Below are 48,335 nucleotides of genomic sequence, written 5' to 3' on the forward strand. Positions count from 1 at the left end.
TCAACAATTTGTTGCTTAAAGTCATCACTAAATTGACGACGGATTTTTCTAGACATAGAGTTCTCCTGTTTTCTTTAGTGTAGAACACTTTATAAATTCTGTCTAGTTTAGTGTAACCGATTCACGTTAACCGTTTGACCTTCAATGTAAGTGTTGGTTACAGCGTTAGTTATTCCAAGATAGTTTCCTTGAACTGAGTTTATTTGCCTAAAAGATCCTCTTTTGTAGAGTTCAACTTGTATATCAAGCTGTAAAGTTGTTCTAGCTACTGTAAATGTTCGGCGTAGAGTGTGTGAGAATTTGTCTCTAGTGGCGTTTCTAAAGGGGCTTCTTGGTAGAATATTAGGTATAAGTTCGATTGTTTCCACGACTTCGCCTGTGTCTAAATCAGTCACGGTAGCAACCTCAATGTTTCCGTTATTGGAGTAGGAAACATCAATATTATCGTGCATATAGTCGTTAACTGTAAATTCTAATTTTTCAAATGACACAACTAGTTCTTCGCCAGTATTAGCACTAGCGACAGTTTGTAAATTAAACAGGGTTAAAAGAGCGACTATCGAAAGTATCAATTTTTTCATTTGAGCTATTCCTTTCTCACGTGAAGCAACTTTTGAGGTCATCATCTTTGAAAAAACGGATTAATGATACCCTTAAAATTAGTGCTGTAGCCACTTTTCTTTCTCCTCCTTTCCAGAGAAAAGTGGCAACAAACAACAGGAAAACGTTTTCTTCTATCGCTTTATAAAATGATTGTCAAAGATTTATGTGCTGTTTTAAAAGATATGAAAAATAATTCTGTGTTATACTTAAAACAAGACTTCCCCATCCTCAACCAGCTGGTCAACGATGAGCCACTGGTCTATCTGGACAGTGCGGCGACCAGCCAGAAGCCGCGGCAGGTCATCGAAGCCGTTCAAGCTTACTACGAAGCAGATAATGCCAATGTCCACCGAGGTGTGCATACGCTGGGCAATCGAGCCACGACTGCCTATGAGGCAGCGCGTGAGACTGTTGCCCGCTTTCTCAATGCGAGCTCTAGCCGAGACATTATCTTTACCAAGGGAACGACAGATAGTCTCAACCTAGTGGCTGGGCTGGCTGGTCAGGTTTTGACCGCAGATGATGAGGTCATTATTTCCATTATGGAGCACCATGCCAACCTCATTCCGTGGCAGCAGGTTTGCCAGCGGACAGGAGCAAAGCTGGTTTATGTGGGGCTGGCAGATGGTGGCTTAGACATGGCGGACTTGCGGGCAAAATTATCGCCTAAGACCAAGTTTGTCAGTCTCTGCCATGTGTCAAATGTGCTAGGGGTGATCAATCCTATCGCAGAGATCGCTCAGTTGGTGCACGACGTGGGGGCTTACTTGGTGGTGGACGCTGCCCAGTCTGCTCCCCATCTGCCCCTTGATGTGCAGGCGCTGGGCTGTGACTTCCTCGCTTTTTCGGGGCATAAGATGTTGGCTCCTATGGGGATTGGTGTTCTGTATGGTAAGGCAGATTTGCTCAACCAATTTGAACCCACGACCTTTGGTGGGGAGATGATTGATTTTGTTTATGAGCAGAGCGCAACTTGGAAAGAAAGCCCTTGGCGGTTTGAGGCAGGAACGCCCAATGTGGCTGGGGCTATCGGCCTTGCGGCGGCTATCGACTATCTGACTCAGCTAGGGGGAGATGCGGTGCACCGCCATTGCCAAGAGCTTCTCGACTATACGCTAGCGGGGCTAAAGAGCATGGACGGTGTGACCATCTATGGGCGGCCGCAGTCTGGACTGGTGTCCTTTAACCTAGAGGGGCTCCACCCCCATGATGTGGCGACGGCGCTGGATTATGAGGGGGTAGCCGTGCGTGCGGGTCACCACTGTGCCCAGCCCCTCAATCGTTACCTAGGCGTGAGCGCAACGGTGCGTGCCAGCTTTTATCTTTATAACACGCTGGCGGACTGTGACAAACTGCTGTTAGCCCTGCAAGCAACCAAGGAGTATTTTGATGGCACTTTCTAAGCTAGACAGCCTCTACAAGGCGGTGGTCACAGATCACACAAAAACCCCTCACCACCGAGGGCTTCTCCCTGAACAGGCTCCCCACACCCTCCACAACCCAACCTGTGGCGACGTCCTTTCTCTCAGCCTTGAGCTGGTGGATGACCGTATCGCTGCGATTGGCTGGGATGGAGATGGCTGTAGCATTTCGCTAGCGTCTGCCTCCATGATGGCGGATAGTGTGTTGGGGCTCAGCGTCACAGACGCTCTCGCCATGGCAGAGCTCTTCTCCCAGATGGTACAGGGAGAGCCCAGTGACCCCAGACAAAAAGAGCTGGGAGATGCCCAGTTCCTCTCAGGGGTGTCTAAGTTCCCCCAACGGATCAAGTGTGCAACCTTAGCGTGGAAGGGGTTGGAAAAGGCGTTGAGCGATATAGAAGACAGATAGTATAGAAGTTACCGTAGGAAAAAGAAAGGACACTTATGTCAGAAACAACGGAAATCATTGAGCCCACACCGATTGACTTGGGCGAGTACAAGTTTGGCTTTCATGATGAGGGCATCGATTTGGTGGCTTCGACCGGCAAGGGGCTGAGTGAGGTGGTCATTCGTGAGCTGTCGCAGGTCAAGGGGGAGCCAGATTGGATGCTGGACTACCGCCTCAAAGCCTATCAAGCCTTTCAAAAGATACCCATGCAGGACTGGGGGGCAGATTTGTCGGAGCTGGATTTTGATGACATCGTTTATTATCAGAAGGCTTCGGACAAACCAGCGCGTTCTTGGGACGATGTGCCAGACAAGATTAAGGAGACCTTCGAGCGAATTGGGATTCCAGAAGCTGAGCGAGCCTATTTGGCTGGTGCGGCTGCCCAGTACGAGTCCGAGGTGGTCTACCACAACATGAAAGAGGAGTTTGAAAAGTTAGGGATCGTCTTCACCGATACCGATACCGCTCTTAAAGAGTACCCTGACCTTTTCAAAAGATATTTTGGCAAGCTCGTTCCGCCAACAGACAATAAGCTAGCTGCCCTTAATGCGGCAGTTTGGTCAGGAGGCACCTTTATCTATGTCCCTAAAGGGGTCAAGTGTGATATTCCCTTGCAGACCTATTTTCGGATTAACAATGAAGGGACAGGGCAGTTTGAGCGGACGCTAATCATCGTTGATGAGGGAGCCAGTGTTCACTATGTGGAGGGCTGTACGGCTCCGACCTATTCGACCAATAGTCTCCATGCTGCCATCGTGGAAATTATCGCCCACGAGGGAGCCTACATGCGCTACACCACCATCCAAAACTGGTCAGACAATGTCTATAATCTGGTGACCAAGCGGGCACGTGCCGAAAAAAATGCCACGGTGGAGTGGATTGATGGCAATCTGGGCGCTAAGACGACCATGAAGTACCCGTCTGTCTACCTTGAGGGTGAGGGAGCGCGTGGCACCATGCTGTCCATTGCCTTTGCCAATAAGGGGCAGGTGCAAGATACGGGGGCCAAGATGATTCACAATGCCCCTCATACTAGCTCGTCGATCGTTTCCAAATCCATCGCCAAAGGCGGCGGTGCAGTCAACTACCGCGGTCAGGTGATCTTTAATAAGAATTCCAAAAAATCGGTTAGCCACATCGAGTGTGATACCATTATCATGGATGATTTGTCCAAATCGGACACCATTCCCTTCAATGAAATCCACAACTCCCAAGTTGCTTTGGAGCACGAAGCCAAGGTGTCTAAGATTTCCGAAGAGCAGCTCTATTATCTCATGAGCCGAGGCCTGTCTGAACAAGAAGCCACCGAGATGATTGTCATGGGCTTTGTCGAACCCTTCACCAAGGAACTACCGATGGAATACGCCGTTGAACTCAACAGACTGATTGCCTATGAGATGGAGGGCTCTGTCGGATAGAATGCCGAGTGGCAAACGAGCCATAGGGCTCGTTTACACCGAAAGTCTTCCGACAGAAGTGAGTAGTTACTGGTGACCAGTTGAGGCTGGGACAAAAGTCCTAACCTCTCAAGTGATTTTTAATTTTCAAGCAAGGCGCATTGGGTGAGTGGGCTCTAATTCGCTGATTTTATCAGCTTTCACAGCCCTACTCAACTGTGCGGAGGTGGGGCGACTCATCGGATTCTGACGAATGACCGATTTTTGCCCCACTCTCAACACCACCGTTCTGTCGACTGAGGTGATAGGTAGGGAAAAGCGAGATTAGGTATAGATTGTTAAAGAAATTGCGATTGCTTATTGTTGGTTTTAGACCGTTTATGAGGCGGTAGAAGGGTTTGTTTTATAACTCATGCTAAAACTTTTCAACCTTGTGTAAAAAATAGGGCAATAATCTCTAAAGCTCTGCTATTGTCAAAAAAACGAACCTGCTCCAGTTGATCGGGGTTTGTGATATAATAAGGTTAAGTGAGGTGACTATGGATTTAGGACGTTTAGCGGTTGAGATGCGAGAGATTATAGAGGAGATTATTGAGCGCAGTGGCATTAAGCGAGGGCAGGTTTTTGTCCTTGGTTTGTCGTCTAGCGAGGTGAATGGTGGGGTTATCGGCAAAAATTCCAGTCAGGAGATTGGCGAGGTTATTGTCAAAACAGTGTTAGAGAGCTTGACTCGTCGTGGGGTTTATTTGGCAGTTCAGGGCTGTGAGCATTTGAACCGTGCCTTGGTTGTTGAGCGTGAGTTGTCCGAAAAGCTAGGTCTTGATGAGGTGTCGGTCTTGCCGACCTTGCAGGCTGGTGGCTCAGGGCAGGTGGCAGCGTTCAAGTACATGACTGATCCAGTTGTGGTTGAGTTTATTAAGGCTTTTGCGGGTCTGGATATCGGTGACACGGCGATTGGGATGCATGTTAAACACGTGCAAGTGCCTCTGCGCCCCAGTCAGCGTGAGCTAGGTGGTGCTCATGTGACGGCTCTTGCAAGTCGTCCTAAGCTAATCGGCGGTGCTCGAGCTAGTTATGCGACGGATGCGATGAGAAAGGCGTGAGTGATGTATCAATTAATTGCTTTTGACATGGATGGCACCTTATTGCGGAGTGACCATACGATTGACCCGGAAACGGTTGCAGCGCTGGGGCGGGCGGATGAGGCTGGCAAAACAGTGGTACTTGCGACAGGACGGTCGGCATCAGAGTTACAGGACTATTTGCCAGTTCTGCCGATGGTTCGTTATGGTGTGCTTGCTAGTGGTGGTTTGATTTATGATTTTTCTACGGAGACAGTTTTGGCAAAAAAATCCTTATCAGCTGAGGTTGTTGCGACGGTCTGTGATTTATTGGATAGAGAAGATGTTTTTGTCGTGGTGATGGCTGACGGGCAAGGTTATGTGCAGTCCAGTCAATTTAATCGGATAGAGGCCTTTTATATGGAGCAGTTTAGACAACTCTATCTGGATACGGCAGTCTTTGTATCTGATTTAAACCAACTCTTAGCAGAGAAAGCCTGTGAGAAAATCAACATCTACTTTAAAACACCCGAGTTGAGAGAAGCCTATGCGGATCAGTTGGCTAGCTCGGCTATTACCCTTGTAAAAGCCGAACGAACAGGTCTTGAGTTGACCGCCCAAGGCGCAGATAAGGGGGCAGGCTTACAGCTGCTCTGTCAGCGATTGGGTTTTGGGATGGCGGAGGTTATCGGTGTTGGCGATAGTGATAATGACCGTACCATGTTGCAAGAAGCAGGTATGGGGCTGGCGATGGGCAACGCCAAACCCAGTATCAAGGCTCTGGCTAACCATGTTGTGCCAACAAACGATGAGGGTGGCTGCGTGGAAGCTATTGAGCGTTACTTGCTAAGATCGTGATGCTCGATTGAAAAACAGAAAAATAAGAATCGGTAGCCTGGGTGAGCTACCGATTGTTTTAGTTTTCTAACGTTTTGCTGTGATGCCAGCCTCTTGCAAGGTTTTTTGAAATAGTTGATAGAAGGTGTAGTAGACACTTTCTTGCTTGCCGTTTTCAACCAGCAGTTCAACACGGTAAATGGTCGACTGGTCTAGGGCTTTTCGAGCGCCTAGATAAGTGGGGCTGTCCAGAACATGTGGGTGGTCAGCAGCGGCTTGATTGCCGACCTCTGTTAACAAGCTGTTAACGTGATCAAAATTAGTATCAAAAGGCAGTGGCAGGTCAATCTGGACACGGCGATTGCCCCGTGAGTAGTTTGAGACGTAGGTAATGTGACGGTTTGGGATGATATGAATGGTGCCGTCACTGCTTTTGAGCTGAGTGGTTCGGATGCCTAGGTTAGTGACTTTACCTGCGATATTTTGGATAACCACCTGATCGCCCACATCGTATTGGCGTTCAATTAAGATAAAGGCACCATTGATTAAATCTGTTAAAAAGCCCTGTGCCCCCAGTCCAATGGCTAAACCAGCGATACCAGCGCCAGCAATAAGGCTGGACACAGGTACACCGATAACAGCCAGAATCCCATAGCCTGTTAAAAAGAAAATGGTGTAGTCAGAAAGGCTCAAAAAGAGCTTGACCAAGGTTTGCTGACGGGCAAGGTCTTGGGCAGTGAAGGGTGGGGTTTTAGAGCTCAGCCATTTGACCAGAAAATGGGCGAGGCGCCTAGCGAGCCAAGACAGTAGGAGAATCAGAAGAGTGTAGGCCGTTTTTGCACCGAGTGAGGTCAAGAGTTGGTCCCAGTCAAGGGTCAGCACATCGTTAATCAGAGTTTTCATAGCCCTAGTCTAGCAAAAAAAGGCTGACTTGTCACCTGTTGGGAGATGACCAAGAAAATTGTCGAGGTTGGCTATAACTTGTTTAGAATGGTTCTTATTTGAGGATACCTGTTATACTAAGTATAACAGGTATTGATTTAACAATCAATACCTTAACCCCAATGGTCAAACAAGAAGGAGGAGACCGTGATTCTATTACAAGATATTTTACAGTTTTCAGAGGAAGAATTGCCACGGGTACGAGTGAAGTTCAATAATTGGACAGGTGAAAATCCCTTGCAGAATTATTTAGCCGATCCTGAAACAGTTGATAATTTTAATCTTTTTTGGAGAAATAAAAATCGGAATTATTCTGTTGGCGATATTGCAGTAAATCTCGTCCAAATGGGGCATGATAAATGGTTGTTGACGACCATCAAGCGGGTAACGAAAGAACTAGGCGTTACTTTTGGACAAAATTATGAGGGTCAGGTAGTGGAGAAGTATTCACCTTATTTTGCTAGGGTTATTCTACATTGCAAACGTCCGGGTCGAGCTCCTGTCTTTGGGTTTCAGACAGTAGCTGACTCTTTAGAGGTTTATGAGATTTTACCAGAGATTTATGGAGGTGAAGCCTTTCCGGGGTATGACAACCTTTGTCTTTCTTATCAACAGTTAGAACTGATTTTACGCTTGGGTAAAAAAGATTGGCTTACCGCTTTGACCAATCAAAAAGCTGTTTACCTCATTACGGACCGTCACACTGGAAAGCTCTATGTTGGCTCGGCAACGAGTGACGCGGGCATGCTCTTGCAACGCTGGCAGTCCTATATTGCCAATGGACATGGTGGTAACAAGGGATTGAAAAAGGTCATTGACAGTGAAGGATTCGACTATGTTAAGGAACATTTTCAATACAGTCTACTAGAAAATTACAATGCTAAGGTTGATGATACCTATATCTTAAAACGTGAAAGTTATTGGAAAGAAGTTCTGCAAAGTAGAGCATTCGGCTATAATGAGAATTAGGAGGGAATATGAAAATCGTTGAGGTGAAGCACCAGCCGTCCGAACGCCATGCTGCACAAGGGAAATTACGTGATATCTTAAGAGAAGCCAAGCCGAGAGGTTATTCAGTTACAGAGTTGGGAGGGGTGGACATGGGAACTGGCTAGTTTACCGTAAAGCAGCTCTATTGGTTGTTGTAGAAGAAGATGGGGAGCATATTGAAATGAATGTGACTTCTCATGTCAAAAAACTATATGGCCGACAAAAGCTAACAAAGAAATTAGTAGAAACCTTTCGTTCAGATATAGCTACAGGAAAAATTGGTGTGGATGACTTGTAACCTGACAGGAAAGGAGGTGAGTGCGATGCAAAAATGGTTGGTTGTAGACCAATTTGGAAACAAATTGGGCGAATTTTATGATAAGTTTTCCGCAGAACAATATGCGCAAAACATCCCAGGAGCCAGCGTTATCCCTGGCTAAAGGGAGATAGAAAGGGAGAAGAGAATTATCTCTCCCTTTTTTAATCGCCTGTTTTATGCTAAAATAGGGGTATGCAACACACAGATATCGTTTACGGCGTACATGCCGTGATGGAAAGTTTACAAGCTAACACTGGCAACAAGCTCTATATTCAGGATGACCTGCGGGGCAAGAATGTTGACAAGGTCAAGGCACTTGCGGCGGAGAAAAAGGTCTCTATTTCATGGACGCCGAAAAAGACCCTGTCCGAGATGACGGACGGTGCGGTGCATCAGGGCTTTGTCCTGCGCGTGTCGGAATTTGCGTATACGGACTTGTCGGTCATTTTGGACATGGCAGAGCAGGCAGATAATCCCCTTATCCTCATCCTTGATGGGCTCAATGACCCACATAACTTTGGCTCAATCCTGCGGACAGCTGATGCTACAAATGTGACAGGGATTATCATCCCCAAACACCGTGCAGTTGGTGTGACGCCTGTTGTCGCTAAAACCTCGACAGGAGCAGTTGAGCATGTCCCTATTGCTCGCGTGACCAATCTCAGCCAAACCTTGGATAAGCTTAAAGCTGCAGGTTTTTGGATTTTTGGGACAGACATGGACGGGACACCATCTACCAAATGGAACACCGCAGGCAAGGTTGCCCTTATCATCGGCAATGAAGGCAAAGGCATTTCAGCTAATATTAAAAAACAAGTCGATGAGATGGTGACCATTCCCATGAGTGGGCATGTCCAAAGCCTCAATGCCAGTGTCGCGGCAGCCGTACTCATGTACGAAGTCTATCGGAATCGGTTGAGTTAATGAGACAGACAATCTATAGCATTATTTCTGTTGAGGGACGGGCGAGCATCTGGGCAAAATGTTATGATGGCATGATGATTGGGGTCATTTTGCTTAGTTTGTTGCCCCTGATGAGCAAGGGAACAAGCCCCATCATGACAGGTATCGAGCAAATTGTTGCCATTATTTTTGCCTTTGACTACTTACTCAGGCTAGCGACCGCTGATTTCTACCTCAAAAAAGGCTCCTTGTCTTTTTGGCTCTACCCCCTAACCTTTCTAGCCTTTATTGATGCCATTAGTTTTTTGGCTGCCTTGCCCTTGGTTAACAATAGTTTCCGCCTGCTCAAGGTTTTTCGTCTCATTCGATCACTCAGGGTCTTCAAAATTTTTCGTTATTCTAAAAATATTCAACTTGTTGTAACGGTCCTTAGAAAGCAAAGCGAGTCATTGTTGTTGGTGGCTGTCTTTGCTTTAGCTTATATCTTTATTTCCGCTCTGGTCATGTTTAATCTTGAACCGCATCAGTTTCATCAATTTTTAGACGCTCTTTATTGGGCAACAGTGACATTGACTACTATTGGCTATGGTGATCTTGTTCCACAGACAGATTGGGGCAAATTGCTGACCATCTTCAGCTCTATTATTGGCATTGGTGTGGTTGCCTTGCCTGCAGGGATTATCACAGCGGGATATTTGGAGGAAATAACAGCACGTGAAAAATAAAAAAACAGCGTTTTCAATCGCTGTTTTTTAGTGTATAATAGACCTATCATATACAAGGAGAATCTAATGAAACGTTTAATTTCTTGCTATGCGAGCGACATCGAGAACATCACCAAAGATGAACTCAAACAGGCTATTTTGACCAGTGAAGGTCGGACGATTTTGGGGGAGACTGTGGTGACAGCTGCTCCCCTGATTGAAGGGGTTACTAACGCAGAGATGATGGCGACGTTTGGTTGTGACCTCTTGGTGCTTAATGAGTTTGACGTGTTTGACAAGAGCATCGTCGGCTTTTACACTTGTGACAATCCTATCGCTGAAATCAAGCGCCTGACAGGTCGTCCCATTGGAATCAACTTAGAACCTGTCGACAAGACCCAAACCGTCCTTGATGAGCAGGTACACATTTCCCTCGATCGTCAGGTCAATGAGCAGAGTCTCAGAGCAGCTCGTGAGCTGGGTGTTGATTTTATCATGCTGACAGGGAACCCATCAACTGGAGTGTCTCTGGCTGCCATCAAAGAAGCTATCGTTTTGGCTAAAGAACACTTTGGTGGCCTCATTTTCGCAGGGAAAATGCATGGGGCAGGGCTGGGAGAACCGGTGGTCAACCCTGAAGCCCTCAGAGACTTTATTGCACTTGGTGCTGATGGGGTTCTCGTACCAGCTGTAGGGACAGTACCTGGCGTACGTGAGGAGGGGCTTGCTGATATCGTTGCTGACCTCAAAGCCCAAGGTGCCTTAGTCATGTCGACTATCGGCACTAGTCAGGAAAGTGCAGACCTCCAAACCATCAGAGACTTTGGTCTCAGCAATAAGCGTGTTGGCACAGATATTCACCACATTGGTGATGGGGGTTATGGACGCATGCCTGACCCAGAGAACATCATGGCATTAAGCATTGCTGTTCGAGGCAAGCGGCATACCTATTTCCGCATGGGACAATCTGTCCGCCGTTAAATCAAGCAAAGGAGATTAGATGACCTGTATTTTTTGTGACCTCATCACCCCAGAGCAAATTCTTTTAGAAAGTGATCAGTTCAAGCTTGTTTTTGATATTGATCCTATTCAAACAGGTCATTTGCTATTGTTCAGCAAGCGTCATGTCTTGAGCATGGCAGACCTCTCGTTATCAGAGCGTCATGAGTTGGTTGACTTAGAAGCTAGGCTAATCGCCCTGTTGGAAGCCCATCTACCGATTGATGGGGTCACTCTGGCAAGCAACGACAAGGGGTTGATTGACGAAGGAACGCATTTTCATGTTCATCTGATTCCGCGATGCACTGGAGATGGTTTTTGGGATAAGATTGACCTTGAAACTTGTCAGTGGGAGTTGGAGACATTTTTGAAAGCTCTCTAAGTTGACAGGATAAGCAGAGGACAAGACAGTGTGGTCGCATTCCTATCCTGACCTTTAGGTATAATCAATTGGAGTGTGGGACAAAAAGCGGTCATTCGTCAGAATTCGATGAGTCGTTAGTCCACTCAACCGCTGTGCCTTGCTTGAAAATTAAACATCACTTGAGAGGTTAGGGCTTTTGTCCCGGCCTCCTTTTTTAGTCATAAAACAAGTAAAAAGTTAATAATAAAAATCTTTTTGTAAAATATACTTGACAAAATTCATCTAAAGGAGTAGACTGAAGGTAACTTAAACATACAGGAGGGTTGCGATGTTTTCCAAACAAGACCTTGTTAAGAACCAGTGGTTAGCCATTGTTCTGACCAGCGCCGTAGATGGGCTAGCCTTACTGGTTGCGTTGACAGCTGAGGATAACTTTCTCATCAAGCTAGCATGGGCGGTAGTCGTTTTGACAACACTTTTTTTGCTGGGACTAGTCATGGGGCTCAGGACGGCTAAACTGCTCCAGCATAAGATTGATACAGGCGATTTGTCTGATTCTCGCTTGCGCCGACTCAACACTAGACCTGTTTATGACGAACGGCAGCAAAGTTTCCTGCTTAGAAGCTATGCTGTTGGTTTTTGGTATGCCATGGCGGTGTTTGTTTTCTCCATCTTCGTCGGTCGGTTTTGGTCTGATGTCATCTCACTTGACTTCATGGTGGTGCTAGGGCTCTATGGCGGCGTGGGATTGACCATGACCTTGGCCAATCTCAAGGGCGTCTCCCCCTTCGTTGATGACCGCTTTGGGAGACAGGGTCAGCTGGTGGGTTGGATTGCCACGCTTTTTGGGCTGCTCATCACCCTATCCTCTCTTTTAGGGACAATAGCAGAGCAGGAGATATTAAGCACCTTCTTTATCAGAGGGGGGTCAGGTTCGCTCTTCGTTTTAGGACTTTGCCTCTTTAGCATGGGGGCTAGCATCCTCTATCGCCGTTATCAGGACAAGAAAGAGGAGGACGAGTAGATGGTGATGTTACTGGCGCTAGTGTATGTGGTCTTTCTAGTTAAGCTAAATCAGTCTAAGAGACTAACTACCAAGCAGGGAGCGGCTTTCTTATGGCTTTATCTGGTGGCTAACCTTGTGTGGACAACGTCTCAAAAGCCCTTGAACTGGGGAGCTGGCCTAGTGGTTTTAGGGGTCGCCTTGCTTACTCAGATTTTGAGCAGTTGGTTCAAGCAAGGAAAGTAGGTGAGAGATGAAAAATCTTCGTTTAAAGGCTGCTCGGGCTGGGAAAGACCTCTCCCAGCAAGCCTTAGCAGAGCTGGTTGGTGTCTCGCGCCAGACTATTTCTGCCATCGAAAAAGGAGACTATAACCCAACCATCAACCTCTGTATCGCGATTTGCAAGGTTTTAGATAGGACCTTGGATGACCTGTTTTGGGAAGGATGAGTATAGGAAATGCAGGCAGAAACGTCTGTTGACCATCTGTGTTTGTTTAGTCATCAGATTTTTACCAAGAAATGGTAGTAGCACTTTACTGATGGAGTGCATCATTCGTCAAACATTCACATTATGGTTAAAGAGTTTTGGTAAGGGAGGACTACAATCGGTTGTTCGGTGGCAGTCGATATTCCTTGATCTGTCAACTATCTAGGGGCGGCTTCAACATTTAGGGGAGTGACTGTTGAAGGGCGAGCCTTGAGACAAGAAAGCGAGCAGCAGTCAGGGAAAAGCTTTTTTTGGGGTTGATCGAGGAGACGATTTCGAGCGTCAATCCTATCTTTCAGACGGTTTTTAAAACTTTCTTGAAGAATAAAGACAAGATTGTCAACGCCTTGAAACTGCCTTACTCAAACGCTAAACTAGAGGCGACAAACAACCTTATCAAGGTCATTAAACGGAATGCTTTTGGGTTTCGGAAGATAAAAACTTCAAAACTCGCATTTTCATTGCGCTAAACATAAAACGAGAGAAGACTAAACTTGTCCTCTCTCGGTGTTAAGTGGGTCAACCCACTACAGTTGACAATGAGTCAAGAAACCCGCATCTGGTCAATTGACCAGATGCGGGTTAACAGAGTGTGATTAGTCCTCACGTTTTCTCAGGCTAGTCAATCCTAGAGCCGCAACAAGGGCTGCACCGTCAAGAAGAGCTAGGCTAGAGCTTGCCTCACCGGTATTTGGCAAGGTTAGTTTGCTAGCATCAGGTGCACTGCCAGCTGGGGTTGGCGCTATTGGCGCTGAGCCAGTCGGCTGCGTTACTGGTATATCAGTTGATGTTCCAGGGGTTGACACTACTGTAGCTGGTTTGTAAACAATACCATACTCACTGAAGTGCTCTGCCGTGAAAATCACGACTTTCTGAGTTTGACCAGAAACAGTTGTCACCTCAGCAGTGCGGAATGGCAGGCTGTCTGCCTTGTCACTGTTTGGCAGGTAAACCACTGTGGCGACTTCCTTACCCGCATCCACAGGCAGGCTAACTTCGGCACGACCAGCCATCTTGATGATCTTACCATGTTTGTCAACCAATTCGATGTCGAAGAGGTCGTAGTCCGCACCCTTCAGAACTGATGGGGTCGCCACATGACCAGTTTCCTTAGCCACAATCCGAAGAGCAACAATATTAGCATCCTCTCCCTCAGACAAGAGCACCTGAATACCTGTCGCCTTATCTTCCAAGATACGGGCTGGTGTCACAGCTGGTTGAGTTGGATCAGCTGGTGGGGTCACAAGGTTAGTACCAACCCTCTCACGCTTAGGCTTAGCAGGCTTAACAGGGATGGTCTCCACAACCTCTGTACCAGATTCCGTCAACTCATCATCAACATAAGTATCTAGATAAACATGAATTTCCTCACCTGCTTCCCCATCTTCAATGATGATTCGACCTTGTTCTAAGCTGTCATCATTGACGCGAACTGTATCGACTGGGATAGGGATAACCACTGATACACGGCGTTCTTTCTGGCTAACTACCTTGCGTTCCAATCCTGCGATGGCTACTTTAAGCGCTGTATTGGCTGCATCAATAGCCTCCTGATTATCAGCCGCAGTGTAGACTGCAATGGCATCACGAACGGCTTGATCGAAGGCAGCAAGTCCAGCTGCTCTATACTCGTCGCGAGCAATCTCTCCTGCTTGATAGAGGGTATTGCGCAAGTAAGATAGGGTAACTGGAACTTCTGTCGATGGGGTTACCGTTACCACAGGGGTCAATTCTGCTACCGCAACAACCTTGTTCACACGTGCAGGACTCCAGTGATGGGTTTCAAGGGCTGTGAAGCGGAAGAATTTGGCTGTCACAGGCGTGAAGTCCATCGGAGTTGACGCAATACCGTCAACCATGTTAATGGTGTTGTCCGCATTGCCATTGGTAAAGGTCACGCGGTTAAAGGTCTGACCGTCTGTGCTGTATTCCAGGAAGGCTTTTTTAACATTACCAACCGCATTGGCAATCTGACGTGGAGTATAAAGGACACGCCCGACTTCCTGAGCTTCAGCTAATTCAATGGTCAAGCGCTGTGGTTCAACCGTGTTGTCCTTATTGGGGTTGCTTGCCCAGTAAGTTGTTGGGTTCTTATCTGTGGCAGAGCCTGCTGGACGTTCACCACCATCGTTGGGGTCAAAGCTGGTTGCTGTTGGCGCACCCAATTCGGTTGCGACTTCATGCGGACGAGGGGATACTTGATCAAAGAGTGCTGGGGCTGACTGGAAGTCTCTAGCCTTGTCTTCTAAGATAAAGCGGCTGATGCTGCCATCAAAGTCTGGCGATGCCACACGGAGAGTTGATTTTTCCAGCAAGTCATTGACCTTGGTCTTATCATGAGCAGTATTATGAAGCTGACCGTCAATAAAGAGCTTGAGGCTACCATTTTTCTCACGGACAGCGGTGATAACGGCTTCCTGATCTGGTTGAATGAGGACATCCGCGGTACCACGGTCAGCTGCCTTGAGGGTGCTAAATGGTGCCGAAGTCACCTGCAAGCCCTTGACATCAAAGATGACACGACCAGCCTCGTCAACAGACAGGCGCCATTGACCATCTTGTTCAGCGATGGTTTGGTTGAGGCTGTTGAGGGTGACTTTTGCTGTCACAGAGAAGGGACCACGACCCTCGATGCCCTCTTTGAGCAGAGGCGTCGCCTTGTCCACAGCTGTGATGTCTTCAATCACGCCCTGATTGTAGGCTGTCACGAACAAGGTGCCTGTCGCCTTGTTTGGTCTTGGGGCATTGTCTGCGACATCGGTGTAGGTCACTTCTGCCACTTGGCGATCGTTCAGAGGGGTGCCCAGGGTCAGAACAGCTGTTCTCAGGTCTTTGTTGTAGGTAACTGCTGTCACCGTATTTCCTGCGACAGCAAAGCTGGCTCCTGTCGGCAAGATCCGCTCATCAAACTCAATGCTGATGATGTTATCAGCGATAGCTTTTGCCACCAAAACCTCAGGCGCCTTGGTGTCCGCCGTTTTCGAAAACTGGAAGATGACGGTTTCATAAGGTTTGAGGGTCAGGCTGATTTGGTCGCCATAGTTGGTCAAAGCGGTGCTATCATGGCGCTTGTCGCCGTGAACAGTGGTTCGGTGCATGCCAGTCATGCCCTCACGCACCCCGACCAGGCGATCCAGGGTAATGGTGTAGGTCTGCTCGCTGTTAATCGGGTTCCGAATGGAGAGGATACCAGTCTCCTCATCCCAGGCAGAGTAGCCGTAAACCTCACCGTGACCTGGCTTGCCGCCGTGAAACTTGGCGTGTTTTAGGGTCTCGTAGTTGGCTTCAATCCAGTTGACCACCTCACCGTTGACCTGCCACTTCTCATCATCCATCATGTTGTAGCTGTAGTAGAACTCCCAGAAGCCTGTGCCACGGGTTCCCAGCATGAAGAGATAGGTTCTCAGGTCTTCAGCAGAGAAGTTGATTTTTGGTCGTTGACCTTGGGCGTTTGGCTCCAACTTCTTACCAGAATTGGCGGTATTCCCGTAAACTGGGTCATGGTTGTAGATGTTAGCAAATGGCAACTGCCACTTGCGGAGGTTGACCAGTTCCTCGTAACGGTCGTCACGATAGGTAATGGCTTCCGCAGCATCATTACCGAAGTCCAGATGGGCGTATTGAGCCTTCTTAACATGGTCTTGGTAGTCCACGTCAGCCGCATTTTGCATCCAGATGGAGTTGACCCATTGCAGGAACCATGGTGATGGTGGAATGTAAGAGGTCAGGTTAATCCACATCTTATCAGGGTCAGTTGACTCCCGACGAATGGTTTCATAGAGACCAATCCAGCGTTCATGAGCCTCGGTCATGGAGTACATGTTTCGGTGACCACCACCGATGAAGTTGCCGTTTGGATCGGTATCGGAGCGTGGATTGAGCAGGAGACCATCTAGCTTCCAATAGTTGATGTCAAATTCCTTGTCGTAGTTGGCAAAGAGATTGTCCATGCCCTCAACATAACGTTTGTCACCAATGTAAACCACACCAGCATGCTTAGACGCTTTGCCTTGGCGAACCAGGTTGTCCGCCAGTCGACCAGGCTCAGAATAACCGCCCTGAGGGCCGACCCAAAGACCGAAGTCTGAGCCGAAACGTTTAACCTGCTTACTGGAATCGTAGAGCTTATTAGGGAATTTCTGGTTGAAATCCCATAGAGTCGTCATGTCTTGCCAGCCATCATCCACAACGTAGGAATGAAGTGGCGATACTCCGCCATTGACAAAGCCACGCTCAATCTCATTGAAGCTGGACTGGATGTTGTCAGCCGTGATATTGAGCATGTGGTCGAACCAAGAGTTGTACTGCTTACGGAAATAGGTATCCTGACCAATTTTGGAAATGTAATCGTAGAAATCCTGCTGGATAACCTGATAGTCATCTGAACGGGCGACACCGACAACCGTGTTCCAGGTTCGAGTGTTGCCTGACGCATCCACTCCCAGTTGAGCCAAGGTTTTACCAGAATAGTAGCGAGAAATCATCTGGTTCTTGCCAGCCTCAACGGTATTGAGGGCAACAGGGAATTCTGAACCCGTGTAGAAGCTCTTGATGTAGACTGGCTGACCAAGACCCGCATAGAAGCCGTTAAAGCCTGCCATCTCAGCAATGGCTGCCTGGTTTGAGAAATCATGGACACGATCCGTCGCCTTAATCTTAAAGGACTGAAGGTCGATAGTGTCAATGGTTAAACGTTCACGATCAGCTTCAGGTACTGATAAGAGCAAATGAGCCTGACTAAACTTGCTGTCCTTGGCTAAATCAACCACGTATTTAACGGTAACGGGAACGTTTTGGTAAACATGCGGTTTGAAAGTGAAGGTCAGTTTTTCCCCTTCGTTTGAACGCTCACGCTGAATGCCATTTTCAGCCAGAATCAGCTTGTCTAGGCTGATTTGGTATTGATCAAGGTGAGCTTCCATACGGGCAGTGTAGTCAGCGACTTTTTGAGCCTGCTCTGCGATGAGCGTCGTTGCTGAACGGTCAGAGACGTCGAATTCAGCCGCTGCTGCAAATGGTTGACCATTTTGGGCTGACAGGGCTTCAAACTTAATGGTTTTGACATTGGTCAAGCGACGTCCCAGGTCAATAAACTGAATCTGACTTGGGTTGTCAGTGATGGTGCCAGCTTTAATTTCTTCATAATCGACAGCACCATCTGCCTTGGCATAAATCTTGTAATCCTTAATCAGACCATTCTGCCCACCATCTTGACGAGGCACATAGATAAAGGTTTCAAGGTCTCTAGGGGTTGGTAAGGTGATTTCAACATGGGCAGGCAGGGTGTTTGGGGTGCCGATACCATTGTTGTAGTTGCTGTGCCAAATGGTGCCCAAATTATTGTCCTGAGCTAGGGCAACAGCACCCTCACGCGCCCCTGCATTGGCGGCCGAGTTGGTCGTCACCGTCCAACTGGCCTTATCCTGGGCATAAGGTTCGTAGCTCGGCGGGGTTGGACGGGTGCTTGGATCAGTCTCTTTGAACCGGATCACAAACTCCTTAGACCCCTCTTGGAATTCCAAACGATCGCTACCATCGGCTAATTTATTTTCAATGCTGGTGGTGCGAAGCTTGCCATCCTGAACCTCAAAATGCCTAGCGATAGCCTCATTTTCCAAGGCAATGCTTTGGTTGTTCACCGCAATCGTGGTCACTTCTGGGGCTGGACTATTGGCGACGAGATTGGCTTCTTCCGCTGTTGAAACCCCTGTCTCAGCTGTCGGGGTTGCTCCCTGACCAGTTGGGGCTGGGCTTGTACCTTCAGTATCAGCCTTAACCTCCACGCCTGATAAAAAGCTCATCCCAATGATGACCGAGCAGACGCCGACGGTCAATTTACGGATGCTAAACTGACTTTTCTTGGTGAACAAGTGCTTGTTCATAGAAATCCCTCCTTTTTGTAATCGTTTACTAACTCTTTGATTATAGTATAACTAGCCTAGAAAATCAAGTGTTTTTGTGCGAACTTGTTTTATTTTTGAAAAATATAAACAATTGATAACAAAGGAAAACGTGGCAACTAGAGCAAACAAGCTACCAGCTCTGCTATTTTCCCAAAAATGTGCTATAATAAAAAGGACATCAATTTTTTGGAGAAAGACGTGAGTATAGAAGACTATATACCGACCTTTGTGGTCGAAGCGGTTTATGATTTGCGACCTGATGCCTTGCGTGCGCAAGGGATTAAGGCTGTTTTGGTGGATTTGGACAATACCCTGATTGCCTGGAATAATCCTGATGGGACGCCGGAATTGCGGGGCTGGTTGGATGAGATGACAGAGGCTGGTCTGCCTGTGGTGGTCGTGTCCAACAACAAGCAGTCGCGGGTAGAGCGTGCGGTGGAGCGGTTCGGTGTTGATTTTGTTAGCCGTGCCATGAAACCTTTTGCTTACGGTATTAACAAGGCGATTGCCCGTTATGGCTTTGGCCGCGATGAGGTAGTTATGGTCGGCGATCAGCTGATGACCGACATTCGAGCAGCTCATCGGGCGGGTATCCGCTCCATTCTGGTTCGTCCCTTGGTGACCACCGATGCTTGGAACACCAAAATCAACCGCTTTAGAGAGCGTCGGGTCTTGCAGAAAATCGAAGACAAGTATGGTCAGCTCACCTATCAACGGCAATTATCGGAGGTAACTTATGACGTTTCTCGTGAAATTACTGATTAGTCTAGTGGCTTTTGTCATCAGTTTTGGTGTGATTTTTGGCCTCTTTCGTCTATCCTATACTTTTTTGCCCTATCTCAGTGCGATTTTTCTCGGCACCTTGCTGGCAAATCTGGGTAGACGGCTTTATACACATCACTTAGAAAGTAAAAAGAAATGAACGACACCTTACACTGTATCGGCTGTGGCGTTGCCATTCAGACAACCGATAAGGCTGGTTTGGGCTTTACGCCTCAGTCAGCACTCGATAAGGGCTTAGAAACAGGAGAGCTCTACTGTCAGCGTTGTTTCAGGCTCCGCCATTACAACGACATCACGGATGTCTCGAATTCTGATGATGAGTTTTTGAGACTGCTCCACGAGGTTGGCGACAGCGACGCCTTGGTGGTTAATGTGGTGGACATCTTTGACTTCAATGGTTCCATTATCCCGGGGCTCCCGCGCTTTGTGTCAGGCAATGATGTCCTCTTGGTCGGCAATAAAAAAGACATTTTGCCCAAGTCTGTCAAGGATGGCAAGGTGACCCAGTGGCTGACCGAGCGATCGCATGAAGAGGGCATTCGTCCTGTTGATGTCCTATTGACTTCTGCTCAAAACAACTATGCCATTAAAGAGTTGATCGCAAAGATTGACCACTACCGCAAGGGCAGGGATGTCTATGTGGTTGGCGTGACTAATGTCGGTAAGTCCACCCTGATCAATGCCATCATTCAGGAAATCACGGGCGACAAGGACGTGATCACGACCTCTCGCTTTCCTGGGACGACCTTGGACAAGATTGAGATTCCCTTGGACGATGGCAGCTATATCTATGACACACCGGGTATTATCCATCGCCATCAGATGGCGCATTACCTGTCCGACAAGGCCCTCAAACTAGTCACTCCTAAAAAGGAAATCAAGCCCAAAACCTACCAGCTCAATCCTGGACAGACCCTTTTTCTCGGCGGTCTGGCACGGTTTGACTATCTTTCTGGGGAAAAGCAGGGCTTTACAGCTTATTTGGACAATAACCTGCAGCTCCATCGTACCAAGCTAGCTGGGGCAGATGCCTTCTATGACAAGCATGTCGGCGGTCTCTTGACCCCGCCTGCTAGCAAGGAAGCGGCTGAGTTTCCAAAGTTGGTCAAGCATGACTTTACCATCACTGAAAAGAGCGACATCGTTTTTTCAGGACTGGGCTGGATTCGGGTTGGCAGTGCTGGCAAGGTCTCCGCTTGGGCACCAGAAGGTGTCGCTGTGCTCAAGAGAAAGGCGATTATCTGATGAAGAAAGTTGTGATAGTGCTACTTGGTTTGTTGCTGGCTGGGCTTGTCTATTAGCAGGGGCCTGGGTCAGCACCTAGCTTACCAGAAGCAGGAGAGATGAGTGCGATTACGCTTTCGACAGAAAAAGACACAGCGTTTTGGTCTCACCTGATACGCCTCTTCGGATAGAAGACGAGGAGACAATCGCGTCTTTTCTTGAGACCCTTTCTCAGTCCCACAAGACCCGTCAAAAATCGGTCAATGATGTCCCTTATGCTGAGCGTTATGCCAGAGTTGAAATGATATTCAAGCCCGGGCAGAATTATGCCATTGCTTATCTCTATCCAGAGGGAAGGACAACCTATTTAGAACGGTCTTATACCGGCATCTACAAACTCAACATACCTATCGATAAGTGGCTCGAGACGGTCAACTAGACTGCTCTGCCATTTTCCTAAAAAAGAAAGAAGAAATCATGACATTAACTTCAAAACAGCGGGCTTTTCTCAATAGCCAAGCCCACAGCCTCAAGCCGATTGTACAGATTGGTAAAAACGGTTTGACTGATGAAATCAAGACCTCTATCCGTCGGGCTTTGGACGCTCGTGAGCTGATTAAAGTCACCCTCTTGCAGAACACGGACGAAAACATCCACGAGGTGGCAGAAATCCTCGAAGACGAAATCGGTCTAGATACCGTTCAAAAAATCGGTCGGATTTTGATTTTGTTTAAGCCATCTGCTAAGAAAGAAAACCGTAAATTATCTATAGAAGTACGAGAGATTTAGGAGGAAGGCCTATGCCGATTGAACTCTTAACCCCCTTTACCAAGGTTGAGTTAGAAACAACAGAAAAAACGACCAACCGCCGTCAGGTTGGGATTTTGGGTGGCAATTTTAACCCTGTACATAACGCCCATCTGGTTGTGGCGGATCAGGTTCGCCAGCAACTGGGTCTGGATGCGGTCTATCTCATGCCTGAGTATAAACCGCCCCATGTTGATAAAAAAGAGACCATTGATGAAAACCATCGGCTAGAGATGCTCAAGCGCGCCATTGCTGGCGTTGAAGGGCTAGGTATCGAAACCATTGAGCTGGAGCGTCAGGGCATTTCCTATACCTATGACACCATGAAACTCTTAACTGAGAAAAACCCTGAGACCGATTATTACTTTATCATTGGTGGCGACATGGTCGAGTACCTGCCCAAGTGGCATCGCATCGACGAACTGGTCAATCTCGTTCAGTTTGTTGGCGTTCAGCGTCCTCGCTACAAGGCAGGAACGTCCTATCCTGTCATTTGGGTCGATGTTCCTCTCATGGACATCTCCTCCAGTATGGTGCGTGACTTCATCAAAAAGGGTCGCACCCCAAACTACCTTCTCCCCCACGAGGTGCTGGATTATATCGAGGAAGAGGGGCTCTACCGATGACCTACGAACCCTACATTTCCCTCTCACGTGAGGCGCTTTTAAGGATCATAGCAGAGCAGATGAGCGAGAAGCGTTTCCGCCATGTCTTAGGCGTGGAGAGGGTTGCCTTGGAGCTCGCCGATCGCTACGCTTGCGACCCTGTTAAGGCCAGTCTTGCGGCACTCTTGCACGACTACGCCAAGGAGCAACCAGATAGCGTTTTTCTTGACCTCATTGACCGTTACCAGTTGAACCCAACCCTCAAAACTTGGGGCAATAACGTCTGGCACGGTCTGGTCGGACGTTACCTCATTACAGAGCAGTTTGGGCTGACAGATGAGGAGATCTTGACCGCCATCGCCCGTCACACCGTAGGGGCAAGTGACATGACACTCCTTGACAAGGTTATCTACGTCGCTGACTATATCGAACCAGGCAGAGATTTTCCAGGTGTGGAGACTGCTCGCCAGCTGGCAGCAGAAGACCTTGATAAAGCCGTCGCCTACGAAACAGCAAGGACTATTGAACACTTGACTTACAAGGGACTGCCGATTTATCCCCAGACCCTGGAGACCTATAATACTTATGTGAGGTATCTATGATTGCCTTGAAACCTGTTGATGAGACCAGCTTTTATCAGGTCTTACAACTAACGGTGCGTGAGGAGCAAAGACACTGGGTCGCCGATAATTCGACGTCTCTTGCTGAGTGCTGGATCTATCGTGACAATGGCGATGTCTTTCCTAATGCTGTCTGGGCAGGAGATGAGGTGGTCGGATTTGTCCTGCTGGATATTGATGCAGAAGAGAATCAGTACATGATCTGGCGGCTGATGATTGACCAAACGCATCAAGGCAAAGGCTACGGTCGTGCGGCAGTGGAAGCGGTCATTGCGCTCGCAACAGCTGACCCCGTCTGTGACCATGTACGGGCAGATTATGTCAAGGGGAATGTTCAGATGGCTGGCTTGCTCACTCGCTTGGGCTTTGAAGTCTTTGACCAAGACGAGCGTGAATTTTATACAAAACGAAAAATAAGGAAAACCAATGACGAAAGAAAGATTAGTAGAAGTGATTGTGAAAGCCGCTGATGAAAAGCGAGCAGAGGATATTGTGGTGTTGGACTTGGCAGGCTTGACCAGCATGACGGACTATTTTGTCATCATGACAGCGACCAATTCGCGCCAGCTGGAAGCCCTAGCGGATAATATCCGTGAAAAGGTGAAGGAAGCTGGGCATGATTCCAGCCACATTGAAGGCGACAGCAAGGGGGGCTGGGTGCTCCTAGACCTCAATGACGTCATCGTCCACATCTTTAGCGATGATGACCGAGCCCACTACAACCTCGAAAAACTCTGGCATGAAGCCCCAATGGTCGATGTGGCAGCGTATTTGTCGTAAGAGATAAACCTTGCTTATGGCAAGGTTTTTGTGGAGTAGTTATGCTCAGAGGTGTTTTATTATGGTGACAAAAAAACAACATTATTATCCAAGAGCATTGTTGCAATATTTTGCAGATGAAAATAAAAAATTCTATGCTTACAATAGCCAAAGAAAAACTGTTGAATATACCTATTATGAAAAAGTTTGTTTTCAAAATTATACTTATGAGACGATAAAACTTGATGGTGTAGTAGATAATATACTTGAAAATGAACTAAGTAACTATGAGTCTAAAATTGGTGGAGTTTTGAGCTATATTTTTAATCAAACTAAGCCTGAGCAACTTATCTTGTCTGCGGAGCAAATAAATATCATTTGGCAATACATGTGGCTACAATATTTGAGGACCGATTCTGGACGAATAACATTTATAGACGGTATTGATAATAATTTTAGTAAACCTAGACAATACCCTATGGAGTTAGATGAGATTAAATTAAAAAAAGAAAAAATTCTTCGATTTAATAGTATGTTTAAGGAACCTAAAAATTTAAAAATGCTATTAAGTAGGCCGAAACCTGCGGATATGTATTTCCATATTTCAGTAGGAAATGGATTTTTGACAAGTGATAATCCAGTTATTGCCATGTATGGTAAGAGTGATAAAAATAGCGGATTTCAACTAATTATGCCCATTTGTCCCTATTGTGTCTTTACTTTTCAGTTAGGAGATATAAATTGTTCAGAAAATTTAATAGTAGAGATGATCGATGATAAAATTAAATATGTAAATGAGGCGATTATTAACACTGCAAATTATTTTGTGATTTCTAATAAGCCATTTGATTTTACTCAAGGAAGTTATATTTACAATAGATTTAATAATAAAAATTGGGTTGAGAACTCAAGGCATTTTGAAAAAGATAATTAGTAAGGAAGACAATGAAAAATTACGAAACATTCGCATCGGTCTATGATGCTATCATGGACGATTCGCTGTATGACCTTTGGACGGACTTTTCGCTCCGCTATTTTCCTAAAAAACCAAAGGAAGCCAAACTGTTGGAGCTGGCCTGTGGGACGGGTATCCAGTCGGTGCGGTTCGCACAAGCGGGCTTTGAGGTGACGGGCTTAGATTTGAGTGAGGAGATGCTTGCGGTCGCAAAACGGCGGGCTGCCTCTGCTAAGGTTGCCGTTGACTTTGTGGCGGGCAATATGCTGGACTTGAGCGGTGTGGGGCGGTTTGATCTGGTGACCTGCTACTCGGACAGTCTCTGCTATCTGGCGGACGAGGTGGAGATGGGGGATGTCTTCGCTCAGGTTTATGAGCACCTCAATGACGGCGGCACCTTTATTTTTGATGTTCACTCGACTTACCAGACGGACGAGGTTTTCCCGGGCTATTCCCATCATGAAAATGCTGAAGACTTCGCCATGGTTTGGGATACCTATGAAGACGAGGCGCCGCACTCAGTGGTCCATGAGCTGACCTTTTTCATCAAGGACGAGGATGGACGCTTTACCCGCTACGATGAGATTCACGAAGAACGTACCTACGAACTCCTGACCTATGACGTCTTGCTGGAACAGGTCGGCTTCACCGATGTCAAGGTCTATGCGGACTTTGAAGACAAGGAACCAACAGAAAAAAGCAGACGATGGTTTTTTGTGGGGAGGAAGTAAGGCGTGACTAGCCACAGAGAGCTCCGTATTTTTGCCATTGAGTGTGTTGATTTATTCTCTATCCTTAACCTATTGTTCCGCTGAGGCTTATATCCTTCCTAAGTTTGTTTTACAAATCGTGAAAAAGCCCTAAACCAAGGGCTTTTTATGGTATAATAAAGCTAGTATACTGATGAAAGGGGCTTAGTGTGACCGAACAACTGATTAAGTCAAAACAGCGTGTTCAGCAACACGGAGAAGTCTTTACTCCCAGATGGATGGTAGAGATGATGCTGGATATTCCAGAAATAAAAGTGGCTTGTGAGCAGATTCATGCGACTTTTTTAGAACCTGCTGCTGGTGATGGGAATTTTTTGTTGGCGATTTTGGAGAGAAAATTACAGGCTCTGACGCAACAATACGATAAGAAGAATTGGAAGACGAAATCTCTTTTTGCCCTCGCTAGTATCTACGGTATTGAGTTTTTAGCGGATAATCTAGAAGTGGCGCGTGATCGGCTCTTTATCTATTATTTAGACTGGTATGAGACTCAGTTTGGTGAACGATTGGGTAGCAAGACTGATCTGTATCGCTCGGCACATTTTCTCATTCATCGCAACATTGTCCGAGGGAACACCTTGACCAAGCGCCATCCAGATACCAATGAGCTCATTGTTTTTTGGGAGTGGCAAGCGGTCAAAGGCAGTCCTAGTAAGGTGAGTTGTAAACAGGTTATTTTTGCCGATATGCTGGGAGAAAAATCAGCAGAAGCTACTGTTGTCGAGGGACAGTTGAGCTTGTTTGAGTTTGACGATGACGACCAAACGCAAGAAACCATTTTACCAATACAGAAAGTGTATCAATTGAGAGGTTAGAGGATGTTAACCAGTAATTTTGATTTTTTGAAACTTGATGAAGACTTGGGTGAATTAGTTGCCACAGCAAATATTGCGGAGGAGAGCTTTACATACCAACATTTTGAAAATGTTCTCTTTAATACCAGAAAACTGGCTGAACACTTAGCGAAATTAGTCGCCGATCGGTGCTATCTTGATGCGGAACGATTGACCTTTCACAATACCTTGAAATTGATTGATGAGCAGATTGAAGACCCATCAGGTGAGGTCATGATGGCCTTTCGTCGCTTGCAAGGTCGAGGGAATAATGCAGTTCATGTTCTCAATTCAGAACAAGCTACAAAGGAGAATGCCGAAAAGTCTTTGGCCAGCATTCATTTTCTGCTGGTATGGTTTATGAAAACCTATGTGGATAATCAGCTGATTATTAAGGACTTTTTTATCCCTCAAGCTCAACAACGCTATCAGACGGCAGAACGCAAGTTCATCTATATCCAAACGGTGGATAATAGCAACGGTGGTTTTTCGGCTTACGATGGAACGCAAAAAATCGGTGAAGGAACGATTGCTGAAGATGACATGGAAGCTGATTGGACTGCTAATAGTGACTTTCTACGTCAGGTTGCCCCAAAGCGGATTAAACAGTACATGACAACCGCAGGACTGACCTATCAGTTGGGTTGGGTAGAGCTAGCTTGGCAAAAAGCTCAGAAAAAATGGTTTCATGACCATGATGTGCATGAGGTCTTGAAGCGTTCAGGCATTAAACAAGCCGAAAAACTCCAAGGAAACGAATGGTTTGAAGTTGACCTTGAAACTGCTAAAGCAGCCATTAAAGCGGTCAAGGAGGGGCGCTATGCTCTGAATCTCCCAGCAACTGCTGATGAAGCAGTCCTTTTTCTACGCCCTAATCAGCAAGACGCTGTCAATCAGACCAAGGCTGTTTTCAAAAAGAAAGACAGGATGCTCTGGAATGCCAAGATGCGTTTTGGTAAGACCTTGGCAAGTCTCCAACTCATTAAGGATATGGGATTTGAAAAGGTACTGCTCATGACCCATCGTCCTGTGGTCAAAAATTCTTGGTTTGATGACTTTGGTAAGATGAAGATGGCAGAAGCAGGCTACCGTTATGGTGCCAAGGATCGAGGGGAAAAACTCGATGTCTTAAAAATGGGAGAAACACCTTTCATCTATTTTGCCTCGATTCAGTTGCTTAGATATGGCGGTGGTGAAGTCAACCTGGCGGACTATGCTGATGTGGACTGGGATTTGATCATCATCGATGAGGCGCATGAGGGGACTCAGACCGAGCTCAATCAGACGGTTATGACTGCTCTTGTCAAGGAAAAGACGAAAATCCTTGAGCTCTCAGGCACTCCGTTTAACCTGCTGGATCAGTACGACGAGGAGCAGGTTTATACTTGGGACTATACCATGGAGCAGGAGGAGAAACTCCGCTGGGAGCTAACCCATCCTAGTGAGCCGAACCCTTACGGGGAATTGCCACGGGTTGAGATGTACATTTTTGAGATGGCAAACAAAGAGAAGTTTGCTGACGAGAGCAAGTCCTTTAACTTCCGTGAGTTCTTCAAGGTTGATGATAAAGAGGAGCTGGTCTACAAGCAGGAGGTTCAAGCCTTTTTAGACCAGATTAGTCAGGAAAACCCTAAAACAGACTACCCTTTCTCCACGGCTAATTATCGTGAAACGCTGCGTCACACCCTTTGGCTCTTGCCTGGGGTCAAGGAAGCGGCAGCCTTTGAGCAAGCGCTTCTCGCCCACCCTGTCTTTGGAAAAGATTACACCATCGTCAATGTGGTAAAAGATGGTGACAATAGCGGTGAGGCAACGGCTGATGACCTTGAAAAGGTACAGCGGGCGATTGGAGACGATCCAAGTCTGACCAAGACCATCACCCTAACGGTGCGCAAGCTAACCACTGGGGTCAATGTTCCAGAGTGGACGGGCGTGGTCTTTTTAAACAATACGACAAGCCCAATGAACTATTTGCAAGCGGCTTTTCGTGCGCAGACGCCATTTTCTCATGAAACATTAGGCAAAAAAGAAGTCTGCTATGTCTTTGACTTTGCGCCTGACCGTGCTCTAACTGTCATGGCAGAGTCAGCTCAGATTAACTCTGGGGCTGGTAAGAAAAACAGTAAGGCACAAACAAGTGCCATGACGAAACTTCTTAATTTCATGCCCATTTTGAGTAATGATGGTAATGGCATGAAAACTTACAACGTCGATCGTATGCTGACCCAGCTCAAGAAAGTCTATGCGGAAAAAGCGGTGCGGTCAGGCTTTGAGGACGATAGCCTCTACAATGATCAGCTCTTAACCCTGACAGCAGATGATGCCAGTCTGTTTAACGATGTCAAGGCTATCGTTGGCACGACCAATAAGGAACGCCAGACCAAAATCATCATCAATGACAATGGCATGAGCGAGGAAGAGCATGAACAGGCTGAAGTAGTCCAGAAGAAACCGAAAAAGCAGCGAACCAAAGAAGAAGAGGAGTTACTTGCCAAACTCAAGGAAGCTAAAAATCAGCGCAAGGCCATGATTTCTATCCTGCGCGGGGTTTCTATCCGTATTCCCATGATGATTTACGGGATGGCGGTTGACCTTGATGAGGACATCAGTATCGATCGTTTCATCAGTGCAGTAGATGACGCTTCCTGGCAGGAGTTTATGCCAAAGGGCTTCACTAAAGGGATGTTCCGCAAGATTGTCCGCTTCTATGATCCTGAGGTCTTTATCGAAGCAGGGCGCATTATCCGTCGTCGTGCCAAGTCCTTCGACCGACTAGGAATCATCGAGCGGGCTGAGAAAATTGCAGAGCTCTTTAGCACCTTTAAGAATCCTGACAAGGAAACGGTCTTAACCCCTTGGCGGGTGGTCAATCTGCAAGTGACTAAGACCATCGGAGGGCTTAACTTTTTTGATGATAGCTTTACCAGCATGACCATAGATGGTAAATCAGCCCTACACTGGGTAGAGCGTGAGGACAGCTCTGCTATTTACCAAAAAGGCAAGACCTTCCTTGATATCAACGCCAAAACAGGGCTTTATCCGCTGCATGCGGCCATGAGTCTCTTCTATAAGGCTGTGGAGGCTAATAGGGATAGTCATTTTGACGAGTTGGCGGTTTATGGCGAGATTTTGCAGGAGCAGATTTATGCTGTCGCTAAAACCCCGATGGCCAAGACCATCACTGAGCGGACGCTGGCTGGCTACCGCGATCTGCCTGTCAATGTCGCTTATATCGATGGGCTCAGCCAAAGCCTCAAAACCGACCTCTCAAGCGGTCAGGACAAGATAAAGGAGGTCTTCAAAGACGTGAAATTTGATGTTGTGATTGGTAACCCGCCCTATCAGGAGGAGGCGACAGGAAATAGCACCCAGTCTCCACCTATCTACCATAAGTTTATGGAATTGTCTTATCAATTAGCTGATAAGGTTGTCTTGATAACCCCTGGTCGCTTTTTGTCCAATGCAGGAGCGACTCCAAAAGAGTTTAATCAGCGGATGTTGACGGATCGGCATATTAAGGTCATTCACTATGAACAAGACAGTTCTAAGGTTTTTCCAAATACCGATATTAAGGGTGGGGTTGTGGTGACCTATCGTGATAAGGACAAAGATTTTGGGGAAATTGGCACCTTTACACCGTTTGAGCTACTGAATTCTATTGCTAGAAAAGTAACGAATCATCCCACTTTTGAAAGTATTGAAAATATCATTTATAACCAAAATAAATTTAATCTAGCAAAACTTTACGAAGATTATCCAGAATACAGGAAAATTATTGGAAGTAGTGGTAAAGATAAGCGGTTAAGAAAACCGATATTAGAAAGATTATCAATTTTTTCAGAGACAGAACCTAAAGAGGATAGTTATAAAATTTTAGGTAGGTTAAATAATGAGCGAGTATATCGTTATATTCCTAAAAAGTATATAGAGTTAAATGAAAATATCCTTAAACATAAAGTTCTTGTTCCTGCTGCTAATGGCAGTGGGGCGATAGGCGAAGTTCTATCGACCCCACTCGTGGGTACCCCACTCGTGGGTTACACAGAGACCTTTATTGGATTTGGTGCCTTTGCTACTCAAGAGGAAGCAGAGAATTGTTTTAAATATATTAAATCTCGCTTTTGTCGAACCATGCTTGGTGTTTTGAAAATTACACAGGATAACACAGTAGAAAAATGGGCAAAAGTTGCGCTTCAAGATTTTACAGCGGATTCAGATGTACCTTGGCATCTGTCTATTGCTGAGATTGACCAATATTTCTATCGGAAATATGGTCTATCAGAGGAAGAAATTGCCTTTATTGAGGAAAAAGTGAGGGAGATGGAGTAGGAGATAAACCCCACCGTCCACTTAGGTGACAGGTCTCCTAAGTGGACGGTGGGGAGTTTCGCGATATCATAAAGAAAAAAGTTAGGAAGGGAGTATTTCATGATTTTTATTAGCTATAATCACAAGGATCAAGATATCGTTGACATGATTGCTAGAAAATTTGCAATAGAATTTGGCAGAGATAATATTTTCTATGATAAATGGTCGATGCAACCAGGAGACAGCATTCTCGAGAAAATGAATGAGGGGTTAGAGAAAGTATCAGTATTTTTCTATTTTGTTTCAAAAAATAGTTTGCTAAGTACGATGGTTAATAGAGAGTGGCAGGTGGCTTTAAAAAGGTCGCTAGCGGAAGGGGTAAAGTTTATTCCAGTTAGGGTAGATGACTGTAAAGTGCCGACGATTATTTCTGATATAATTTATGTTGATTTATATGGTCAAGGGTTGAATAATGCCGTTGAACAAATGAAAGCAAGTGTTCGTGGGGAGCAACATTATCAGAAATTGGATGATATTGAGAATTTACAAGTATCCGTGATTCCCATCTCTAACAAAGAGCTTGAATTTAAGATTTTTACTACATATTTTGTGGAAAGTGATGTCACATTTGGTTTTGTTTGTAAGAATAAAATTGAAGGTTATAAAATTCATCCTCTTAGTGAATCAATTTTTAGGCAGATGAGTAGAGAAACCTATCGAATTCTTTCTGATGGAAAGCAGGAAACTTATGAAATGAGAATAGGTGTTTTACAACGTCAGATAACACCCAATACCCCTTTTATTGGGAGAATTGTTTCGTCTAATGAAGATATTGAGTTATTAGGTGTATTACATATTAAATCAATTGAACCTGCTATTTTTAAAGAATTAAGAATTCAAGTGAATAGTAACTAATGGTTATGAAAATGATGGAGTAAGAAGATTCTCTACCAGCTAAAAACGGTGACGGATCAGCGGATTGGGGTTGCGGAGAAGTTTACTTATCGTGCCATAATAAGAAAGGTTTGATGATAGTGATTAAAAGGGAATTAAAATGTTACTTCTATCAATTGGTAGCAACTGATGATATCGTTTCAAGAATCAATAATTATATGAAAAACCTCTCACCAGAAAATCATATCAATTCAGAAACAATTGATAAATATAGTTATTATATTATAAACGATTATGAAGCTAGAGATAATTACGTACTTTTTACGATTGCGAAGGTCAATACTGATGAGGATATTAAAATTGATGATATAAAAAGTCAGAAACGAGATATTGTTCATAAGGAAGAAACACAAGGACTAGCAACGGATGCTCAGTTTCTTTATGACTTTAAAAATGGTATTTTAATCCAGAGAAGAGGACAGGGGCTAACTAATATTGATGAGCTACGGCGGTTCATTGCTTGTAAACTCAATATTGGTTTTACCTATCTAAATTTTGCTCTTATAAAGGATAAGAAGGGAATTGAAAAGTTAAATGAAATGAATCAAGTTCACGATTTAATTTTTAAAGTTGCTCTTCCTAAAAATCTATCTTTATTTGCAGATGATGTAAAAGATATAGAGGCTGGTATTGAATTAGCGAAGAAACTTGAGGCTGATAGTATTGAAATGAGGGTTAGAGGGATGAAGTTAGATAAAGGAGGAATAAAAAATCTTTTTGGAATCTTAAAATCCTACAAGGATAATGAGGCGATGGGATTAGATAAGTTATCGATTTATGGTGATAATGAGATCATCGATTTGGTTACACATAAATTAAATTATTATAAGGTTCTTATAGTGGAGGAACTGACGAATAAAATTATCTACGATTTTTTGGAAGAAGCCTATATAACAAGGTGGGATGATTTAAGTGCGTATCAAGTGGGTTAAAAAATATATAGTTGAGTTATTAATTATCACAGTAGTTGTGATTTTTAGTCATTGTAGAGAAGTGACGATTAATTCAGTAAATAATTACTATGAGGTGCTGTCTTCGATTCAAGATTTTCTAATTTTCCTATCTGGCATTATACTTACCTTATTTGGATTAACTTCATTCTTACCCTCCAATAGATTTATCAAGAGCTTGAAGCAATTGAATGTTGATTTACTCATTATCAAAAGGTTATTTAGTTTGTCTGTTTGGTCGGTAGTAACTTCATTCCTACCTTCTATTATGTTTTTATTTGATAAGAATGATAAGAGTGATTTTGGTCAGATAATTCTTATAGGGTTTACTTCTATATTTTTATTATATTTCTTATTTATAGTGAAGTTGGTTATACAATTTAAAGTTATATTAGATAAAGTGATAGATTCAGAAACAGAACAGAGAAAAAAAGGATAATTCGCCAATTTACGTGATGTACCTTCTTTGTTTTTAAACTATCCATTTTTTTCTTGACAGGCTATCAAAAATGATATAGTATCAGAGTATAGGATTAGGTCAGGAAGCATATGGTGCCCTGGCCATTTTTGTATATTGGTATAGAAGTAGCTTAATTGGAGATAAGGGGATGAAAGAATACAAGACATTTAACCAACAGCTGACAATTCTAAGAAACCGTGGTATGATTGTGCCGATGGATGGCAAGCCCAAGCGTTTTTTAGAATAGGAAAATGATTACAATGTGAACAATGGCTACAAGGACTTATTTTTGGAAAAGATATTTACCACTTATCGTCCCACTTTCCAACCCGTCTCGCAGCTGAAGAAGCTCATTCGTAAAGGTAAAGAAGGTATATCGTGATTCCCTGTTTGTCGGTGATGGGGTTTCTTACGTTAATTATAGTCGAAAACAAGTGTAACATTCTTTCATTCAGTGTTGTGCCTTGAGTGAAACGAAAGGAATGAACAATCATTATGGTATTAGAAAACAAGTTAGGCTTAACCACGTCCAGCGACTTGGCAAGGGAAGAGGAAAAAATCAGTAAAAAAAAAAGGCATTGGAGCTTTTTGAACAAGATTTGCTTAGAGACAAACCTCCAGGCCTGTTTAGTACCCTCGCCTTTATTCACACCCACCTTTTTGAGGACATTTATCCTTTTGCAGGAGAGATTCGTACGGTCAACCTCGCCAAAGGGAATTTCCGTTTTGCTCCGACCATGTACCTTCGAGCTGCTCTTGAGCATATCGACACCATGCCCCAAACGACCTTTGATGCTATTATCGACAAGTATGTTGAGATGAACGTCGCTCATCCCTTTCGTGAGGGCAATGGCAGAGCAGGGAGACTGTGGCTTGACCACCTTCTAAAACATCAGTTGGGACAAGTTGTTGACTGGTCAAAAATTGATAAAGAAGATTATCTTCTTGTCATGGAACGTAGCCCCATCCGAAGCATTGAAATTAAATACCTTATCCAGCATGCCTTGACAACAGCTGTAGATAACCGGCAGATTTATATAAAAGGGCTGGACGCCAGCTACCATTATGAAGGCTATTTTACCTATAAAACGGACGAATTATAGCTATTCTGCCGAAAAAATAAGTTTTTCAGCAACAGCTAATAAAAAGACAGCCTGCCCAATCACTTTCCAACCCACTAAAACTTTGGGAAGACTTAATTAACGGAAGAACGGTCGTGGTTTGTATGGCAAAAAGTGCACTCATAAAGCTACGGTTTACCTTTTCGGAATGTGTTATAATGAGGAGGAGAATCTGAATACAGTATTCTTGAGTATCTTCACTCAAGGCAATGTTCGGTTGATTATCGCGCTACAGAAAGGCCCACCCATGACCACAACAGGCATTATCGCAGAGTTTAATCCCTTTCACAATGGACACAAGTACCTGCTTGATCAAGTGGAAGGTTTGAAAATCGTTGCCATGAGTGGCAATTTTATGCAGCGGGGGGAGCCTGCTATCGTGGATAAGTGGACGCGGGCGCAGATGGCGCTAGAGCATGGGGCGGACATCGTGGTCGAGTTGCCTTTTCTGGTGTCTGTCCAGTCGGCGGACTACTTTGCCAAAGGCGCAGTGGGCATCCTACGGCGGTTGGGGATTAACCAGCTGGCCTTTGGGACAGAGGCGGTCATGGACTACCAGCTGATTGCGGACACCTACGCCCAGTGGGCAGAGGAGATGGAGGCGTTTCTCTCGCGCCTGCCTGACCACCTGTCTTACCCTGAAAAGGCGCAGACCATGTGGCAGACCTTTACGGGACTGACCTTCACGGGGGAGACACCCAACCACATTTTGGCGCTGGCCTATGCCAAGGCGGCAGCTGGGACAGGGATTGCCCTTTGCCCTATCGCTCGGCAGGGAGCAGGCTTTCACTCGGAGGAAATGGCAGAGCAGTATGCGTCAGCAACAGCCATCCGCAAGCACATAGCAGATGGCGACTTTGTCCGCAGGGTCAGCCCGGCGGCTGATCTCCTGCTCTCCTCACCGCAGGTCTCCTGGGAAGCTTATTTCCCCCTGCTCCGCTATCAGATCTTGACCCATCCAAACCTGACAGCTCTCTATCAGGTCAATGCAGAGCTGGCTAGCCGTATCTGCTCTGCTATTGGCGATAGCCAGACCATTGACGAGCTCATCGCACGTGTTGCGACCAAGCGCTACACCAAGGCACGGGTGCGACGGGTGCTGACCTATATCCTTGTCAATGCGACAGAAGCGGAGCTACCGTCTGCGGTGCGGGTCTTGGGCTTTAGCCCCGCTGGGCAAGCCCACCTGTCTAGCATCAAAGGTCAGGTAGCGCTTGTCACACGCATTGGCAAAGAGCCATGGGATGCCCTCACCCAGCAGGCCGATCGTGTCTATCAGCTGGGACACCCTGAGCTTAAGGAGCAAAACTGGGGGCGAAAAGTCATCCAATCGGCTAACGTAGACTAGTATTTTCTGAGAGTTTGGAGTATAATAAGGTCATGAAAAAGAAAAAATTTGCCCTAGTGACAGGGTTTGTTAGCGCCCTAGGCATTCTTGCTCTTATTGGTCACAAAAAGCAGGTCAAAGAGCAACAAAAAGATAGCGAACTGTTAGCAGAGATTCGCGCCTTTTTCGCACCGATGGGAGAGATTGAGGTGGTTTATTTGACGGAGGTCAATAGCAGAGCTGGTCAAGCCTTTGGCGGTGTGGTTTTTGATGATGGTGTGGTATTTGATTTTCGCTACCACAAGGGTGACATTGATTACAAAGAGCATGATATGGAGAGAAATGATGAAGAAAGCTAGTTCAATAAATGAGATCAGTCAGTTGGTCAACAGTGACCAGAAAGTTGTGTTTTTGTTTACCGCAGATTGGTGTGGGGATTGTCAATTTATCTATCCTGTCTTAGATGAGCTAGTGACGGATTTTCCACAACTGACCTTTTTGCAGGTTGACCGTGATCAGTTTATGGACTTGGCTAAGCAATGGGATGTGTTCGGTATCCCAAGCCTTGTTGTCACTCAAGGTGGTCAAGAAATCGGTCGCCTCGTTAACCGCCTCCGAAAAACAAAGCAAGAGATTAGCCAATTTTTACAAACGATCTAAGGAGAAAACATGATTTTTATCTATAACAAACATGTGGGTGATGTGCTCATGGTCATTGTCGCTGACGACCAGAAGCAAGCTGTTGAAGTTGACAAGCGAGAGACTGTTGCCCGCATTGTCTGCAAGGCTGATGGTCAAACGGTGGCTTGGAACATTTTCCAAGTGTCAGAACTGTTTCCAATTGAGGGGAATGGGCAGGTTTTTCTGTCAGCAGAGGAGTTGCAGACACTCAATCAGCGCTTGACTGAACTTGGTTTTGATGAGGAGCTTGTGGCTGATGACCAGCCCAAATTCGTCGTGGGTGAGATTGTTGAGTTGACTGCTCATCCAGATAGTGACCACCTGAACATTTGCCAAGTCAAAGTATCAGCTGATGAGACGGTTCAGATTGTGGCCGGAGCTCCAAATGTCGCGTTAGGATTGAAAACAATTGTTGCCTTGCCAGGTGCCATGATGCCGAGTGGTCTGTTGATTTTTCCAGGGCAGTTACGCGGTGTTGACAGTTACGGTATGATGTGTTCCCCAAGGGAGCTGGCTCTACCGAATGCTCCTCAAAAACGGGGCATCATTGAATTAGCAGCTGATACTCCCGTTGGTCAAATATTTTCACCAGATAAACACTGGCGTCTTTAGTAAGAACTCTCCTGTTTTCAGGAGAGTTTTTCCTTAAATGAAAGCCGTTTAACCTTAAAATATAGCTTTAGCCCATCAGTTCTAATCTTTTTGTCATAAATGTCATGCCTTTGTGATGTGATTGTTACAAATCTATCGTATGCTAGACAGGCAGTTTAATGATAGAAAGGAATTCAAATAATGTTAAAATTAAGAAAATCATTGTTCCAGATGGCCTTATTAGGGGCTTTGATGGCTGGACAATTATCACTATTATCAACTGTTCAAGCGAGCGGTCTTGATCGGACAGAACAGGAGCTTGTGACTGTTTTGAAAGCTCGCCAGCGAGAGTTAAAACTTGCCCAAGAAAAAGCAGCCGCAGAAGCCAAGGCAGCGGCAGATGCCAAAGCGGCGGCAGAAGCTAAAGCTGCTGCTGAAGCCAAAGCAGCAGAGGAAGCCGCTAATCCTTATCGAAGCCGTAGCGAGCTGGCGATTGCAAATGCACAAGCCAACCTGACTTCTGGCAACTTCTACCCCGTTGGACAGTGTACCTGGGGTGTCAAGGAATTGGCACCTTGGGCATATACTTATTGGGGCAATGGCGGAGACTGGGCGGCGAGTGCAGCGGCAGATGGCTTTACGATAGGTACTGTACCTGTCGAAGGTGCGATTGCTGTATGGACCGATCCTTATGGTGGCTATGGTCACGTGGCTTATGTGACTGATGTGCAGAGTGAATTTAGTATTCAGGTCTTGGAAGCTAATATTGGTGGTAATCCCAATATTGCCAACTATCGTGGTTTCTTTGACCCAACTCAAACTTCTGAAGGGGTTGTGAGTTATATTTACCCTCCTACCCTGTAAGAAAATCAAGACAGTCAAAAAAAGCGATTAACCGATATTTCGGCTAATCGTTTTTTGCATATTTGGATGACAACGTTTATTGATCAGGTGTTAAAACCATAGGGATAATAATGGGCTCGCGCTCGGTTTTCTCGTAGAGGAAAGGCTTGAGCGCATTGATAATTGCGCCGTTGACAGACTGGATATTAGCCTCCTTGTTCTTTAAGGCAACGCGAATGGTGTTAAAGAGTAGGCGCTGACTTTCACGAATCAAATCACCAGACTCACGCATGTAAATGAAGCCACGGCTGAGAATATCTGGTCCCGCTAAAACCATCTTGGTCTTGAAATCAACAGTTGCTACTGCAAGCACGACCCCATCTTCTGATAGGTCACGGCGGTCACGCAGGACAGCAGCACCAATTTCACCAATACGATTACCGTCAACGTAGACATCTTGGGCATTAAACTTGCCAGCCAGTCGCGCTGAGTCCTTAGTTACGGCGAGGACATCACCGTTTTCCATAATAAACGTGTTTTCCTTTGGCACACCGCAGTCCACTGCCAAACCAGCATGAACTTTTTGCATGCGGTATTCCCCATGGACCGGCATGAAGAACTTGGGCTTCATGAGGCGAATCATCAGTTTTTGTTCTTGTTGACCACCGTGTCCAGAAGTGTGGATGTTGTTAATCTTGCCGTGAATGACCTCAACCCCAGCTTCCTGGATGGTGTTAATCAACTTGTTAACGCTGGTGGTGTTTCCAGGAATTGGACTTGATGAGAACATCACTGTATCGCCAGGTTGTAGCACCACATGACGGTGCATGCCGTTAGCAATCCGAGATAGCGCCGCCATCGACTCACCTTGACTTCCTGTACACATGATGAGGATTTCACTGGCGTGGTAGTTTTTAATCTCGTTTGGCTCGATGATGGTGCCCTTTGGCACCTTGATGTAGCCGAGCTCGATACCGTTGACAATAGCTTTTTCCATGGAACGCCCAAAGACAACAATTTTCCGACCGGTCTTAACCGCCGCTTCTGCAGCTTGTTGCAAACGGAAGATGTTGGAAGCAAAGGAGGCAAAGATAATCCGTCCCTGAATGTTTTCAATGATGTTGAGAATTGATTTTCCAACAACTTGCTCGGATTCTGTGAATGTTGGCACTGTTGCGTTTGTGGAGTCAGACAACAGCAGTAGCACCCCGTCTTCACCCAGCGCTGCCATGCGGTGGAGGTCAGCAGGTTCTCCAACAGGGGTAAAGTCAAACTTGAAGTCTCCCGTGCAGACCACCTTACCCTGAGGGGTATGGATGACAATTCCCAAAGGTTCTGGAATGGAGTGGGTGGTGCGGAAAAAAGTCACCTTCAAGTGTTTGAAGACCAGTTCGCTGTTGTGGTTAATCTCATGTAGTTTGGCTTGACGGAGCAGACCGTGTTCTTCCAGTTTGCCACGAATCAGGGCTAGCGCCAATGGCCCAGCATAAACAGGGATATTGGCCTGTTTAAGCAGGAAGGGAATGCCACCGATATGATCCTCATGCCCGTGGGTGATGACCAAGGCCTTGACGCGGTCGATGTTGTCAACGATGTAGGAATAATCAGGGATAACATAGTCAATCCCTAGCAAATCATCTTCTGGAAATTTAATCCCAGCATCAACGATGATGATCTCGTTTTGGTACTCAATGCCGTAGGTGTTCTTACCGATTTCGCCAAGACCTCCGATGGCAAAGACCCCAACTTCGTGTGGTTTTAAGTTCACTTTTACCATCTTAGAACTCCGTTAATTCAAAAACGCCAGACTCTTTTTCATGGGCTAAATGCTTATCTGATAAGTACTGAATGAGTTCGATGTTATAAGCGGTGTTTTCCTCAACGAGTTGACGAACCTTGATGCGCCCTTCTAGTTCTGTTTTGGCATCCACCTCGATATAGCTGATCTTGGTTGTTTCCCGACGTGGGCTACGGTCTTTTGTTTCTTGGAAAAATACTTTGTAAATCATGATAATCCTTTCTGTATGGCTTCTCAGTCAGTCTGTCAACATCACCAAAACAATCCCCAATTGTGGGGTGCTTGGCTAATTAAATTTCAGAGTAATCAGCACCTGTTTAACCGCTCAGTCATAAGCGATAAAGATACAGGTGTTAAATTTGACCGTGATGCGTTGCAATTATTTTAATTATAGCATAAAATAGGAGGTATAAGCAAGCCGAGACTTTGCAGGTTGACGCATAATGCCTTGATAAAAACCAGATATTAATCAGATAAAAAGGACAAGCATGAAGATTTTAGCCTTTGATAGCTCCAACCAAGCTTTAAGCATCGCTCTTCTAGAGGACGACCGTTTGTTGGCGGATTTGACCCTCACCATCAAGAAAAACCACAGCATCAGCCTCATGCCCAGCATCGATTTTCTCATGGCACAAGCAGGGCTGACCCCTCAAGACCTTGACCGCATCGCTGTCGCTCAGGGACCAGGCTCCTATACAGGATTACGGATGGCGGTAGCAACAGCCAAGACTTTAGCCTATACCCTTGCTATTGACTTGGTCGGCATCTCCAGCCTCTACGCCCTAACGCCTGAGGCTCAAGGGGTGATTATCCCTCTGATCGACGCTCGCCGCAACACGGTTTATGCTGGTTTTTATAAGAATGGCAGAGCAATTGCACCAGATACCAACTGTGCCTTTAACGATTTACTGGATCGCCTATCTGATCAGAGAGACCTGACCTTTGTCGGTGAGGTGGGCAATTTCCGTCAGCAGATTGAGGAGCGCTATCCAGACGCCCATATCTTGCCAACCTTGCCGTCTGCTTATCGTATCGGGTGCGCAGCTATAACTGCTGTTCCTGTTGATCCTCACGCCTTTGTACCGACCTACCTCAAACGGGTTGAAGCCGAGGAAAATTGGTTGAAGAACCATGAAGCAGGCGATAACAACACTTACATCCAGAGGATCTAAGATGGCGACAGCACAAGCTATTTACGACATCTTAACGGATGTTTATGGGCAGTCACCTTGGTCGCTTGAGCAGATTAGTGCAGACCTAGATAAGCCAGAAAGCCAGTATTTTTATCGTTATGAAGGGCAAGAATTAGTTGGGTTCTTGGCGGTTCAACTCTTAGTTGGCGAGCTTGAAATCACCAATATCGCTGTCAAGAGAGCCTACCAAGGCAGGGGCTTGGCTGACCAGCTCATGCAAGCCTTGGCTAAGGAGCGCCAGCCCATTTTCCTAGAAGTGAGAAGCAGCAATCAGGCTGCCCAAGCCCTCTATCTCAAGCATGGCTTTTCTGCTGTAGGTCGGCGAAAGAACTACTACCATCAGCCGACTGAAGACGCCATCATCATGACGCGTCACCAGTGACGCTCAGCTATTTTCCAAATAGAAAGAAATCAGATGACAGATAGATACATCCTAGCCATCGAAAGCTCTTGTGATGAGACCAGTGTGGCTATTGTCAAAAATGATAAGGAGCTCTTAACCAACATTATCGCTAGTCAGGTGGAGAGCCACAAGCGCTTTGGTGGAGTGGTGCCTGAGGTGGCCAGCCGCCACCATGTGGAAGTCATCACGACCTGTATTGCCGATGCTCTGAGCGAGGCTGGCTTGGTTGCTAGCGACCTGACGGCTGTGGCGGTGACTGAGGGGCCTGGACTTGTTGGTGCCCTTTTGGTGGGTATGGCAGCTGCTAAGGCTTTTGCTTGGGCGCATGGACTTCCGCTTATCCCTGTCAACCACATGGCAGGGCATCTGATGGCGGCAAAAGAGCAGAGCGATTTAACTTATCCTCTTATGGCGCTTTTAGTATCAGGTGGGCATACGGAGTTGGTCTATGTACCTGAGGCAGGGGATTACCGCATCATTGGTGAGACGCGAGATGATGCGGTAGGAGAGGCCTATGACAAGGTCGGTCGGGTCATGGGCTTGACCTATCCAGCTGGTCGTGAGATTGACCAGCTCGCCCATCAAGGACAGGATACCTACAATCTCCCTCGTGCCATGATCAAGGAAGACCATCTGGATTTTTCTTTTTCAGGGCTCAAGTCAGCCTTTATCAACCTGCATCACAATGCCCAGCAAAAGGGCGAGGACTTAGTCTTGACAGACCTTTGTGCGTCCTTCCAGGCGGCGGTACTGGATGTGCTGATGGCAAAAACCAAGAAGGCCCTCGTCCAGTACCCTGTCAAGCAGCTGGTTGTCGCAGGTGGTGTCGCAGCCAATCAGGGCTTACGTGAGCGTCTGGCGGTGGACATCACCGAAGTTGAGGTGATCGTGCCACCTCTGCGCCTTTGTGGCGATAATGCCGGCATGATTGCCTTTGCTGCGGTTGTTGAATACGAGAAAGGCAATCTTGCGGACCTCTCGCTTAATGCCAAACCTAGTTTGGTCTTTAAGGGTATTGAGGACTAAAAGGCGTTTTCTTGCTTGGCTAGTAACCAGCTAATAACTGACTTTAGATGTCACGGTGGACGATATGGTTGGCTCTGACAGTTGCCAGAACAGAATTGATAGCTGGTCAGTTTTGTGCGCTGAAGAGCAGTTTAGAAATTAGGTTACTTTAAGAAGACGACGAATTAACTTGCTATAGCTATTCTGACAGGCAAAGTATATTGCGTGCATAAATGCTAATCAACCAGACAAAGCAACCTAGCCTTTTCCGAGTCGGCAGAGAACTGTCGTTTTGACCTGAAAATGATTGTTCAAGCTAACTCTTACTGCTGACTTTCTTTTAATCATTCTTATCTGATAACTTTGACCCGTCTGCCTTTGTGGTAGGTGGGTTTTGTGCTATGATAGGACAGTTGAAAATAAGTGAAACTGATTGAAAGGATAACAACAAATGTCGGAATTTAGACGTGGCATGGCTGCTGCAACAGGAACCGTTCTTGGCTATGCTAGCATTGGTTTAGCTTGTGGGATTTTGGCGACCCAATCAGGTCTGTCTCCCGCAGAGACGGCTCTGATGAGTTTGATAGTGTATTCTGGTTCGGCTCAATTTGCCTTGTGTGGTATGGTTGCTGCCCAGACCGACCCTGTGAGTGCGACCCTGACGATAGGCTTACTCAATCTGCGCAATCTCCTGCTGAATCTTCATACGACCAAGGTGTTTGAAAGCTATCGTTTGCCTCAACAGTTATTAGCTGCTAGCATGATGACTGATGAGAGCTACGGTGTCTTGCTGACTCATCAGCTTGAGGTTGAGCGGGTGGAACCGTTATGGATGTTTGGCAATAATGGTGCGGGCTACCTCTCTTGGTTTGTTTTTAGTGTGCTAGGTGCTATGTTAGGGGGCTTGTTACCAAATCCTGAGCGTTTGGGGATTGACTATGCCTTGATGGTGATGTTTCTTGCTATTTTTGCCAGTCAGCTGGATGTCTTGAGCAAGCGAGTGGCAACTTCTAGGATAGGTGTGATGCTAATTAGCGTTGGAGGGACTTACTTGCTCTCTTCAGTCTTGGTGCAAGGGTCGGTAGCTGTTTTACTAGCGACTTTGATGGGTTGTCTCGTGGGGGTGTTAACAGATGTGGACTAAATCAACAGTCGTACTAATCTTGCTCGCCAGTTTAGCCAATTGGCTGCCTAAAATCTTTCCATATTTTTTAGTGAAATTTGCCAAACTACCCGAGAAAGTTGTTGCCTTTCTATCTTATCTTCCTGTCAGCATCATGTTTACGCTTATCCTGTCCAGCGTGTTTCAGGTTGGTGTTGGGCAATTGCCGAGCTTAAAGCTGATTGAAGCACTGGCTTTAGTACCAACCTATGTGACCTTTAAAAAGACTAATAACATTATCCTTACGGTCCTTGTCGGAGTGGGGTGTGTGGCTGGTTTGAGATTGCTTTGAGGGAATTAAAGGTATTTTGTGGTATAATGTTCCTAACAAATGCTAAAGTTTAGGGAGATGCAAGGTGATAAGGTTTGAGAATTTTTCCTTCCAATATGATGCCCAATCAGAACCTACCCTGAAAAAAATAGACCTGACCATTGAAGAAAGGGAAAAGGTGCTGATTATCGGGGCATCTGGTTCTGGAAAATCAACCTTGGGGCAATGCTTAAATGGCATTATCCCCAATATCCACAGGGGAAAACAAACAGGGCGATTGCTGGTGAGAGGACAGGAGATTAGTCAACTGTCAATTTACGACCGTTCTCAGCTGATCAGCACGGTGTTACAAGACACTGATGGTCAGTTTATCGGTCTATCTGTCGGTGAAGATCTGGCCTTTGCCTTGGAAAATGATGCTTGCCCCAAAGATCAGATGGTCAGTCGTGTCCATTATTGGGCTGACCAGTTGGCGTTGAGGGAATTATTGGAGCACCGCCCTCAGGACTTATCGGGCGGGCAGAAGCAACGTGTTAGCCTGGGTGGTGTCTTGATTGATGAGAGCCCTATTTTGCTTTTTGATGAGCCATTAGCTAATCTTGACCCTCGGTCTGGTCAGGAGACCATTGAGCTGATTGATCGACTGCACCAAGAGACTGGGGCGACCACGCTTATCATTGAGCATAGGTTAGAAGATGTTCTGCACAGACCGGTGGACAGGATTGTTCTGCTCCATGACGGGGAGTTGGTCTTCAACGGTCATCCCGATGAGCTACTGGCTTCTGAGTTGCTGGGGCAATATGGTATTCGTGAACCACTTTATATCAGTGTTTTGCGTGGTCTGGGTATTGATTTAACAGGTTTGGACAATCTTAGTCGGCTCGATGAGCTGAGCTTGCCAGACTTAGTGTTGCCTGAGGGGAGCTCTGCTATTCGTCCTAAGGAGATGGAAGCCTTGTTAGAGTTATCTGATTGGACCTTTGCCTACCAACCAGAGCGTCCTATTTTACGAGGGCTTAACCTGACCCTGCGACGGGGGGAGCGTTTGGCAATCGTCGGAAAAAATGGAGCCGGTAAGTCTACTTTGGCAAAGAGCCTCTGTCAGTTTGTGACAGCGAATGGGACAATCCGTTATCTGGGGCAGGGCATCTCCACAGATACTGTTAAGGAGCGCTCTGAGCGGATTGGTTATGTTTTGCAGAACCCCAATCAGATGATTAGCCAGACCCAGATTAGTGATGAGGTGGCTTTAGGGCTTCGTCTGCGTGGCGTTGATGAAGAAACCATCGCTAGCCGAGTTGATAAGGCCTTGACGGTTTGTGGCTTGTACCCTTTTCGCCATTGGCCGATTTCAGCCTTGTCTTATGGGCAAAAGAAACGTGTGACCATCGCTTCTATCTTGGTGCTCAATCCCGAGATTATCTTGCTTGACGAGCCGACTGCCGGTCAGGATCAGCGGACCTATCGTGAGATGATGATGTTCCTAGATGAGCTCAATGCACTGGGTCGTACCATTGTGATGATTACCCATGATATGCAGCTCATGCTAGAGTATGCCGACCGCTGTGTGGTGATCAGTGATGGTCAAGTTTTGGCTGATGACAGCCCTCAGGCTATCCTCAATCAGCCAGATATTCTGGCGGCAGCCAATCTCAAGCAAACGTCCTTGTTTGAGTTAGCAAGACTAATGAAAGCCACGCCAGAAGCAGTGACAGCCTATTATAAGATGCTACAAGGAGGTCAACATGGCTAAACAAACATTGATTGGTTATAAGGAAGGGTCAGGCTTTCTCTACAGCCTGTCTGGTGTAGCTAAACTCATCTTTTTTGTTTTGGTATCAGTTGCTGCTATGACAACCTATGATACACGTTTGATTGCTTTTATTGCCGTTGGGTCTTTGTTGCTTTTTCGGTTAGCAGGAATTAAATTACGGGAAATTTCATTTGTCTTGACCATTGTGATTGTTTTTGCCCTTCTGAACTTAATCATGGTCTACTTGTTTGCACCAGCTTATGGGGTAGAGATTTATAATAGTCAGACCGTTCTGCTGGAGGGTTGGGGGCGATTTAACCTGACCGCCGAGCAACTCTTTTACCTCCTTAACCTCTTGCTAAAATATTTTTGCACGGTGCCTCTGGCTATTTTGTTTCTGATGACCACTCATCCCAGCCAGTTTGCGGCCAGTCTCCATCAAGCTGGAGTGTCTTATAAAATCGCTTATGCTGTCAGCTTAACGCTCCGCTATATTCCTGATATTCAAGAAGAATTCCAGATGATTAAGCTCTCGCAGGAAGCTAGAGGGCTGGAACTGTCCAAAAAAGCGCCTTTAGTCAAGCGTATCAAGAGTAATGTTCAAATTCTTGTGCCACTGATTTTTAGTTCGTTGGAGCGGATTGATACGGTTTCGACCGCCATGGAGTTGCGCCGTTTTGGTCAACAAAAAAATAGAACCTGGTATAAGTCACAAAAGCTTAACTCTGGTGATTATACGGTGATTGGGCTAGCTGTTGCTGTCGTTTTGGTGACCCTTGCTCTCTTTTGGATCAATGGTGGTCGGTTCTACAATCCTTTTATCGGCTAAGCCTGGATCAGACGCTTCAAAATTAGCAGGGCATGAGAATACCGCATTTTCTCTGACAGTGTCAGATGTTCCGCATTGGAGGACATTATCTCCTAATAATTGCATTTTCAAAAATTTTTCTAAAAGACTTGCAACCTCACCTTTGTTGCAAGTTTTTTCCTTAGGAGCATATTGGACCATTTAGCAGTTTTTTCTTGACACCGTTTTCTTTTTGGAGTACAATGATTTTAGGACAAAAATCCTAAAAATAAACAAAAGTCCAAAAGGAGGTGCTATGCTAACGACAAATGAGCAACGCATACTCGCTCTTCTGGAACAAGATCCTTTTCTCTCACAGCAGGAAATTGCAGATCATCTAGGCCTCAATCGTTCAACGGTGGCTGGTTTAATTTCTAACTTAATGGCCAAGAAATACCTGCTCGGACGAGCTTATGTGCTCAACCACGCTACAGAGGTCATCTGCATCGGTGGCATGAACATGGATCGCAAGTATGTTCTTGGTGATAACTGGCAGCCTAAGACCAGTAATCCTGTGATGGCCAGCATGAGTGTTGGTGGGGTTGCCCGCAACATCGCTGAAAATCTGGGGCGACTGGGGCAAGCCGTCAGCTTGCTCTCTGTGGCGGGTCGAGACCATGATTACGATTGGATTCGGACGCAGACCGAAAGCTATGTCAATCTCCAGCAGGTCACCCAAATCGAAGGGCAGACGACCTCGTCTTACACAGCGATTCTAGATAGTCAGGGTGACATGCAGTTGGGGCTAGCTGATATGGCCATTTGTGACCAGATGACACCAGACTGGTTGTATCGTCACCGAAGTTGGTTGGCACAGGCCCGGCTCTTGGTGGTAGACCTTAATCTACCGCTTGAGACGGTGACAGCAACCATTGAACTAGCTAAACAACAAGAGCAGGAGCTGGTCGTCATTCCCGTCAGCAGTCCCAAGATGACCCATCTGCCTCAAGACCTGACTGGGGTCACTTGGCTGGTGGTCAACCAGGACGAGAGTGAGGCCTACTTTGGCTGTCAGGTGGCATCTGAGGAGGATGTTACAGCTTTGGCGGAAAAATGGCTGAGCAGGGGTCTTGAGCATGTATTGATGACCCGAGGTAGTCAGGCGTCTTACTACGCCAATCAGTCCGGGGAGCGACAGTATATCCAGCCGCCAAGGGTCGAAAAAGTCGTTGATGTGACAGGAGCTGGGGATTCTTTCTCAGCAGGTTTGATTCACGGTCTCTTGGAGGGGAAATCGGCTATAGAAGCGATCGCCTACGGTCTGACCAATGCGTATCATACAATCCAGACAGATGCGACTGTCCGAGTCGACCTATCCGCTCAGCTATTGGAACAAAACTATCAACAACTCAAGGAAAAAGGAGAAATCTAAGATGAAACACTTACTCTCTATCAGCAAGGAAGTCCAAGCAGCTTTGGACGCTAAAAAACCAGTCGTAGCGCTGGAGTCCACCATCATTTCTCACGGGATGCCTTATCCGCAGAACGTGGAGATGGCGAAAACCGTGGAGCAAATTATCCGTGATCACGGAGCGGTCCCTGCTACCATCGCCATTATGGATGGTCAGTTCAAAATTGGTTTGGAAGAAGAAGACCTAGAGCGCTTGGCCAAGGAAAAACCAGTCGCTAAGGTGTCACGTCGTGACCTGCCAGAGGTCTTTGCTAAAAAATTGTTAGGAGCAACGACTGTTGCGACGACCATGATCGGAGCACACTTGGCGGGCATCAAGGTCTTTGTGACAGGTGGTATCGGGGGAGTCCACCGTGGGGTCGAAGAAACCATGGACATCTCAGCGGACTTGGACGAATTGGGACAAACCCCTGTGACGGTCGTTTGTGCGGGAGCTAAGGCAATCCTTGACCTGCCTCGTACCTTGGAATACCTGGAAACCAAGGGTGTACCAGTGGTTGGCTACCAGACTGACTATTTGCCGGCCTTCTATACTAGGACATCTGAGTATAAGCTCAATACCCGTGTGGAAAGCACGGAAGAAATCGCCAGCATGATGCACTATTCCGATGCTTTAGGTCTCAAAGCAGGTATCCTTGTCACTAATCCAATCCCTGCAGAGCATGAAATCCCGCATGAAAAAATCGATGCCATTATCGCCCAAGCAGTGGCAGAAGCAGATGAAAAAGGTGTGCGTGGCAAGGACAGCACCCCGTTCCTTCTAGCGAAAATTGTCGAGTTGACGGGTGGTGATAGCCTCAAGACCAACATCCAACTGGTCTACAACAATGCTAAAATCGGTGCCCAGATTGCGGCAGATTACGCTAAACAAGTGCAATAGATTCGAGCTAAATAGTAGTGCACGGAGAACGATGCAAAACGACGGCCTGTAGCTTCATCAAAGGTAGCTTACCTCATAGAAATTAGACTCAAAACAGCTGACAATTCAGCTGTTTTAGTTTACAATAGAAAGTGATGAAAGAAAAATTGATTGAATGGATAGCTTGCTCAACCCTCAAACTAGAACGGAACCCTCGTTGTTGTCAAACGAGGGTTTTGTTCGTCGTAACAATATTTCTGCCTAACAGTTGAAGCAGCTGGTAGTAAACAGCAAGCCTGATAGGCTCTATCCGCTTGTCAGATAGGCATCTGGCTAAAGCCGATACTAGAATAGCGCTTGTTTTGTTATAGGTTTTGGGGACTGAGTGGCTGTTGGTGTTGCTGCATGGTTTGTTGTGCTGGCAGGAGGATGAGTATGGTTTCCCTTTTGAAAAAGAAACGGTAACAAAAATGCTCTTGTGATTGCCAGATAGAGAAGCTTTTTGCTATAATAGACCTGATAGTAACCACTTTCTAACAAGGAGAATGCCATGAAATACATCGTCAATACGTCCAATGACCCTGCCTACAACATCGCTCTGGAGAGCTATGCCTTTCGCGAGCTGGTCAATGAAGATGAAATTTTTATCCTGTGGATCAAT

Annotated in this window: 50 protein-coding genes and 3 pseudogenes; 48 read left to right on the forward strand and 5 right to left on the reverse strand. The window is 46.1% G+C overall.

Annotated elements, in window-relative coordinates:
- Window positions 1–107: 107 nt before the first annotated feature.
- Entirely contained in the window at window positions 108–626 is a 519-nt protein-coding gene (locus ACERC7_RS05480) for a hypothetical protein (protein ID WP_373666356.1), read from the reverse strand.
- Window positions 627–785: 159 nt separating this feature from the next.
- Here ACERC7_RS05480 and ACERC7_RS05485 point away from each other — a divergent pair, with 159 nt between their 5' ends.
- The 5 genes from ACERC7_RS05485 to ACERC7_RS05505 all read left to right on the forward strand — a co-directional run bounded on the left by ACERC7_RS05485 (window position 786) and on the right by ACERC7_RS05505 (window position 5,788).
- The gene (locus ACERC7_RS05485; protein WP_373658886.1) at window positions 786–2,006 is read left to right on the forward strand and encodes an aminotransferase class V-fold PLP-dependent enzyme; all 1,221 of its coding nucleotides are present in this window, start codon (window positions 786–788) and stop codon (window positions 2,004–2,006) included.
- The gene (gene sufU, locus ACERC7_RS05490) at window positions 1,993–2,433 is read left to right on the forward strand and encodes a Fe-S cluster assembly sulfur transfer protein SufU (RefSeq protein WP_373666357.1); all 441 of its coding nucleotides are present in this window, start codon (window positions 1,993–1,995) and stop codon (window positions 2,431–2,433) included. The genes ACERC7_RS05485 and sufU overlap by 14 nt, the downstream gene beginning before the upstream one ends.
- Before the next feature lie 35 nt (window positions 2,434–2,468).
- Window positions 2,469–3,890 (forward strand): Fe-S cluster assembly protein SufB, encoded by a 1,422-nt coding sequence (gene sufB, locus ACERC7_RS05495; protein WP_373658888.1) that lies wholly within the window; start codon window positions 2,469–2,471, stop codon window positions 3,888–3,890.
- A gap of 518 nt (window positions 3,891–4,408) precedes the next feature.
- On the forward strand, window positions 4,409–4,972 hold the full coding sequence (locus ACERC7_RS05500; protein WP_373666358.1) for a TIGR01440 family protein: 564 nt from the start codon (window positions 4,409–4,411) through the stop codon (window positions 4,970–4,972).
- Between the two features lie 3 nt (window positions 4,973–4,975).
- Window positions 4,976–5,788, forward strand: a complete 813-nt coding sequence (locus tag ACERC7_RS05505) for a Cof-type HAD-IIB family hydrolase (protein WP_373666359.1) — start codon at window positions 4,976–4,978, stop codon at window positions 5,786–5,788.
- 66 nt (window positions 5,789–5,854) lie between these two features.
- On the opposite strand, the gene ACERC7_RS05510 is transcribed toward ACERC7_RS05505, so the two are convergent.
- Entirely contained in the window at window positions 5,855–6,670 is an 816-nt protein-coding gene (locus ACERC7_RS05510) for a mechanosensitive ion channel family protein (protein WP_373666360.1), read from the reverse strand.
- A gap of 186 nt (window positions 6,671–6,856) precedes the next feature.
- On the opposite strand from ACERC7_RS05510, the gene ACERC7_RS05515 reads away from it, so the two are divergent.
- The 11 genes and pseudogenes from ACERC7_RS05515 to ACERC7_RS05565 form a co-directional block, all read left to right on the forward strand.
- Complete coding sequence (locus tag ACERC7_RS05515; RefSeq protein WP_373660390.1) at window positions 6,857–7,678, forward strand: GIY-YIG nuclease family protein; 822 nt, start codon at window positions 6,857–6,859, stop codon at window positions 7,676–7,678.
- 8 nt (window positions 7,679–7,686) lie between these two features.
- Window positions 7,687–7,824 carry a hypothetical protein gene (locus ACERC7_RS05520; protein WP_373666361.1) on the forward strand — a complete coding sequence of 46 codons (138 nt, stop codon included), beginning with the start codon at window positions 7,687–7,689 and terminating at the stop codon, window positions 7,822–7,824.
- 20 nt (window positions 7,825–7,844) lie between these two features.
- Window positions 7,845–7,997 carry a hypothetical protein gene (locus tag ACERC7_RS05525; protein ID WP_373666362.1) on the forward strand — a complete coding sequence of 51 codons (153 nt, stop codon included), beginning with the start codon at window positions 7,845–7,847 and terminating at the stop codon, window positions 7,995–7,997.
- A 213-nt stretch (window positions 7,998–8,210) separates the two neighbouring features.
- Window positions 8,211–8,942 (forward strand): 23S rRNA (guanosine(2251)-2'-O)-methyltransferase RlmB, encoded by a 732-nt coding sequence (gene rlmB, locus ACERC7_RS05530; RefSeq protein WP_373666363.1) that lies wholly within the window; start codon window positions 8,211–8,213, stop codon window positions 8,940–8,942.
- The gene (locus ACERC7_RS05535; RefSeq protein WP_373660386.1) at window positions 8,942–9,646 is read left to right on the forward strand and encodes an ion transporter; all 705 of its coding nucleotides are present in this window, start codon (window positions 8,942–8,944) and stop codon (window positions 9,644–9,646) included. Before rlmB ends, ACERC7_RS05535 begins: the two co-directional genes overlap by 1 nt.
- 66 nt (window positions 9,647–9,712) lie before the next feature.
- On the forward strand, window positions 9,713–10,606 hold the full coding sequence (locus ACERC7_RS05540; protein ID WP_373666364.1) for a haloacid dehalogenase-like hydrolase: 894 nt from the start codon (window positions 9,713–9,715) through the stop codon (window positions 10,604–10,606).
- 19 nt (window positions 10,607–10,625) lie between these two features.
- Window positions 10,626–11,006, forward strand: a complete 381-nt coding sequence (locus ACERC7_RS05545) for an HIT family protein (RefSeq protein WP_373660384.1) — start codon at window positions 10,626–10,628, stop codon at window positions 11,004–11,006.
- 310 nt (window positions 11,007–11,316) lie between these two features.
- Complete coding sequence (locus ACERC7_RS05550) at window positions 11,317–12,012, forward strand: hypothetical protein (protein ID WP_373666365.1); 696 nt, start codon at window positions 11,317–11,319, stop codon at window positions 12,010–12,012.
- Entirely contained in the window at window positions 12,013–12,237 is a 225-nt protein-coding gene (locus tag ACERC7_RS05555; RefSeq protein ID WP_373666366.1) for a hypothetical protein, read from the forward strand. It abuts the gene before it with no gap.
- A gap of 7 nt (window positions 12,238–12,244) precedes the next feature.
- The gene (locus tag ACERC7_RS05560) at window positions 12,245–12,439 is read left to right on the forward strand and encodes a helix-turn-helix transcriptional regulator (protein ID WP_018367605.1); all 195 of its coding nucleotides are present in this window, start codon (window positions 12,245–12,247) and stop codon (window positions 12,437–12,439) included.
- Window positions 12,440–12,726: 287 nt separating this feature from the next.
- Window positions 12,727–12,992: pseudogene (locus ACERC7_RS05565) on the forward strand (transposase); the annotation flags it as partial.
- An 82-nt stretch (window positions 12,993–13,074) separates the two neighbouring features.
- Here ACERC7_RS05565 and ACERC7_RS05570 read toward each other — a convergent pair.
- The gene (locus tag ACERC7_RS05570) at window positions 13,075–18,360 is read right to left on the reverse strand and encodes a discoidin domain-containing protein (RefSeq protein ID WP_373666367.1); all 5,286 of its coding nucleotides are present in this window, start codon (window positions 18,358–18,360) and stop codon (window positions 13,075–13,077) included.
- Window positions 18,361–18,579: 219 nt separating this feature from the next.
- Between ACERC7_RS05570 and ACERC7_RS05575 the strand changes: the two genes are divergently transcribed.
- The 22 genes and pseudogenes from ACERC7_RS05575 to ACERC7_RS05680 all read left to right on the forward strand — a co-directional run bounded on the left by ACERC7_RS05575 (window position 18,580) and on the right by ACERC7_RS05680 (window position 36,993).
- Window positions 18,580–19,146, forward strand: coding sequence for a YqeG family HAD IIIA-type phosphatase (locus ACERC7_RS05575; protein ID WP_373658902.1), 567 nt, complete (start codon window positions 18,580–18,582; stop codon window positions 19,144–19,146).
- A complete protein-coding gene (locus ACERC7_RS05580; RefSeq protein WP_373658903.1) occupies window positions 19,118–19,303 on the forward strand; it encodes a hypothetical protein in 186 nt (61 codons plus the stop codon). The genes ACERC7_RS05575 and ACERC7_RS05580 overlap by 29 nt, the downstream gene beginning before the upstream one ends.
- A complete protein-coding gene (yqeH, locus tag ACERC7_RS05585) occupies window positions 19,300–20,409 on the forward strand; it encodes a ribosome biogenesis GTPase YqeH (RefSeq protein ID WP_373666368.1) in 1,110 nt (369 codons plus the stop codon). Before ACERC7_RS05580 ends, yqeH begins: the two co-directional genes overlap by 4 nt.
- Before the next feature lie 139 nt (window positions 20,410–20,548).
- A complete protein-coding gene (locus tag ACERC7_RS05590) occupies window positions 20,549–20,827 on the forward strand; it encodes a DUF5301 domain-containing protein (protein ID WP_373658907.1) in 279 nt (92 codons plus the stop codon).
- Between the two features lie 38 nt (window positions 20,828–20,865).
- Window positions 20,866–21,177 (forward strand): ribosome assembly RNA-binding protein YhbY, encoded by a 312-nt coding sequence (gene yhbY, locus ACERC7_RS05595; RefSeq protein WP_373658908.1) that lies wholly within the window; start codon window positions 20,866–20,868, stop codon window positions 21,175–21,177.
- Between the two features lie 11 nt (window positions 21,178–21,188).
- The gene (locus ACERC7_RS05600) at window positions 21,189–21,821 is read left to right on the forward strand and encodes a nicotinate-nucleotide adenylyltransferase (protein WP_373658909.1); all 633 of its coding nucleotides are present in this window, start codon (window positions 21,189–21,191) and stop codon (window positions 21,819–21,821) included.
- Window positions 21,818–22,402, forward strand: a complete 585-nt coding sequence (yqeK, locus tag ACERC7_RS05605; protein WP_373666369.1) for a bis(5'-nucleosyl)-tetraphosphatase (symmetrical) YqeK — start codon at window positions 21,818–21,820, stop codon at window positions 22,400–22,402. The genes ACERC7_RS05600 and yqeK overlap by 4 nt, the downstream gene beginning before the upstream one ends.
- A complete protein-coding gene (locus tag ACERC7_RS05610; protein WP_373666370.1) occupies window positions 22,399–22,890 on the forward strand; it encodes a GNAT family N-acetyltransferase in 492 nt (163 codons plus the stop codon). The genes yqeK and ACERC7_RS05610 overlap by 4 nt, the downstream gene beginning before the upstream one ends.
- On the forward strand, window positions 22,847–23,200 hold the full coding sequence (gene rsfS / locus ACERC7_RS05615; protein ID WP_373666371.1) for a ribosome silencing factor: 354 nt from the start codon (window positions 22,847–22,849) through the stop codon (window positions 23,198–23,200). The genes ACERC7_RS05610 and rsfS overlap by 44 nt, the downstream gene beginning before the upstream one ends.
- Window positions 23,201–23,261: 61 nt before the next feature.
- Window positions 23,262–24,113, forward strand: coding sequence for a DUF4238 domain-containing protein (locus ACERC7_RS05620; protein WP_373666372.1), 852 nt, complete (start codon window positions 23,262–23,264; stop codon window positions 24,111–24,113).
- An 11-nt stretch (window positions 24,114–24,124) separates the two neighbouring features.
- The gene (locus ACERC7_RS05625; protein ID WP_373666373.1) at window positions 24,125–24,865 is read left to right on the forward strand and encodes a class I SAM-dependent methyltransferase; all 741 of its coding nucleotides are present in this window, start codon (window positions 24,125–24,127) and stop codon (window positions 24,863–24,865) included.
- 188 nt (window positions 24,866–25,053) lie between these two features.
- Window positions 25,054–25,719 carry a methylase gene (locus ACERC7_RS05630; RefSeq protein ID WP_373666374.1) on the forward strand — a complete coding sequence of 222 codons (666 nt, stop codon included), beginning with the start codon at window positions 25,054–25,056 and terminating at the stop codon, window positions 25,717–25,719.
- 3 nt (window positions 25,720–25,722) lie between these two features.
- Window positions 25,723–30,066, forward strand: coding sequence for an Eco57I restriction-modification methylase domain-containing protein (locus ACERC7_RS05635; RefSeq protein ID WP_373666375.1), 4,344 nt, complete (start codon window positions 25,723–25,725; stop codon window positions 30,064–30,066).
- A gap of 99 nt (window positions 30,067–30,165) precedes the next feature.
- Window positions 30,166–30,960 (forward strand): toll/interleukin-1 receptor domain-containing protein, encoded by a 795-nt coding sequence (locus tag ACERC7_RS05640; protein WP_373666376.1) that lies wholly within the window; start codon window positions 30,166–30,168, stop codon window positions 30,958–30,960.
- Between the two features lie 113 nt (window positions 30,961–31,073).
- Window positions 31,074–31,931: a hypothetical protein gene (locus ACERC7_RS05645; RefSeq protein WP_373666377.1), complete on the forward strand. Its 858-nt coding sequence runs from the start codon at window positions 31,074–31,076 to the stop codon at window positions 31,929–31,931.
- Entirely contained in the window at window positions 31,912–32,388 is a 477-nt protein-coding gene (locus ACERC7_RS05650) for a hypothetical protein (protein ID WP_373666378.1), read from the forward strand. Before ACERC7_RS05645 ends, ACERC7_RS05650 begins: the two co-directional genes overlap by 20 nt.
- A gap of 516 nt (window positions 32,389–32,904) precedes the next feature.
- A pseudogene (fic, locus tag ACERC7_RS05655) lies at window positions 32,905–33,512 on the forward strand (protein adenylyltransferase Fic).
- A 265-nt stretch (window positions 33,513–33,777) separates the two neighbouring features.
- A complete protein-coding gene (locus tag ACERC7_RS05660; RefSeq protein WP_373666387.1) occupies window positions 33,778–34,878 on the forward strand; it encodes a nucleotidyltransferase in 1,101 nt (366 codons plus the stop codon).
- A 32-nt stretch (window positions 34,879–34,910) separates the two neighbouring features.
- Complete coding sequence (locus tag ACERC7_RS05665) at window positions 34,911–35,216, forward strand: DUF4651 domain-containing protein (RefSeq protein ID WP_018367622.1); 306 nt, start codon at window positions 34,911–34,913, stop codon at window positions 35,214–35,216.
- On the forward strand, window positions 35,203–35,517 hold the full coding sequence (locus tag ACERC7_RS05670; RefSeq protein WP_373666379.1) for a thioredoxin family protein: 315 nt from the start codon (window positions 35,203–35,205) through the stop codon (window positions 35,515–35,517). Before ACERC7_RS05665 ends, ACERC7_RS05670 begins: the two co-directional genes overlap by 14 nt.
- 9 nt (window positions 35,518–35,526) lie before the next feature.
- Window positions 35,527–36,150, forward strand: coding sequence for a YtpR family tRNA-binding protein (gene ytpR / locus ACERC7_RS05675; RefSeq protein ID WP_373666380.1), 624 nt, complete (start codon window positions 35,527–35,529; stop codon window positions 36,148–36,150).
- Window positions 36,151–36,330: 180 nt separating this feature from the next.
- Entirely contained in the window at window positions 36,331–36,993 is a 663-nt protein-coding gene (locus tag ACERC7_RS05680) for a CHAP domain-containing protein (RefSeq protein WP_373666381.1), read from the forward strand.
- A 76-nt stretch (window positions 36,994–37,069) separates the two neighbouring features.
- On the opposite strand, the gene rnjA is transcribed toward ACERC7_RS05680, so the two are convergent.
- A complete protein-coding gene (gene rnjA, locus ACERC7_RS05685; protein ID WP_373660365.1) occupies window positions 37,070–38,749 on the reverse strand; it encodes a ribonuclease J1 in 1,680 nt (559 codons plus the stop codon).
- A gap of 1 nt (window position 38,750) precedes the next feature.
- Window positions 38,751–38,981, reverse strand: coding sequence for a DNA-dependent RNA polymerase subunit epsilon (locus ACERC7_RS05690; RefSeq protein ID WP_373658936.1), 231 nt, complete (start codon window positions 38,979–38,981; stop codon window positions 38,751–38,753).
- Window positions 38,982–39,258: 277 nt separating this feature from the next.
- On the opposite strand from ACERC7_RS05690, the gene tsaB reads away from it, so the two are divergent.
- The 10 genes and pseudogenes from tsaB to ACERC7_RS05740 form a co-directional block, all read left to right on the forward strand.
- A complete protein-coding gene (tsaB, locus tag ACERC7_RS05695; protein ID WP_373666382.1) occupies window positions 39,259–39,942 on the forward strand; it encodes a tRNA (adenosine(37)-N6)-threonylcarbamoyltransferase complex dimerization subunit type 1 TsaB in 684 nt (227 codons plus the stop codon).
- 1 nt (window position 39,943) lies between these two features.
- Window positions 39,944–40,345: a ribosomal protein S18-alanine N-acetyltransferase gene (gene rimI, locus ACERC7_RS05700; protein WP_373658938.1), complete on the forward strand. Its 402-nt coding sequence runs from the start codon at window positions 39,944–39,946 to the stop codon at window positions 40,343–40,345.
- A gap of 33 nt (window positions 40,346–40,378) precedes the next feature.
- Window positions 40,379–41,392: a tRNA (adenosine(37)-N6)-threonylcarbamoyltransferase complex transferase subunit TsaD gene (gene tsaD / locus ACERC7_RS05705; RefSeq protein WP_373666383.1), complete on the forward strand. Its 1,014-nt coding sequence runs from the start codon at window positions 40,379–40,381 to the stop codon at window positions 41,390–41,392.
- Between the two features lie 430 nt (window positions 41,393–41,822).
- Complete coding sequence (locus ACERC7_RS05710; protein ID WP_373658940.1) at window positions 41,823–42,515, forward strand: AzlC family ABC transporter permease; 693 nt, start codon at window positions 41,823–41,825, stop codon at window positions 42,513–42,515.
- Window positions 42,505–42,825: an AzlD domain-containing protein gene (locus ACERC7_RS05715; RefSeq protein ID WP_373658941.1), complete on the forward strand. Its 321-nt coding sequence runs from the start codon at window positions 42,505–42,507 to the stop codon at window positions 42,823–42,825. The genes ACERC7_RS05710 and ACERC7_RS05715 overlap by 11 nt, the downstream gene beginning before the upstream one ends.
- 64 nt (window positions 42,826–42,889) lie before the next feature.
- Entirely contained in the window at window positions 42,890–44,557 is a 1,668-nt protein-coding gene (locus ACERC7_RS05720; protein WP_373666384.1) for an ABC transporter ATP-binding protein, read from the forward strand.
- Window positions 44,550–45,386 carry an energy-coupling factor transporter transmembrane protein EcfT gene (locus tag ACERC7_RS05725; protein WP_373658944.1) on the forward strand — a complete coding sequence of 279 codons (837 nt, stop codon included), beginning with the start codon at window positions 44,550–44,552 and terminating at the stop codon, window positions 45,384–45,386. Before ACERC7_RS05720 ends, ACERC7_RS05725 begins: the two co-directional genes overlap by 8 nt.
- 274 nt (window positions 45,387–45,660) lie before the next feature.
- Window positions 45,661–46,776, forward strand: a complete 1,116-nt coding sequence (locus ACERC7_RS05730; RefSeq protein WP_373666385.1) for a carbohydrate kinase — start codon at window positions 45,661–45,663, stop codon at window positions 46,774–46,776.
- 1 nt (window position 46,777) lies between these two features.
- A complete protein-coding gene (locus tag ACERC7_RS05735) occupies window positions 46,778–47,695 on the forward strand; it encodes a pseudouridine-5'-phosphate glycosidase (protein ID WP_373666386.1) in 918 nt (305 codons plus the stop codon).
- Window positions 47,696–48,224: 529 nt separating this feature from the next.
- A pseudogene (locus ACERC7_RS05740) lies at window positions 48,225–48,335 on the forward strand (lipoate--protein ligase); the annotation flags it as partial.

Source organism: Streptococcus sp. E17BB, assembly GCF_041807725.1.
Classification (GTDB): domain Bacteria; phylum Bacillota; class Bacilli; order Lactobacillales; family Streptococcaceae; genus Streptococcus; species Streptococcus entericus.

What these genes read in the sequence shown, in the direction of transcription:
- yqeK (WP_373666369.1), top strand. Translation starts at nt 21,818, where the DNA reads ATGACCTACGAACCCTACATTTCCCTCTCACGTGAGGCGCTTTTAAGG.
- ACERC7_RS05510 (WP_373666360.1), bottom strand. Translation starts at nt 6,670, where the DNA reads ATGAAAACTCTGATTAACGATGTGCTGACCCTTGACTGGGACCAACTC.
- ACERC7_RS05665 (WP_018367622.1), top strand. Translation starts at nt 34,911, where the DNA reads ATGAAAAAGAAAAAATTTGCCCTAGTGACAGGGTTTGTTAGCGCCCTA.
- sufU (WP_373666357.1), top strand. Translation starts at nt 1,993, where the DNA reads ATGGCACTTTCTAAGCTAGACAGCCTCTACAAGGCGGTGGTCACAGAT.
- ACERC7_RS05710 (WP_373658940.1), top strand. Translation starts at nt 41,823, where the DNA reads ATGTCGGAATTTAGACGTGGCATGGCTGCTGCAACAGGAACCGTTCTT.
- ACERC7_RS05535 (WP_373660386.1), top strand. Translation starts at nt 8,942, where the DNA reads ATGAGACAGACAATCTATAGCATTATTTCTGTTGAGGGACGGGCGAGC.
- ACERC7_RS05560 (WP_018367605.1), top strand. Translation starts at nt 12,245, where the DNA reads ATGAAAAATCTTCGTTTAAAGGCTGCTCGGGCTGGGAAAGACCTCTCC.
- sufB (WP_373658888.1), top strand. Translation starts at nt 2,469, where the DNA reads ATGTCAGAAACAACGGAAATCATTGAGCCCACACCGATTGACTTGGGC.
- ACERC7_RS05680 (WP_373666381.1), top strand. Translation starts at nt 36,331, where the DNA reads ATGTTAAAATTAAGAAAATCATTGTTCCAGATGGCCTTATTAGGGGCT.
- ACERC7_RS05500 (WP_373666358.1), top strand. Translation starts at nt 4,409, where the DNA reads ATGGATTTAGGACGTTTAGCGGTTGAGATGCGAGAGATTATAGAGGAG.
- ACERC7_RS05600 (WP_373658909.1), top strand. Translation starts at nt 21,189, where the DNA reads ATGCCGATTGAACTCTTAACCCCCTTTACCAAGGTTGAGTTAGAAACA.
- ACERC7_RS05610 (WP_373666370.1), top strand. Translation starts at nt 22,399, where the DNA reads ATGATTGCCTTGAAACCTGTTGATGAGACCAGCTTTTATCAGGTCTTA.
- ACERC7_RS05545 (WP_373660384.1), top strand. Translation starts at nt 10,626, where the DNA reads ATGACCTGTATTTTTTGTGACCTCATCACCCCAGAGCAAATTCTTTTA.
- ACERC7_RS05505 (WP_373666359.1), top strand. Translation starts at nt 4,976, where the DNA reads ATGTATCAATTAATTGCTTTTGACATGGATGGCACCTTATTGCGGAGT.
- ACERC7_RS05635 (WP_373666375.1), top strand. Translation starts at nt 25,723, where the DNA reads ATGTTAACCAGTAATTTTGATTTTTTGAAACTTGATGAAGACTTGGGT.
- ACERC7_RS05520 (WP_373666361.1), top strand. Translation starts at nt 7,687, where the DNA reads ATGAAAATCGTTGAGGTGAAGCACCAGCCGTCCGAACGCCATGCTGCA.
- tsaB (WP_373666382.1), top strand. Translation starts at nt 39,259, where the DNA reads ATGAAGATTTTAGCCTTTGATAGCTCCAACCAAGCTTTAAGCATCGCT.
- ACERC7_RS05660 (WP_373666387.1), top strand. Translation starts at nt 33,778, where the DNA reads ATGACCACAACAGGCATTATCGCAGAGTTTAATCCCTTTCACAATGGA.
- rlmB (WP_373666363.1), top strand. Translation starts at nt 8,211, where the DNA reads ATGCAACACACAGATATCGTTTACGGCGTACATGCCGTGATGGAAAGT.
- ACERC7_RS05625 (WP_373666373.1), top strand. Translation starts at nt 24,125, where the DNA reads ATGAAAAATTACGAAACATTCGCATCGGTCTATGATGCTATCATGGAC.
- ACERC7_RS05730 (WP_373666385.1), top strand. Translation starts at nt 45,661, where the DNA reads ATGCTAACGACAAATGAGCAACGCATACTCGCTCTTCTGGAACAAGAT.
- rsfS (WP_373666371.1), top strand. Translation starts at nt 22,847, where the DNA reads ATGACGAAAGAAAGATTAGTAGAAGTGATTGTGAAAGCCGCTGATGAA.
- ACERC7_RS05485 (WP_373658886.1), top strand. Translation starts at nt 786, where the DNA reads ATGAAAAATAATTCTGTGTTATACTTAAAACAAGACTTCCCCATCCTC.
- ACERC7_RS05570 (WP_373666367.1), bottom strand. Translation starts at nt 18,360, where the DNA reads ATGAACAAGCACTTGTTCACCAAGAAAAGTCAGTTTAGCATCCGTAAA.
- ACERC7_RS05735 (WP_373666386.1), top strand. Translation starts at nt 46,778, where the DNA reads ATGAAACACTTACTCTCTATCAGCAAGGAAGTCCAAGCAGCTTTGGAC.
- ACERC7_RS05540 (WP_373666364.1), top strand. Translation starts at nt 9,713, where the DNA reads ATGAAACGTTTAATTTCTTGCTATGCGAGCGACATCGAGAACATCACC.
- ACERC7_RS05640 (WP_373666376.1), top strand. Translation starts at nt 30,166, where the DNA reads ATGATTTTTATTAGCTATAATCACAAGGATCAAGATATCGTTGACATG.
- yqeH (WP_373666368.1), top strand. Translation starts at nt 19,300, where the DNA reads ATGAACGACACCTTACACTGTATCGGCTGTGGCGTTGCCATTCAGACA.
- ACERC7_RS05580 (WP_373658903.1), top strand. Translation starts at nt 19,118, where the DNA reads ATGACGTTTCTCGTGAAATTACTGATTAGTCTAGTGGCTTTTGTCATC.
- ACERC7_RS05480 (WP_373666356.1), bottom strand. Translation starts at nt 626, where the DNA reads ATGATGACCTCAAAAGTTGCTTCACGTGAGAAAGGAATAGCTCAAATG.
- tsaD (WP_373666383.1), top strand. Translation starts at nt 40,379, where the DNA reads ATGACAGATAGATACATCCTAGCCATCGAAAGCTCTTGTGATGAGACC.
- ACERC7_RS05690 (WP_373658936.1), bottom strand. Translation starts at nt 38,981, where the DNA reads ATGATTTACAAAGTATTTTTCCAAGAAACAAAAGACCGTAGCCCACGT.
- ACERC7_RS05645 (WP_373666377.1), top strand. Translation starts at nt 31,074, where the DNA reads ATGATAGTGATTAAAAGGGAATTAAAATGTTACTTCTATCAATTGGTA.
- ACERC7_RS05715 (WP_373658941.1), top strand. Translation starts at nt 42,505, where the DNA reads ATGTGGACTAAATCAACAGTCGTACTAATCTTGCTCGCCAGTTTAGCC.
- ytpR (WP_373666380.1), top strand. Translation starts at nt 35,527, where the DNA reads ATGATTTTTATCTATAACAAACATGTGGGTGATGTGCTCATGGTCATT.
- ACERC7_RS05620 (WP_373666372.1), top strand. Translation starts at nt 23,262, where the DNA reads ATGGTGACAAAAAAACAACATTATTATCCAAGAGCATTGTTGCAATAT.
- yhbY (WP_373658908.1), top strand. Translation starts at nt 20,866, where the DNA reads ATGACATTAACTTCAAAACAGCGGGCTTTTCTCAATAGCCAAGCCCAC.
- rimI (WP_373658938.1), top strand. Translation starts at nt 39,944, where the DNA reads ATGGCGACAGCACAAGCTATTTACGACATCTTAACGGATGTTTATGGG.
- ACERC7_RS05725 (WP_373658944.1), top strand. Translation starts at nt 44,550, where the DNA reads ATGGCTAAACAAACATTGATTGGTTATAAGGAAGGGTCAGGCTTTCTC.
- ACERC7_RS05550 (WP_373666365.1), top strand. Translation starts at nt 11,317, where the DNA reads ATGTTTTCCAAACAAGACCTTGTTAAGAACCAGTGGTTAGCCATTGTT.
- ACERC7_RS05555 (WP_373666366.1), top strand. Translation starts at nt 12,013, where the DNA reads ATGGTGATGTTACTGGCGCTAGTGTATGTGGTCTTTCTAGTTAAGCTA.
- rnjA (WP_373660365.1), bottom strand. Translation starts at nt 38,749, where the DNA reads ATGGTAAAAGTGAACTTAAAACCACACGAAGTTGGGGTCTTTGCCATC.
- ACERC7_RS05670 (WP_373666379.1), top strand. Translation starts at nt 35,203, where the DNA reads ATGAAGAAAGCTAGTTCAATAAATGAGATCAGTCAGTTGGTCAACAGT.